The organism is Streptomyces sp. NPDC050564, assembly GCF_044457265.1.
Lineage (GTDB): Bacteria > Actinomycetota > Actinomycetes > Streptomycetales > Streptomycetaceae > Streptomyces.
This window is the reverse complement of the sequence record NZ_JBITGS010000019.1, coordinates 1-55540: the sequence shown is the minus strand read 5'-3', so window position 1 is coordinate 55540 and position 55540 is coordinate 1. Positions and strand designations below refer to the sequence as shown.

Genomic DNA, 55540 nt, shown 5'->3' with positions numbered 1-55540 from the left:
CGTCGACCCGGTGGTGCGTTTGGCGGCCATGAGTTGGTGGAGCGGGCGATCGGTCACGGACCAGGAGCGTGTGCTCAGCCAGCGCTCGACTTCCTTCAGCACAGTCTGCGGCTCCTCACTGTCTGATCACCCCGTCTCGCACGGTGTGATCCATCTCGCGGTTCGGACGACTATCTCAACTGTCCTGGCCTTCGGTTACAGTCTTGAACAACGCGGATGACCATCGCATTGCGTAGATCATCGGCGCGCATGGTGATCAATAGTTCAACAACCGAATACCGCTCATCCAGAGGGGCAGAGGGATACGGCCCGTTGAAGCCCCGGCAACCCTCCAGCCGGTCTTGTCACGTTGACGTGGCGAGGCTCCCGGCTAGGGAAGGTGCCAAATCCGTCTCACGGCGAAGTGCGTCGTGAGGAAGATGAGGAGAAAGGGCCTCGCCTCCATGGCTGCGCAGACTGTTGCAAGCACCACGAACACCGTAGACGCCGTTGATCTCGGCCCCGCCGCCGCGCTTTCCTGCCGCGAGTGCGGGCACCGGGTCCCGCTCGGCCCGGTCTTCGCCTGCGAGGAGTGTTTCGGCCCGCTGGAGATCGCGTACGACTTCTCGGCCTACGACACCGAGGAACTCCGCAAGCGCATCGAAGCGGGCCCCGCGAACATCTGGCGCTACGCGCCCCTGCTGCCCGTCCCCGCGGACGTCGCCGAGAAGCCGAACATCAACCCCGGCTGGACCAAGCTCGTCAAGGCCGACAACCTGGCGCGCGAGCTCGGTGTCGACGCCGGCAAGCTCTTCGTCAAGGACGACTCCGGCAACCCGACGCACTCCTTCAAGGACCGCGTCGTCGCCCAGGCCATCGAGGCCGCCCGCGCCTTCGACTTCACCACCCTCTCCTGCTCCTCCACCGGCAACCTCGCCGGCGCGGTGGGCGCCGCCGCCGCCCGCGCCGGCTTCCGCTCCTGCGTGTTCATCCCGCACGACCTGGAGCAGGGCAAGGTCGTCATGGCCGCGATCTACGGCGGCGAGCTCGTCGGCATCGAGGGCAACTACGACGACGTGAACCGCTTCTGCTCCGAGCTGATCGGCGACCCGGCCGGCGAGGGCTGGGGCTTCGTCAACGTCAACCTGCGGCCGTACTACGCGGAGGGCTCCAAGACCCTGGCGTACGAGATCTGCGAGCAGCTCGGCTGGCGTCTGCCCGACCAGCTGGTCGTCCCGATCGCCTCCGGCTCCCAGCTCACGAAGATCGACAAGGGTCTGCAGGAGCTGATCAAGCTCGGCCTCGTCGAGGACAAGCCGTACAAGATCTTCGGCGCCCAGGCCGAAGGCTGCTCGCCGGTGTCCGTCGCCTACAAGGCCGGGCACGACGTCGTACGGCCGCAGAAGCCGAACACCATCGCCAAGTCGCTCGCCATCGGCAACCCGGCCGACGGGCCGTACGTCCTCGACATCGCGCGCCGCACGGGCGGTGCGGTGGAGGATGTCAACGACGAGCAGGTCGTCGACGCGATCAAGCTCCTTGCGCGCACGGAGGGCATCTTCGCCGAGACGGCGGGCGGTGTGACCCTCGGCGTCGCCAAGAAGCTGATCGAGAACGGCCTCCTCGACCCGACCCTGACCACGGTCGTCCTCAACACCGGCGACGGCCTCAAGACCCTGGACGCGGTGGCCGGCACCGGCCTGACCGCGACCATCCGCCCGAACCTGGACTCCTTCCGAGAGGCTGGCCTCGCATCATGAGCGTCAACGTCCGCATCCCCACCATCCTGCGCACCTACACCGGCGGTCAGGCCGAGGTGACGGCCGAGGGCGGGACCCTCGCCGAGGTCCTTGCCGACCTGGAGAAGAACCACACGGGTATCGCCGCGCGCGTTCTGGACGACCAGGGCAAGCTGCGTCGGTTCGTCAACGTGTACGTCAACGACGACGACGTGCGGTTCGAGCAGGGTCTGGAGACGGCGACGCCCGACGGTGCGGGCGTGTCGATCATCCCGGCGGTCGCGGGCGGCTGAACCCGTCACCCAAGGTGAGATTGTTACCGTAGGTAACGCTCATCACTAAGAGTTCATCGAATTGCCCCCTCCGTGAGAGAAACGGAGGGGGCAATTCTGCATGGTTGAGCACGGTAGAGTTGGGGAAGCTGCTTCGCTTTTCATGCCGGACGCATATGAGCATCTGCGCGACAGCCGACAAGAAGTAGCCAAAGTGCCCCACCTTTTTGAGCCGATTATGGCATTTACGGGGCCCGACTTGCCCTGAATCTTCGCGAATTCTCCGCATTTTCCCGATCGACCGTGCCCAGAATTCTCGTCCGATTGACCTGTTGCAGACGGCAGTTGGACAGATACATTCAGCCGCGGTCGACGCGTTCCGGCGCACACCCCCAACCGTTGGGGGGTGAGGTCTGACCCGGATCCGCGAAGTGTGGATCTGTGCAAGGGCCAGTAATAGGGGAGTTAGGCATGGCTCAGGGCACCGTCAAGTGGTTCAACGCGGAGAAGGGGTACGGCTTCATCGCGGTCGACGGTGGTGCGGACGTCTTCGTGCACTACAGCGCGATTCAGATGGACGGCTACCGCACCCTTGAAGAGGGTCAGCGAGTGGAGTTCGAGATCTCGCAGGGCCAGAAGGGTCCGCAGGCGGACATGGTCAAGCTCGCCGTCTGATCCCGGCGCGAACGGCCACCGACGCACTCACGCCGAGGGGCCCGCATCCCATCAGGGACGCGGGCCCTTCGTGCGTTCCCGGATCCCTCCCGTTCGTGAGAGGCGCTTGCGCCCGCCCGTCGCTCGACCACCACCCCTCAATGGGCTCGTTGCGCGGGAGCATCTTGCACTCGAGGGGGCCGAGTGCTAATCATTGGCGTTAGCACTCTCCGAGTGAGAGTGACAGAACTTGGATCGGGTCAGCGAGGTCCGCAAGCCGGTGGGGCAAGGAACCACAAGGCTTGCAGGCCGTCCGTCGCGGGCGCGGGCACGGTCCGGAGCAATCCACCCCGTCCGGGAGGACCACTTCACATGGCCAAGATCATCGCGTTCGACGAGGAGGCACGGCGCGGTCTCGAGCGCGGGATGAACCAGCTCGCCGACGCCGTCAAGGTCACCCTTGGCCCCAAGGGCCGCAACGTCGTCCTCGAGAAGAAGTGGGGCGCCCCCACGATCACCAACGACGGTGTCTCCATCGCCAAGGAGATCGAGCTCGAGGACCCGTACGAGAAGATCGGTGCCGAGCTGGTCAAGGAGGTCGCGAAGAAGACGGACGACGTCGCCGGTGACGGCACGACGACCGCGACCGTCCTGGCCCAGGCGCTGGTCCGCGAGGGTCTGCGCAACGTAGCCGCCGGCGCCAACCCGATGGCCCTCAAGCGCGGTATCGAGAAGGCCGTCGAGGCCGTCTCCGGTGCCCTGCTCGAGCAGGCCAAGGATGTCGAGACCAAGGAGCAGATCGCTTCCACGGCCTCCATCTCCGCCGCCGACACCCAGATCGGCGAGCTCATCGCCGAGGCCATGGACAAGGTCGGCAAGGAAGGCGTCATCACCGTCGAGGAGTCCCAGACCTTCGGTCTGGAGCTGGAGCTCACCGAGGGTATGCGCTTCGACAAGGGCTACATCTCGGCGTACTTCGCCACCGACATGGAGCGTATGGAGGCCGTCCTCGACGACCCGTACATCCTGATCGCCAACTCGAAGATCGCCAACGTCAAGGACCTGCTCCCGCTCCTCGAGAAGGTCATGCAGGGCGGCAAGCCGCTGCTGATCATCGCCGAGGACGTCGAGGGCGAGGCCCTGTCGACCCTGGTCGTCAACAAGATCCGTGGCACCTTCAAGTCCGTCGCCGTCAAGGCCCCGGGCTTCGGTGACCGCCGCAAGGCCATGCTCGGCGACATCGCCATCCTCACGGGCGGCGAGGTCATCTCCGAGGAGGTCGGCCTCAAGCTGGAGAACGCGGGTCTGGACCTGCTGGGCCGCGCCCGCAAGGTCGTCATCACCAAGGACGAGACCACGATCGTCGACGGCGCCGGCTCCGCCGACCAGGTCGCCGGCCGGGTCAACCAGATCCGTGCCGAGATCGAGAACTCGGACTCGGACTACGACCGCGAGAAGCTCCAGGAGCGCCTGGCGAAGCTGGCCGGCGGCGTGGCCGTCATCAAGGCCGGTGCCGCCACCGAGGTCGAGCTCAAGGAGCGCAAGCACCGCATCGAGGACGCCGTTCGCAACGCGAAGGCGGCCGTCGAGGAGGGCATCGTCGCCGGTGGTGGCGTCGCTCTCATCCAGGCGTCCGCCGTGTTCGAGAAGCTGGAGCTCGAGGGTGACGAGGCGACCGGCGCCAACGCCGTGAAGCTCGCCCTGGAGGCCCCGCTCAAGCAGATCGCCGTCAACGGTGGTCTCGAGGGTGGCGTCGTCGTCGAGAAGGTGCGCAACCTGGCCGTGGGCCACGGTCTGAACGCCGCGACCGGCGAGTACGTCGACATGATCGCCGAGGGCATCATCGACCCGGCGAAGGTGACCCGCTCTGCCCTGCAGAACGCCGCCTCCATCGCCGCGCTGTTCCTCACCACCGAGGCCGTCATCGCCGACAAGCCGGAGAAGGCCGCCGCGGCCGCTCCGGGCGGCATGCCGGGCGGTGACATGGACTTCTGATCGACCTCCGGTTGATCACTGTCCTTACGTTTCGAGGGCGGTACCCCCACTCCCAGGGGGTGCCGCCCTCGGGCGTTTTTTGGGGGGGTGCTCTCGTCGAACCGTCCGGGGTGCTCTTGTCGGGTGGGTCCAGGGCGCTCGCGTCGCGCGTGTGCGGGATCACAGAAGCGGGCCGTGGGGCGGCGGAATGTCGTGGCGGGTGGGGCGGTTGACGTTCATGGGCGGTCGATGCACGTGCACATACCGCCCGGAATCCCCTAACTGCTCGATGTCCGACCGACCTCTCCGAGGAGCCCCCTTCGTGACTGCCACCGCCGCCTCACGCGCAGCCGAGATCCTGTCCCGTCCCGTCTCCCTGAACGGCCTGACCGTCCCGAACCGGATCGTGATGGCCCCGATGACCCGGATGTTCTCGCCGGGCGGCGTACCGGGGGAGGACGTCGTCGGGTACTACTCCCGCCGCGCCGCCGCGGGCGTCGGCCTGATCGTCACCGAGGGCACGTACGTGGGCCACGAGTCGGCCGGGCAGAGCGACCGGGTCCCGCGCTTCCACGGTGAGGAGCAGCTGGCGGGCTGGGCGAAGGTCGCGGACGCCGTGCACGCGGCGGGCGGCACGATCGTGCCGCAGCTGTGGCACATCGGCATGGTGCGCAACCAGGGCGAGCCGCCGTTCGCGGACGCCCCGGCGGTCGGCCCCTCCGGCATCGGCTCCGAGGGCGCCGACGTCACCGGCAAGGCCATGACGCAGACCGATCTGGACGACGTGGTCGGCGCCTTCGCCGCGGCCGCGGCCGACGCCGAGCGCATCGGCTTCGACGGAGTCGAGCTGCACGGCGCCCACGGCTACCTGATCGACCAGTTCCTGTGGGCGGGCACCAACCGCCGCACGGACGCGTACGGCGGCGACCCGGTGGCCCGTACGAAGTTCGCGGCGGAGATCGTGGCCGCGGTCCGCGCGGCGGTCTCCCCGTCCTTCCCGGTGCTCTTCCGCTACTCGCAGTGGAAGCAGCAGGCGTACGAGGCCCGGCTGGCCGAGACCCCGGAGGAGCTGGAGGCGATCCTGACGCCGCTCGCCGCCGCCGGAGTGGACGCCTTCCACGCCTCCACCCGCCGCTACTGGCTCCCGGAGTTCGACGACTCCGACCTGAACCTGGCCGGCTGGACGAAGAAGATCACCGGCAAGCCCGCCATCACCGTCGGCTCGGTCGGCCTGGACGGTGAGTTCCTCAAGGCCTTCCAGGGAGAGGGCTCCTCGGTCAGGGGCATCGACGACCTGCTGGACCGCCTGGAGCGCGACGAGTTCGACCTCGTCGCCGTGGGCCGCGCGCTCCTCCAGGACCCGGAGTGGGCGGCGAAGGTCCTCGACGGACGCTTCGCGGACCTGGCGGCATACGACGCGGCGGCCCTGAAGACCCTCAGCTGAGCTGAGCCTGCTCGCTGTACGCCCCGGGGGGCGGCTCTTCTGTAGCAGGGGAGCCGCCCCCCGGCGCATGGGGTCAACCGGCTGTGTCCTCGGGTGAGAAAGAGGGCTCGGAGCTCGGCGCCCGAGGCTCAAGTCCCCTGGCAGGAGCCGTCGGTGACGTCGACGGAGAGGGCCGCGTACGTCTCGTTCGTCGGCGTCGCGTGGATGTGCATGCAGAACGCGGCGTCCGTACCGGGGCCGGTGATGGTGTAGTCGTCGTCGGCGGGGACCTTTTCGAAGGAATGCGTGGCCTGGTCGATCACTGCGCCGGTCGACGGGCCTTCCCCGGTGCGGTCGATGGCCTCGTCGATGTAGCTCTGGAAGCCCAGGTACTCGTCGTAGACGACCGGCTTCTTCTCCAGGTCGTCTGCCGCTTGGTGCACCGCCGAACGGAGTTCGCCCTCACTCCAGTTCGAGCTCGCGTGCAGGTAGTACATGCCGCCTGCCGCGAAGAGCAGCGAGCCGAAGATGAGGGCGAGGCCGACGGGGTTGTTCGGGTTGTAGACGTACCGGTTCGTCCCCCACTTGCTTCTGACGAAGACCGGCTCGTGATCGCGCGGTTCGCTCAACGGGCGGCCCGGACCTCGCCCTTGACGCCCATGACGAACGCGGACCAGACCTCCGCCTGGAACACGAGCTTCGGGCCGTGGGGGTTCTTGGAGTCGCGGACGGGGACGACGGTGGGGTGACCGTCGGCGACTTCCAGGCAGTCGGCACCGTCGCCGCCGCTGTACGTCGACTTGCGCCAGCGGGCGACTTCCAGGCAGTCGCCGCCTTGGCCGCCGCTGTAGCTGGACTTGTACCAGGTGGCGGTGCTCAGGTCGTACTCACGGGTGCTGTTCTCCATGTTCGTAATCCTGCGCCACGGATTCGATCAGGGCCAGGGAGTCTTGAGGCGAAAGTGCCGCGGCCTGAAGGAGGTTGAATATCAGGATGTGCCGGGTGACCGTGGCCGGGTCGTCCAGCAGTTTTCCCATGTCCGGCGCCTCGACGAAGGAGAGCGGCGGCGCGTCCTCGAACTCCATTAGTTTCAGGGGCCCGTCCATCGCGGCGTGCGCCCCCGCGCCGAACGGCAGCACCTGCGCGATGATCCGTTGCTTGCGCGCGAGGCCAGCCACGTGACGCAGAGCCTCCGCCATCACGGCACTGCCGCCGACCTCCCGGCGGAGGGCGGCCTCATCGAGAATCGCCCACAACAACGGGGTTGTTGGATCGTCGAGAAGATGGGCGCGTTCGAGGCGGGCGGCCACACGAGCGTCGATTTCGGAGTCCGTGGCGGTCGGCTTGTAGGCGCGGAACACCGCCTCCGCGTACGTCTTCGTCTGTAACAGCCCCGGGATCAGGAGCTGCGCGTACTGCCTGATCGTCGTAGCGATCGCCTCCGCCTCCGCAGCCTCCGCGAAGTGATCGGGGTACTTCGACCTGGCCAGTGCCTTGCAGTTGCGCTCGAAGAAGCCGTTCGTGCCGAGGATCTCGTCTATCTGGACGGCGTATTCGAGGTGCAGGCGCCGCGTCCCGGCCTCCAACTGGCCGATGAACGAACCGCTGACGAACAGCGGCTCGCCGAGCTCGGCCTGGCTGAGGCCCGCGTGCTCGCGGGCGTGCCGCAGCTCCGCGCCGATCATGGCGCGCGGCGACGAGGACGGATCGAGGTCCTTCGGTCCGAGCATGGCAACTCCCTGTCACACAGGTGAGGTTGTTGGGACGCCGACTCCGGCCAGGTTAGAGAGCGGATCGCCACGCTGTGTGGAGAACGCAAACACTCAGCGTGGAGGGAACAAGGCGATGGAGATGACGTCGAGTAAGCGGGTGCGGCCCACCGAGGAGATCGTCGAGGAGCTGCGGGCCGCCCTGGTCGGGGTCGGTGTGGTCCTGCCGTCGCTGCGGGTCGACCCGGTGACGGGTGCGAGCGACGAGCCGTTCGCCCTGGTCGCGCTGGGGCGCTGCAACGTGGGTACGGCGCAGAAGCTGACCGCCGTGCTGCGCGGGCTCGGCGGGCCGGGCGGCGGCGCTGAGTCGTGACCGAGGAGTACGCGATCGACGTACGGGACGGGCGCCTCGGTCAGGTCATGGGGCGCGAGGGCGGCTACGTACAACTGCGGCCGCCCGGCGGCGGACGCGAGTGGGACTGTCCTCAGGAGGCGCTCGGACAGGCGCCGCCGGGGGAGGTGCTGCGGACCCACGGTGACTTTGTTCCCCGAGCCCGAGGGTGGTGCGTACAAGCACGAGGACCGAGTGCCGTTCGGCGAGACCATTCTCGTGCCCGACCCCTTCTTTTCGTCACTGCATACGCATGCGTTCCCTCGGTAGCGGCTAAAGGTTCCCCATCGGTTCGATGTCCACCCGTACCGGTGTGCCCCAGATCCTCAGCACCTCGTAGTCCGTGAACTCGTGGACCAGGCGGTAGGCGATGCCGGGGCGGGGGGTGCGGCGCTCGGCGGCGAGGTAGCGCTCGGCCTCGTGGCGGTCGCGGCGGGGGGTGCCGCAGAGCTGCCACGCCTGGCCGGTCCACACTTCCGGGAGCCAGCGCTGCTGGGGCTGGGGGCGGTCGCCGCGGATGCCGTAGCGGGACTTGGTGCGCTCGGGGGTCTCGTCAGGGCCGGTGGGGCGGCCGCCGTGCGAGTAGGCGTCGTTGACCTCGGAGCGGCGGGCGGCGCGGCGGCGGGTCTCGCAGAGCAGGCAGAGGTCGGCGGCGCCCTCGTCGACCGGCCCGGTCGGGTGCTCGGCGCAGCGGGTGGTGGGCGCCGCTGTCGTCACCGTCTCGTCGAGCAGGTCCAGGGCCCGCTTCAGGTCCGCCTTGACCTCGTGCAGCTTCGCGTCGGGGGTGTCGGCGGTCAGCGCGTCACCGTGCTCCCCGAGCAGGCGCAGGGCTCGCCCCAGGGCGGTCAGCTGTGCGTGGTTCATGGCTCCACCTTTGCACGCGCCACTGACAACCCGGCAGGGCCGGTAGGACCTGCGCGGTCGGTGAGGCCGGTGAGACCGAAGAAGTACGTCGCGGCGAAGCCGACCATGTATCCCGTGAACAGGCCGCCCGCGTAGACAGCGGCCGTCAGGGCCAGGCCCCGGTTGCCGGAGAGCAGGGGGAACAGGGCCCAGCCCGACGGGCCGATGGCTGTCGAGCCGACCTTGTCGCCGAGCATGGAGAAGAAGCCCACGAAGGCGCCGCCCGCCGCTCCGCCAGTGCAGGCCGTGATGAAGGGGCGGCCGAGGGGGAGCGAGACGCCGTAGATCAGCGGTTCGCCGACGCCGAGAAGGCCCGCGGGGAGCGCCGACCTGATCGTCGTGCGGATGGAGTGGTCGTGGCGGAGGCGGACGTACACCGCGGCGGCCGCGCCGACCTGGCCCGCGCCCGCCATCGCCAGGATGGGGAGGAGGACGGTGTAGCCCTGCTGCTCGATGAGAGTGGTGTGGATAGGGATCAGGGCCTGGTGCAGGCCGAGCATGACGAGGGGGAGGAACAGGCCGCCCAGGATCAGGCCCGCGAAGGCGCCGGTGTTCTCCAGGAGCCAGTTCGCGGCCGTGCCGATTGCTGTGGAGAGCTCGCCCGCCGTGTACATCAGGGCGTAGAGCGTCACCAGGCCGGTGAGGAGGACGGTGAGGGTGGGGGTGACCAGGACGTCCAGCGTCTCCGGGACCCAGCTGCGGCACCATTTCTCGACGTACGTCCCCAGGAGCGCGGCCGCCAGTGCGCCCAGGACGCCGCCCTGGCCGGGAGCGAGCGTCATGCCGAACACCGTCACCTTGGCGACGCCCGCGTACACGATCACCGCCGCCACGGCGCCGCCCAGGATCGGAGTGCCGCCGAACTCCTTCGCCGTGTTGTAGCCGACGAAGACGGCGATCAGGGCCATGAAGCCGGAGGCGATGGCGGCGAGGGCGGGGGTGATCGTCGCCAGCAGACCAAGATTGATCAGCAGGCCGTTCAGGCCCGCGATGACGCCGCAGCCGATCAGGGCGGGGATCAGGGGGACGAAGACGTTCGCGATGCGGCGCAGGAGGAGTTTGAGGGGGGTGGCGTTGCGTTGTCGTCCGGTTGCCTTCAGCTCGGCGCCCTTGGCCGCCAGTTGATCGGCGGTGGTCGCCAGCAATGCCTCGAATTCCGGGGTCACTCGGGCGACCGTGCCAGGGCCGAGGACGATCTGGTACGTCTCGTCGTCGGCGACGATGCCGAGTACGGCCGGGAGTGCTCTGAGGGCGTCCTCCTGGACCTCGGTCCGGTCCCGTAGGCCCAGGCGCAGGCGGGTCATGCAGTGGGCTACGGAGGTTACGTTCGCGGGGCCGCCGACCAAGGGGAGGATCGCGGCGGCGGTGGCGTGGGGGGAGGGGTTCACTGTGCGTTTGTCCTGGTTGCTCGGGGGTGGGTGCGTGACCAGCGCTTGCAGGGTGCCGCCGTGCCCACCCGTGCCGCCCTGGCGGCACGATGGCCCACGGCTATGACGGCGGGCGGGCTTCTGCTCCAGGGGCGCGCATTCGCTAGGACGCGAATCGGCTGCTGCCCCAGGGGCGTGCATGCTCACGGCTATGACGGCGGGTGGGCTTCTGCCCCAGGGCCCGCATGTCCGCGGCTGCGACGGCGGGCGGGCTGCCGCTGCAGTGGCACGCATGCAGACAGTTGTGACGGCTTGCTTTCAGTGGGGCGCTGCCGCCAGTGCCGCTCGCAGGTGGCCCTTGCTCTCGTCCAGGAGGTGGGCCGCCGTGGGACCGTCCACGCCCCCCAGGATGGTCAGGATCGCGTTCTTCACTTCGCCGTCGGTGGCGGTGAGGGCCTGTTCGATTTCTTCGTCCGAGGCGCCGGTGGCGAGGGCGACGATGCGGCGGGAGCGGGCCCGCAGCTTCTCGTTCGAGGCGCGCACGTCGACCATCAGGTTCCCGTAGGTCTTGCCGAGGCGGATCATGGTGATCGTCGAGAGCATGTTGAGGACGAGTTTCTGGGCCGTGCCCGCCTTCAGGCGTGTCGAGCCGGTCAGGAGCTCGGGGCCCACGACGACCTCGAGGCCGTGATCCGCGGCGGCGGCGAGCGGGCTGTCCGCGTTGCAGGACAGGCCGATCGTCAACGCGCCGCGCGCGCGGGCGTGTTCGACGGCGCCGACGGCGTACGGGGTGCGGCCGGAGGCGGAGATGCCGACGACCGTGTCGTCAGGGGTCAGCCCCAGTCCGGAGAGGTCCTGCGCGGCCAGCTCCTTGGAGTCCTCGGCGCCCTCGATCGAGGTGATCATGGCGGTCGGGCCGCCCGCGATCAGGCCCACGACCTCGGACGGGTCGGTGTTGAAGGTGGGCGGGCACTCGGAGGCGTCCAGGACGCCGAGGCGGCCCGCGGTGCCCGCGCCCGTGTAGATGAGGCGGCCGCCGCGGGACATGCGGTCCGCGATGTCGTCGATGGCGGTGGCGATGAGCGGGAGCTGCGCCGCGACGGCCGTCGGCACGGTCGCGTCCTCGCCGTTCATGATCTTCGCGATCTCCAGGGTGGCCAGCTGGTCGATCTCGGCGAGTTCGGGGCGGAACGCCTCGGTGGTGAGTGTCTCCAACTCGGCCCTCAGGCCGTGGTGGTTGGAGGAGGCGTCGGCGGTTGAAGTCATGGAGGACGGCTCTTTTCCGTGCGGTACGACGACTTTCCGGTGCTGCGAGAAGAAGGGCCCCGTTGGAGAAGAGAAGAAGAGATGGTCCGGTGGTGCGCGGTCTAGCGGCGTCCCCCGCCGCGCGGCGTGTGGCGGTGTGCCAGGGCCTCGTACGAGGCGGACAGCGCCGGCGCCGCCGTCTCGTACGTCCGCTGGGCCACCCCCACGAACAGACAGTCCACCACCAGCAGCTGGCTCGTGCGCGACGACATCGCCGCCGGGCGCAGCTCGCTCTCGCGGGCCGTCGACGTGGTGAGGATGTGGTCCGCGTACTGCGTGACGGGACCGCCGGGGCGGCCGGTGATCGCCACCGTCGTCGCCCCGTGCTCGAAGGCGACCCGGAGCGGTTCGATGACGTCGCCGGTCGAACCGGAGTGGGTGATGGCTATCGCCACGTCCTTGGCGCGCAGCTGCACCGCGTTGGTGACGGCCAGGTGCGGGTCGCTGTGCGCGTGGGCTATGAGCCCTATGCGCATGAGCTTCTGGAAGAGGTCCTGGGCGACCAGGCCGGACGCGCCGACGCCGTAGATGTCGATGCGGCGGGCCGCGGCGATCGCGGCGACCGCCGCGCCGAGCTGGACGGTGTCGAGGCCGGCGGCGGTGTCGGCGAGGGTCTGCTGCTCGTCGTACGCGAGTTTCGCGACGACGTCCGCGATGGGGTCGTCGACCGCGATGTCGGCGGTGACGGCGGGGGCGCGCCCCGACTGCTGCTGGGCCGCCAGTCCGGCGAGCGCCAGGCGCAGATCCCGGTAGCCGGGGTAGCCGAGCAGACGGGCGGTACGGACGACCGTCGCCTCGCTGGTGCCGGTGAGCTCGGCGAGGCCGGTGACCGTGAGGGCCGCGCAGCCGGCCGGGTCGCCGGCGACGGCCTCGGCGACCCGCTGCATGGAGCGGGTCATCGACGGGGCGAGCGTCCGCACCTTGGCCGCGAGGGCGGCGGGGGCGGGCGGCGCCTCTCCCGCGAAAATTTCCTTCACGTCATGGGTCACATCTGAAAGATATTTTCCATTGGGGCATACGGTCAAGGGTGCGCACAATGGGTGCATGGACCCCATCAGCCCCCTGGAGCAGGCCTTGCACGCCGCTCGTGCCCTTGTCCTCGCCGATCTCGTCGCGGGTGACGTGGCCGAGGCGGACGTCGTCTCCCTGGTGGAGGAGTCGGTCGTGCAGCGCCGCTGGTGGGTCGAGCAGTGGCCGGAGGGCACGGACTACGTCGCCGGGCTGGTCGCCCAGGACGTACAGGACGCGTTGCTGGAGCGGTACGGCCGGTGGCCGCTGTGCCCCGTCTGCGGCTCCGGCGATCCGCACGCCCTCGACGTGGAGCCCGAGTTGGGGCCCGATCCGCACTGGGTGTGCCACAAGGCGGGCGTGAAGGTCGCCTCGGTGGGTTCCCTCGGCTCGGCGACGGGTGGGGCCGCCTCCTCGTGACCGTCTACATCGATCCGCCCACCTGGCCGGGGCACGGTCGCATGTGGTCCCATCTGATCAGCGATGTCTCGTACGACGAACTGCACGCGTTCGCCGCGGAGTTGGGTGCGCCGCGACGTGCCTTCGAGCGGGACCACTACGACATTCCCGTACACCGGTACGAGGATGCCGTGCGGGCGGGTGCGGTGCAGGTGAGCAGCCGCGAGGTGGTGCGGCTGCTGTACGGGGCGGGGCTGCGCCGCCGCAAGCGGCCGGGAGACAGCCGCTGAGGCACGCGCGAACCCGGGCTGTCAGGTCGCCCGGGCGTACGGCTGGAGTGAGCGGTCCATGCCGTGGAGCTCGTACGCGTAACGTTCCACGTCCTCGCTCACCCGGGTGAAACCGGCGCGCGAAATGACGCGTTGGGAGGGCGTGTTGGTCCGGTCGATGGCGGCGAAGAGGAGCTGGACGTCGTCGCGAGCCAGGGCCCAGGCGGCGAGGGCGCGCAGGGCCTCGGTCGCGTAACCGTTGCCGCGGGCGCTCTCCGCGAGGTCGTAACCGACCTCGGCCCGGCCTTCCTCGTCGGGCACGCCGTGGAAGCCCATGCCACCGACCGCGCACCCGTCCTCCCGGCGGACGAGGACGAACATGCCCCACTCGGGCCGGTGCACCCCGCTTTCGTACGCCTTCACGACCATCCCGGCGGCGTCCCGAGTACCCTCGAACGGGCCGCCCTCGATCCACTCGAAGCCGCCCGTGCCCCCCGCGCGCAGTTCGGCGGCGGCCGCCGGAGTGACCCCCTGGAGCGTGAGCCGCTCGGACTCGATCACGACGTTGTTGCTCCAGCGCCACTCGGTGACCGGGGCACGGCCCGGCAGTTCGCCGCGGCCGGTGGCCCACAGGAGGGTGCGCCAGGGGGAGGGCCCTGGCCGGACCTGGGGAAAGATTCGAGTGAGGACGCCCTCGCAGAGTGCGGCCGGGGGTTCATAGGCAAGCCCCAGCCCCTCCGCGATGTCATGCGTGTGCAAGAGGACTTCGGCGATGCCCATCGCGGCGAAGCCCTCGCGGTTCGCGCTGCGGAAGGGGTACGGGTGGAAGGCGCGCACCTCGCGCGGCGTCGTGCGGACGGTGGCCGCGAACAGGGCGCCGGTCGTCTCGATCACGTCGACGACGCCCGCGTTGTCGGTGCCGTCCTCCATCACGATCTCGAAGGGCACGTACGCCTCGGTGGCCCGCCCGGCCAGCTGCCCCGCGTACGCGATGAGATCGCCGGCGATGTGTTCCGCCGTCCGCCGGCAACTCCACTCCAGCTGCCCCGCCTTGATGCCGTCCCAGTCCCGCCCGGCAGCCGTACGCAGCAGCGCGACGCTTCCCGCGACCGCTTCCGCCACCTGGTCCGCGGCCAGGTGCCCGCCCACTTCCGCCCCCATGGCCTCGCCCAGGTCCCGGCTCAAGTCCCCGCCCATGTCTCCCATGCGGGCGAGGATAGGTCGGATCACGCTTCCGTACGTACCGATTTGTTCGCGGCGCCCGCCTTGGGCACGACGGTCGTGCCGCGCGAGGACTGCGTACGACGGTGCAGCCGCAGTGAGACGACGGCAACACCGATCGCGGAGACCGTCATGGCCGCGCCCGCCCAGGCGGTGGAGGCGTACCCGAACCCCGCGTCGATGACCGCACCGCCGACCCAGGGCCCGCCGGCGTTGCCCAGGTTGAAGGCGGCCGTGGTCGTGGCGCCGGCCAGGGTGGGGGCGGCCGCGGCGATGTCGAACATCCGGGCGTTGAGCGCGGGGGCGGTGTAGAAGCAGGCGATTCCGAGGACGAAGGAGAGGGCGACGGCGGCGATCGCGTACTGCCCGAACAGCGCGAGCGCGATCAGGATGACGGTGTCGGCCGCGATGCCGCTGATCAGCACCCCGAAGAGGTGCGCGTCGGCGATCCGCCCGCCGATCGTCGTACCGATCAGCGCGCCGACCCCGAAGAGCGCGAGCACGGTCGGCACCCACCCGTCGTCGAGCCCCGCCACGTCCGTGAGCAGTGGCGCGAGATAGCTGAACGCGCAGAAGACGCCGCCCGCGGCGAGCGCGATGACGCCGATGGACAGCCCGACCTGAGGGTCGCGGAAGATGCGCAGTTCACTCTTGAGCTGCGGCTTCTTGTCGGGGAGAGGGATACGCGGGATGAGCGTGACGATCCCGACGAGGGCGATCGCGGAGGCAGCGGCCACGGCCCAGAAGGCCGATCGCCAGCCGAGCCCCTCCCCGAGGAAGGCACCGGCGGGCACTCCCAGGACGTTCGCGATCGACAAACCGCCGATCATCACGGCCAGCGCCCGGGCTCGCGCGTTCGCCGGCACCATCGCGATGGCCACCGCGGCGCCGACCGCCCAGAAGCCCGCGCAGGCGAGCGCGCTGACGACGCGGGACGCGAACAGCACGGCGTACGTCGGCGCGAGTGCCCCCGCGACCTGGCCCAGGCCGAACAGCGCGATCAGGGAGACGAGAGTGGTCCGTCGGGGGAGCCGCAGCGTCACCACCGCGAGGAGGGGCGCCCCCACGACCATGCCGATCGCGAACGCCGAGATCAGCAGGCCCGCCTGCGGGATCGTGACGTCCATGTCCTCGGCGATGGGCGGCAACAGCCCGGAGAGCATGAACTCACTGGTGCCGAGGGCGAAGACGGAGAGTCCGAGGATGTAGACGGACAAGGGCATACGGGGGCGGGGATGGTGAGCGGCGGGGGCGGGCGTGCCGGACATAGGTGATGCATGCGGCATATCAGACATGTCGCGCGTGTCCGCGGGCGGCGGTTCGAGACTTGAGGGCATGCTCCCTTCGTACGTGGTCCGGCGCCCGTCGTCGAACCGGTTTTTCGGCGTGAGTGCGCGCAGGCCCGAGCGGGTGAGTGCGTGACCGATGTCAGTCGGTGAGCAGCTCCAGCTCGGCGCCGATGTTGTACCGCGCGGTGGCCTCCCACTGCGCCGCACCGTGCGGTGTGTGGAACAGGCGGGGCAGGTCGAGGAGTTGGCGCAGGATCGCGGCGCGGCCCTCGTGGAACGCGTCGTTCGGGACGAAGGCGTACTCCTGGCGGACTGCGGCGGTGTACGCCGCGTACGCGTTCGGGGACGAGGCCAGGATCGCCAGGTCGGCGTCGCACAGGACCTGGCCGTTGCGGTCGTCGTCGGCGGGGTCGTGGGTGACCGTGAGGCGGACCAGACGGGCGACCTCCGCGGTCCTCTCCTCGGACACCCCGGCCTCGGGGAGCGCGCGTTCGGCGAGGCGGGCCGAGCGCTCCTCGTTCTCGGAGCGGTCGGGGAAGTACACGGCGTCGTGGAACCAGGCGGCCAGGCGTACGAGGTCCGGGTCGTCCGCGTGTTTCTCCAGTACGTCGATGTGGTCGAGGACCGCCTGGAGGTGCGTGACGGTGTGGTAGTGGCGCTGAGGCTCCTGCCAGCGGGCGAGGAGATGATCCGCGTACGGAACGGGATCCGGGCCGCCGCCGGGCGCCCGGGCTCCTTCCAGGGCACGGGTCCAGCGGGTGCGCAGGGCGTCGAGATCGGCCATGCGCCCATTCTCCCGTGCGGAGCCTTCGGCCCCCTAGCGTGGCACCCATGACTACTGCTGACATGCACGACGTACGGGACCCCGAGCTGCCCGGGCGGCTTCTGACGATCGAGCGTGACGCGCTGATACCGCTGCTGCGGGCCCGGCCGGAGGAGGACTTCGCGCTGGCGACCGGCGCGTGTCCGGGGTGGACCGTGCGCGACGTACTCGCGCACTGTTCGGCCGCGTTGATCCGGGTGGTGGAGGGGCGGTTCGAGAAGGGCGTGTTCTCGCCCGAGTCGAACGACCGGGACATCGCGGAGCGGGCCGCCTGGACGAACGCGTGGGTCGTGGACGAACTGGAGCGCGGGATGACCGAGGCCGGGCCGGTGATCGCCAAGGCGGGTGGTGTGCTCGACCCGATCGCGCTGGGGGAGTGGGTGCATGCCGGGGACGTGCGCGAGGTCTTCGGGGAGCCGGGGGCGTACGCGGGCGACGGGCTGCCGCACGCGCTCGCCCTTCTCGCGCGGGTCACCCGCCACAAGGGGCATCTGCCGCTGCATGCCGACCTCGACGACATGGACGAACCGCTGCGGTTGGGGAGTGTGCCGGGGGAGCGGCCGCCGGCACGGTACATCGGCAGTGCCGCGACGCTGGTACGGCTGTACGCGGGACGGCCGGTCGACGGCGAGGGGTATGAGCTGGTCGGGGCGGAGAAGAGGGAGCTGAACATCTTCGGCTGACGGGCGAATGAGGGCGGGTAGCGCAGTTCCCCGCGCCCCTTTCAGGGGCGCGGGGAACTGCGCAATCTCTTAGGGGTCTGGGGGCGCAGCCCCCAGGTACGGGACGGGTAGGGGCGGAGAGGGCGAAAACACCCCACCCGCGCACCGACTCGGCGTGATCTTCTCGCGGCGGCAGCCCCACCCGCGTACTCTGAGATTGGACTAGACCTGTAGCCGCCCAAGGGAAGAGGTCCGATGATCAAGCGCAAGCGCGCAGTCCTGGAGGTGATCGCCCTCGGCGTGGAGGACGCGGTGGCCGCCCAGGCCGGAGGTGCGGACCGGCTGGAGCTGGTCACCGACATGGCCGCCGAAGGGCTCACCCCACCGGTGGAGACCTTCGCCGGTATCCGCGCCGCCGTGGACATCTCGCTGCGCGTGATGCTCCGTCTCGCGGACGGATTCGCCGCGGGAGACGTCGACGCGCTCGTCCGCGTCGCCGGGGAGATGCGCGCCGCGGGGGCGGACGAGTTCGTGCTCGGCTTTCTCGACGAGCACGGCGGCGCGGACCTGGCCGCCGTGGAGCGGCTCGTCGCCGAACTGGACGGCTGCCGCTGGACCTTCCACCGCGCGATCGACCGCGCCGCCGACCGCGACGCCGTGCGCAAGCAGCTCGCGGACCTGCCGGGCCTCGACGCCTACCTGACCGCCGGTTCCGCGGCGGGCATCGACGACGGCCTCCCCACGCTGCTCGCCGAGGCCGCCCGCGGCGGTGAGCCGGGCTACGAACCGCGGATCATGGTCGGCGGCGGTCTGCGCCTCGACCATGTGCCACGCCTGCGCACGGCGGGCATCGACGCCTTCCACATCGGCGGCGCCGCCCGCCCGGGCGGATGGACCGCACCGGTGTCGCCGGAGGCCGTCCGGGAGTGGCGGGAGGCGCTGGACGCCTAGGGCCTGTCCGGCGGTTCCTGTCGGAGACGCGGGTCCTGGTGCGCCCATCTGCGGCGTTGTCGTCGGTTGCCGACTCCCCCACGCTCGGCTTCGCTCGCGCGGGCGGACCTCCATCGCGTCGTCGCTTTTTTACCTTGCAGCTGGACGCACCAGGATCAGCTCACCTGCGCTGATGAGGCGCCGCAGGTCCCCTCCGGCCTGATCCGCCGGACAGGCCCCAGGGGCGCGGCGCCACGCGACCTTCGGCCCAGAACCTGTTCACCACTGCGCCCCGCCCCCACCCGGTCTCGCCCATCCCTGACCCAAGGTCACGGATCGATATCCGAGCGGTAGTTGTTGTGTGCTGACCGCCCTCCCGCGATCACTCTCCGGCTTCGTGCGTGCATAGTAAAGACGCCCTGGATCGGCCAGGGCATGACAAGCCATGTCACGTCATGGCATGTCAAGCCACTACGCACGCGCGCCGTGGGAAGTGACACGCACGCGCGCGAAGCACGAAGCACGCAGCAACAGGGGGACAAGGCTCCATGCCATCCATACGCAGCCGCTCGCTCGCGGCCGCCGCAGCCGTGATCGCGGCCATCATGGTCACCACCACGGCCTGTGACAGCAAGAAGGACGACGGGGCCGCCGCGCAGCCCTCGTCGTCCACGCAGGCGGGCAAGAACGTCGACACCGGCCAGGACGACGACGGCTCCACCTCGCTCGGCGGCTACAAGCTGCCCGCCGGCATTCCCACCGACCTCAGCGGCGCCGCCCTGGAGAAGTGGAAGAACGGGGGGTGGAAGGACTACAGCAACTGGGCCTCCAAGGCCGAGGACTTCGCCAACCCGTACATCAAGGACTTCTGGACGCCGGAGAAGATGGCCGCGGCCAAGTCCAGCATTCCGGTCGCGCAGGCGGGCAGCACCAGCTCCGGTTCGGGCAACGGTGCCACCTCGTACCTGCCCGACGGGACGGTGAAGCGGAAGACGGCCACGAAGGTCAAGGCGACCTACCACCACTACGCGGCCCCGGTGGGCAAGCTGTTCTTCTCCTCGCCCGAGGGTGCCATGGTCTGCTCCGCCGCGGTCGTCACCGACCCGGCGCACCCGGGCAAGTCCAACATGGTGTGGACCGCGGGCCACTGCGTGCACGCGGGCAAGGGCGGCGGCTGGTACCGCAACATCGCCTTCGTTCCCTCGTACAACAACGGCGCGAGGCTGAGCAACCGGCAGATCACCGACCCGCGCGCCAAGTCCGTCTCCCCGTACGGCATTTGGTGGGCCAACTGGGCCACCACGTCGTCCCAGTGGATCAAGGGCGGCGGCCACCAGGGCAACGCGGCCTCGGCGTACGACTACGCCGTGCTGCATGTGAAGCCCGAGAGCGGCAAGAAGTCCCTTCAGGAGCGGCTCGGTTCGGCCCTGCCGGTGTGGTTCAACGCCCCGGCGGCCAACAAGGTCAAGAACATGAAGGTCCGCGGCTACCCCGCCGAGGCGCCGTACGACGGCTCGAAGATGTACGACTGCCGCGGCGCCACCAAGCGTTTCGTGCTGGCGAGCAACGCCCCCGCCCAGTTCATGATCGGGTGCACGATGAACGGGGGCGCCTCCGGCGGCCCCTGGTTCCTGACGCACAACGGCCGGACCTACCTGGTCTCGAACAACTCGCTGAGTGACCGCAAGACGTTCATCACCGGGCCGCGCCTCGGCAAGAACGCCAAGCAGGTCTATCTGGCGACCAGCCGCAAGTTCAAGTAACGGCATCTGCAGGATCGTTGGTGGCCTCCGGCGCTCGGTGCCGGGGGCCACTCGCGCGTGCCCGCGTGGTCACGGCGGCCACCCGCGGTACTAAGCCAGTTGTGCCGGCAGCGGCGCCGCGTGCGTGACGATCAGGCCGGAGACCGCTCGGGTCAGGGCCACGTACAGGCGGCGCAGGCCGGTCCGCTCGTCCGGCTCGCCGTCGACGACGCCCTGCGGCTCGTCCAGGACCACGTAGTCGTACTCCAGGCCCTTGGCGAGCGAGGCCGGCACCAGGGTCAGACGGGTCTCGGCCGTCGTCTCCTCGCCCGGGCCGAGGTACGTCAGCCCGGCCGCCGTCAGCACCTCGGCGAGAACCGGGACCCGGGCGTCGGCGGCGATGAGCCCGATCGACCCCTCGTTGCGCAGCAACTCCGCGCAGGCGCCGACCACTTCGGAGTCGGCCGTGCTCGGACGTACCTCGAAGAAGCCCGGGTTCTCCCGCACCGACGCCACCGGCGTCAGCCCGGGCGCGATGTGCGGCAGCAGCCGGGAGGCGTACGTGATGACATCCGTGGGCACGCGGAAACCCGCCGTCAGCTCCTCCACGACGGCCTCCGCCTTGCCGAGATGGCGCAGCGCCTCGTCCCAGCTCCGGGTGGCCCAAGGAGTGGTGCCCTGCGCGAGATCCCCGAGCACGGTCGCCGAACCGGTCGTGCAGCGCCGCCCCACCGCCCGGTACTGCATCGGCGACAGATCCTGCGCCTCGTCGAGCACCACATGCCCGAGCGAGTGCGTGCGCTGCACCAGATCGGTGGCCTCGTCGATCAACACGGTGTCGGCGGCCGACCACTTGGCGGACTTCACCGAGCGCACCGGCTTCTGCCAGAGGATCTGCTTCTGCTCGTCCTCGTCGAGGACCCCCTCCGCGTGGACGGCGAGGAAGTCCGCGTCGGAGAGCAGCCGCAGGACGAGCTTGGCCGGGTCGACGGGTGGCCAGATGGCCTTGACCGCGGCCTTCACGGCGGTGTTGCGGGCGACGGCGTCCTGCACCCGGTCGTCCGGCGCCTCTCCGGACCGCTCCATCTGGACCAGCACGGCGTGCGCGATGCGCTGCGGAAGGGCCTCGCGAGCGGCGCCGTAGCGGATCTCGCGGTCCAGCAACTCCCGCACGATCTCTTCGAGTTCGTACGCCGCCACGCGCCAGCGCCGCGAACCGCGGACGACGACGACGGGCTCGGTCGGCAGCGTCACATGGGAGCGCACCGCCCGCCGCAGCACCTCCGCCATCCGGGCGTCGCCCTTGATGACGGCGGCGGTCGCTTCGTCGCTCCCGCGCACCTCGACATGCGCGACGAGATCGTCGACCGTCGCCTGCTTGACCTCCAACTCGCCGAGGGCCGGAAGGACTTGCTCGATGTAGTGCAGGAAGGACTTGTTCGGCCCGATGACCAGGGTGCCGGTGCGGGCCAGCCGCTCCCGGTGGGCGTACAGCAGATACGCGACCCGGTGCAGGCCGACGGCGGTCTTCCCGGTGCCGGGACCACCCTGCACGCACACGGACCCGGCGAGCCCGCTGCGGACGATCTCGTCCTGCTCCGGCTGGATGGTCGCCACGATGTCGCGCATCGGACCGACTCGCGGCCGCTCGATCTCCTGCTGGAGCAGCTTGCTGGTGGTCGCCGCCTCGCCCGGGTCCGACAGATGCTCGTCCTCGTACGCCGTGAGGTCACCGCCGGTGTAACCGAAGCGGCGCCTGAGCCCGACGTCCAGCGGGTCCTTCTTCGAGGCCCGGTAGAAGGGCTGCGACACCGGTGCGCGCCAGTCGATGACCATCGGGTCGCCCTCGGCGTCGTGCACATGCCGCCGCCCGATGTAGAACCGCTCGCCCGCCGCGCCCTCCGCCTTCTCGGCGCCCGGCGCGTGCAGGTAGTCGAGCCGGCCGAAGAACAGCGGCGTGTGGCTGAGGTCGGCGAGGGCCTTGATGCGCTCGCTGATCTGCCGGTGCAGCACTTCGGCGTTCACCCAGTTCGCGGTGACGTCGCGGATGTCGAGGTTCTCCACGTCCTCGCGCATCGCGCGCAGGGCGGCGCGGGACGAGCTGAGGTGGGTCCGCTCACGGGAGAGGGGATCGTCGGACGGGTAGTCGGGCGGGGTGGACACGGGTGTTGCCTCCGGGGATCTGCTGCGGGCGTGATTCCGTCGAGGAGCTGCCGATGGATCTGCGAGGAATCGGTGACGGTGCGTGATTCCTGGATGCCGTCCGGTTTCCGGCCGGGCGGCGGCACTCCGTGAAGGGAGGCGGGCAAGAGCGGAGATTCTAGGTGACCGGAGGATGTGGGGGCCAACGGTTTTTCACCGCCTCGGGGACGTGCCCCCCAAGGCCCTAGGGGTCGGGGTCCGTCGTGAGGCGTACGGCGGGCGGCCCGCAGGTGTACGAGGGGTCCGCCGAGGTTCGGTCCGCAGGCCGACGCCATTCGGGGCAATGCGTTCCACCATGGATACATGAGCGCAGCCACTTTCACCCCAGGACCTGTCCACCCCAGCCCACCGACCGGCGCGACCGCCGCCACCTCCACCCACCACCGTCACCGCCTCGGCGACGCCCTGCGCGCCGTCAAGGTGTTCGCGGAGGCGGCCTTCGGAGTGGTGGTCCTCGGCGAGTACGGCGAGGAGGCGGGCGTACGACGCCGGTGATGCCCAAGTCAGTGAGCGGTACGCCTGGCTCACGCCGGTGAGCGGTACGCCTGGCTCACGCCGGTGAGCAGTACGCCCGGCTCGCGCCGGTGAGCGGTACGCCTGGCTCACGCCGGTGAGCGGTACGCCCGGCTCGCGCCGGTGAGCCGCACGTCGGGCCGAACGGCTCGGACACTAGGGTCACTCCGTGCCCCGACGGAACGTGATCGCCGCGTCACCCACCGAAGTCGCCCTGCTCGCCTTCTCCTTCGTCGCCTTCTGCGCGCTGTGCGTCGTCACGCACGCCCCCATGGCCGACGCGCTGGTCTACCGGGCCGAGGGCGCGGCCTTACTGAACGGCACGGATCTCTACGGATTCACCGTCACCGAGTGGCAGCTGCCCGCCACCTACCCGCCCTTCGCGGCGCTCCTCTTCGTGCCGACGGCCTGGCTCCCGCCGGACGTCCTCAAGGTCGCCTTCGTCGCCGGAAACGTGATCCTGCTGGCCGCGCTGGTCCGGCTCTCCTGCCGTCTCGCCGGACTCCCGGGGCGGCTCCCCGCCGTCTGCGCCGCCACCGCCCTGGCCCTCTGGCTGGAACCCGTCTTCCAGACCGTCATCTTCGGCCAGGTCAACCTTGCCGTCGCCTGCCTGATCCTCTGGGACCTGACCCGGCCGCCGGGCGCGCCCGGCAGGGGAGTCGCCCTCGGCGTCGCGACGGGCGTGAAGCTCACCCCGGCCGTCTTCATCGCCTACCTGCTGCTCACCGGGCGCGTTCGCGAGGGGGTGACCGCGCTGGCCGCGTGTGCCGGGACCGTACTGGTGGGAGCGCTCGTGCTGCCGTACGCGAGCGTGGATTTCTGGACCCGACGGCTGTACGAGACCCACCGCGTCGGCAAGGCGTGGATCGTGGACAACCAGTCGCTCCAGGGGCTGATCGCGCGTGCGCTCGGGGAGTCGTCGCCGGGCCCGGCGTGGGCGGTGCCGGCGGTGGCCGTCGCCTGCGCGGGCCTCTGGCTGGCCCGCCGCACGGCCACCGATGACGACCGTCGGGGCATCCTGATCACCGCCTTCACCGCCCTCCTCGTCTGCCCGATCAGCTGGTCGCACCACTGGGTGTGGTGCGTACCGCTGATCGCCGTGCTGGCGGCGGACGGCCGCAGGCGTACGGCGGCGCTGGTGGCGGCGGTCTTCACGGCCCGCACGCTGTGGCTGGTCCCGCACCAGGGCCCGCTGGACCTCCAACTCCCATGGTGGCAGCAGCCATTGGCGTCACCGTACGCGCTACTGACGCTGGTCCTGCTGCCTCAGCTGTCGACGTCGTCCACGTCGTCGGCGTTGCCGGCGCTGCCGGCGTTGCCGGCCAGCAACTCGTCCGCGTCGACGATCCGGTAGGCGTACCCCTGTTCCGCCAGGAACCGCTGCCGATGGGCGGCGAAGTCCTGGTCGATGGTGTCGCGGGCGACGACGGAGTAGAAGTGGGCCTGGTGGCCGTCGGCCTTGGGACGCAGTACCCGGCCCAGCCGCTGTGCCTCCTCCTGCCGCGACCCGAAGGTGCCCGAGACCTGGATGGCGACGGTCGCCTCCGGCAGGTCGATGGAGAAGTTCGCGACCTTGGACACGACCAGGACGCTGATCTCGCCCTCACGGAAGGCGTCGAAGAGCTTCTCGCGCTGCGCGTTGCTGGTCTCGCCCTTGATGACGGGCGCGTTCAAGTGCTCGCCCAGCTCGTCGAGTTGGTCGATGTACTGCCCGATGACGAGGATCTGCTGCCCCGCGAAGCGGCGGACGATCGCCTCGGTGACCTTCCGCTTGGTCTCCGTCGTCGCGCAGTAGCGGTACTTCTCCTCGGTCTCGGCGGTGGCGTACGCGAGCCGCTCGGAGTCGGTCAGATTGACCCGGACCTCGACACAGTCGGCGGGCGCGATGTACCCCTGCGCCTCGATCTCCTTCCAGGGCGCGTCGAACCGCTTGGGCCCGATCAGCGAGAAGACGTCCGACTCGCGCCCGTCCTCGCGCACGAGGGTCGCGGTGAGCCCCAGCCGCCTGCGCGCCTGCAGATCGGCGGTGAACTTGAACACCGGCGCGGGCAGCAGATGCACCTCGTCGTAGACGATGAGCCCCCAGTCGCGCGAGTCGAAGAGCTCCAGGTGCGGATAGACACCCTTCCGCTTGGTCGTCAGCACCTGGTACGTCGCGATGGTGACCGGCCGGATCTCCTTCCTCGTACCGCTGTACTCGCCGATCTCGTCCTCGGTCAGCGAGGTCCGCTTCACCAACTCGTGCTTCCACTGCCGGGCGGAGACGGTGTTGGTGACGAGGATCAGGGTGGTGGCCTTGGCCTGCGCCATCGAGCCGGCCCCCACGAGCGTCTTGCCGGCACCGCAGGGGAGGACGACGACCCCACTGCCGCCGTGCCAGAAGTTCTCCACGGCCTGCTTCTGATACGGCCGCAGCGCCCACCCGTCCTCCGCCAGCTCGATGGGGTGCGCCTCCCCGTCGACGTAGCCCGCGAGGTCCTCGGCCGGCCAGCCCAGCTTCAGCAGCGTCTGCTTGATCTGCCCGCGCTCGGAAGGGTGCACGGCGACGGAGTCGGGGTCGATCCGCGCCCCGACGAGCGGCGCGATCCGCTTGGATCGCAGGACCTCTTCGAGCACGGGCCGGTCGGTGGTGGTGAGCACCAGCCCATGGGCGGGGTGCTTGCTGAGGGTGAGCCGCCCGTAGCGGTCCATGGTCTCCGCGATGTCGACGAGCAGCGCGTGCGGAACCGGATAGCGGCTGAACTCCACGAGCGCGTCCACGACCTGCTCGGCGTCGTGCCCCGCGGCCCGCGCGTTCCACAGGCCCAGCGGCGTCACCCGGTAGGTGTGAATGTGCTCGGGCGCCCGCTCCAGCTCGGCGAACGGCGCGATGGCCCGACGGCAGGCGTCGGCGAGCTCGTGATCGACCTCGAGGAGCAGCGTCTTGTCGCTCTGGACGATGAGGGGTCCGTTCACACCCGTCCCTTTCTGCGTGCCGACACCCCTGCGCGGATGACCGGCCAAACGTCCAGTGTGCCTCAAAGGGCGATGATCACGGCTGGTCGTCCGCCAGCTCCGACACCCCCGTCACGCGGTGCAGTGGATACGTGCGGACTTCGTCAGCGGTGTGGTCGTACGCCGTCACGAAGCCGCCCTCGACGCGGATGGGGGCGATGACGCGCTGGCTGGCGGAGCCCTCGGCGTTGACGTAGCCGATCCAGAGGGACTCGCCGGTGAGGACGGCGGCCTGCATGGTGGCGAGGGTCTCGGCGGAGCTGGTGCGGGGGAGTTCGCCGTTGCCGGGGCGGTCGGTGGCCGGGGCCGGCTTGCGCGGGGTGGTGGAGGCCAGGTCGCCGGCCCGGATGGCGCGGATCGCGGCGCCGAGGAGGGTGGCGTCGGGGACCGGGGGGCCGTCGGGGACGGGCTCGGGGGCACTGCGCGGCGGGGTGCGGTGGGCGTGCGCGCGGGTGATCAGGACGTCGCCCTCGGCGGACTCGGCGGCGGGCGCGAACCCCATGGACCGGAGGCCTTCCAGGAGGGTGGCCGGGTCGGCCTGGGCGGCCAGTACCGTGGGCGCGAGGCGCCGCAGGCGCAGTCCGGCCGAGCGCTTGTCGGCGAGGATCTCGTTCAGCAGCGCGTCGTCGTCGCAGCGGACGTACGCCGACGCCGCGCCGATCCGGAGATGGCCGTGTCTGCGCGCCACGTCGTCGATCAGATACGCGAGCGGCTGCGGTACGGGGGTGCGGGAGTGCGCCGCGAGGAAGGCGTGCAGGTCCGACGCCGAGCGGCCCGCGTCCAGAGCGCGGCGTACCGAGCCCGGCGTGAAGCGGTAGACCGTCGCGCCGCCCTTCGACTCCACGTCCGCGAGGACGCCGAGCGTGTCGGCCAGCGGGCGCTCCAGGGGGCCCGGCGCGACCGCGGTGAGGTCCGCCTGAAGGAGGACGTGGTCCAGCGGCTCGGGGAGGAGCGGGGCGAGCAGCCGGGCTGCCCGGGCGGCGGCCGCGGCCCGCTCGGCGGGGGAGTGCGGAGCTTCGGGGAGCGGGTGGTGCCGCTTGTGGACGGGGAGCTTGTCGCCGGGGCCGACGGAATCGGTGTCCAGGGCGCTCGCCGGCGGGAACCCGAGCAGAGCCCGCCCCTGGGCGGACAGCGCCCCGCGGCCCGTGATCCCCAGCAGCTCCGCCTCGGACAGGGTCCAGCGGGCCAGCCGGGTGCGCAGGTCGTCCGTGGTGTCCTGAGGGCCCCGCAAGGGACGCTCCCAGTGGAGGCGGGCGAGAACGGAGTCCTCGGCGGGGGAGGCGCCCTCGGGGAGCGCGGCGAGGAAGGCGAGCACGCGGTGGCGGACCTCCGGCGCGGCGGAACGGTCGAGGCCGGGGCCCAGCGCCGACAGCGTACGGTCCTTCGCGTCCCGCCCCCCGACCAGGCCCGCCGTGCGGGTCGCGGCCAGCCACGCCGAGGCGAGCCGCGCCCAGCGCTCGGCGGCGGGCAGCTCCAGCCACTCGTCGTACGCGGGCGTCGCCGCGTATCGCTCGTCGGCCTCACCGTCCGACGCCAACAGGCCCGCCGCGTAGGCGAGTTCCACCCAGAACGCGGCCACCGGCTCCACCGCGTCGAGCGCCACCGCCGTCCGCTTCAGATCCCGCACGCTCAGCCCGCCCGCGCGCAGCACGGCCGGACCGCCCTCGTGCCAGTCCTTGAGCAGCTCCTCGATCGTCGCCAGCGCCGTGTACGCCTGGCCCGCGGCCGCGGCGTCCACAACCTGTGGACGGTGCGTCCGCGCGGGCTCGACGGCCGGAGGCGCCGGCTCCGTCACCCGGTGCGCGCGGCCCGCCCGCAGGTGCAGGGCGACCTCCCGGGGCAGTACCACCGTGCCGGGCGCCGTCGGCAGCAGCAGCCCGCGGTCGATCAGCCAGCGCAGATGGCGCGCCGGGGCCGCCGTCACCTGGCCGTACGGCGGTCCCCACACCAGCCGGGACAGCACATCCACCGAGTCGGCGGGGGCGTCGTCGAGGAGCGCCGCCATGCGGGCGCGGTCCGTGAAGAGGGTGGCCAGCGCCGCCACGGCGGACACCGAGTCGTGGGTGGTCGCCAGCCCCGCCGCCGCCACGATCTCCTGGATGCGCCCCGGGGACAGGCCCGCCGTCGCCTCCGCGACGGTCGGTCCGAGCCCCGTCGGGGACGGGTGCTGCGGGGACGGGGCGAGCAGCTCCCGGGCCGTCCGCAGCAGCCGGAGGCGGCCGTCGGGGCCCCACACCAGGGCCTGCTCGCGGAGCGTGCCGAGCGCGCGCGGGAACGCCGCCGTGACCGCCGGGTCGGCGTCGTCGCCCGCCACCAGCCCGAGCAGCTCGTCGTACGTCGCCGGGTCCGACGCCACGGCCAGCGCCTCCGCCGTCTGCAGGGCGAAACGGTCCAGGCGCTCCAGGGCGCGGACGACCGAGGCGCGGGTGCCTGCGCGGGTGGCGAGCTGGGTGAGGTCCGTGGGGACGGGGGTGATCAGGTCCGGGCGGGACCTGAGGAGCGCGGACAGTGAGGCGTCGTCCCGCGCGCGGAGGGCTTCCGCCAGGGAACGCGGAGCGGTCTCGGTGCTCATCCTGTCAACGGTAGCGGGTGGGGTGCGGCTGGGGTGTTGTTCGCCCCCTCCGCCCCCGCCCGTCCCGGACCAGCCCTTCGGCTGCGGGTGGGCGGGGGCCGGTCGCGCGGTTCCCCGCGCCCCTTCAGGGCGCAGCCCCCGGGTACGGAACGGGTGGGGACGGAAGGGGCGGAAAACCCGGTACCTTCGTCAGCGCGGGGTATTCAACGCGTGCACCCCGGAGGGGACTTCGTGGGGATCGAGAGCGACCAGCTGGTCTTCGACTACCTGAGCCGGGTCGGCGACCTGGCCCAGCAGCGCCAGCTGCCGTCCGCGACCCGCATGAGGCTGGTGTCGGAGCTGCGCAACGAGATCGACCGCCGCAGGGCGAAGACGACCGTCGACAGTCCGGCCGCCGTCCGCCGCATCCTCGCCCGCCTCGGCACCCCCGACGAGATCGTCACGGCGGCCGGCCGGGGCGGCGACGACGCGGCGCCCGGGACGCAGACGTGGGCCGCCGTTCCCGCCCAGCGCGCCACCGAGCCGGAGCCCCGCCCCAAGGGCCTGCGCCGCGTTGTGCCGAGGCCGCGCCCCGCGGAGCCGGAACCCGCCGAGAACCTCGACGCCCCCTCCCCGCCGCACCTCGCGAGCGCGCAGGAACTCGGCGACAGCGCCACGCAGCCGGACTGGTGGCGCGTGGACAGCAGCCCGTTCGGGCTCGACGACAGCGTGCCGGGATTCGTCGGAGGCGTGGAGATCCCCGAACTCCTCAAGCGGCCGACCGAGCGCAAGCCGGACGAGGAGGCGCAGCCACCGAAGGACACGGTTCCGGAGAAGGAGCCGGAGGCCGAGGAGGAGACGGGCCGGGCCCCGCGCCGCCTCCTGCCCCGCCTCAGCGGCTGGAGCAACCCCCTCCTCCTGCTCGCCGCCGCACTCCTGGTCGCCGGCGCCGTCCTCGGCAACTGGTTCGCCCTGGGCCTCGGCTGGCTGATCGCCTACGGCTCGCGCCGGCTGACCCCCGCCGAGTCGAAGTGGGCGGTCCTCGTACTGCCCGGCCTGGCCGCCACGGCCGGCCTCGTCTGGCTCTGGGGCCGCACGAACGGCCGCTGGGGCGCCCCCATCGCCGAGGGCCACATGAACGACGCCCTCACCGAGACCTGGCCCTGGGTCGTCCGCGGCGCAGCCGTGACCTCCGCCCTCTACCTGGTCTGGCGCTCCCAGCGCCAACGCTGACCGGCGGACCGCCCCCGCCTCGCGGACGCTGGGCACAATGGCCCATATGACTTCCCCCGCGCTGACCGTCGGCTTCGACCTCGACATGACCCTGATCGACTCCCGCCCCGGTATTCAGGCCTGCTACCAGGCGCTTTCCGCGCGGACCGGGACGTACATCGACTGCGATCTGGTGGTCGCGCGGCTCGGGCCGCCGCTGGAGGACGAGCTCGTCAACTGGTTCCCGGCGGAGGACGTCGCCGCCGTCGCGGATGTCTACCGTGAGATGTACCCCACATACGCCATCACCGGCACGCTCGCGATGCCCGGCGCCCGGGAGGCGGTCGCGGCCGTGCGGGCGGCGGGCGGGAGCGCCGTCGTCGTCACGGCGAAGTGGGAGCCCAACGCCAAGCTGCATCTGGTGCATCTGCGCATCGACGCGGACGCGGTCATCGGCAACCTGTGGGCCGAGCAGAAGGCGGAGGCGCTGCGCGAGCACGGCGCGAGCGTGTACGTCGGCGACCACACCGGAGACGTACGCGGCGCCCACACGGCGGGCGCGTATTCCGTCGCCGTGGCCACCGGACCGTGCGACGCCGCGGAGCTCCGCGCGGCGGGCGCGGACGTCGTCCTCGCCGATCTCACGGAATTTCCGGCGTGGCTGGAGGAGTACCGGCGTTAGTCCGCGCCGGGGCGACCGCCCCGGCGCGCGCGAGGACCTGCCGTTCTAGCCCCGCGCCGCGCGCGCCCGGCGGCGGCCCTCCGCGATGGACTGGAGCACCCCGGCGCCGGCCATCAGGAATCCGACACCCATGAGCATGCTCAAGCCGAACATGTATGTCGGAAAAGGAGTCGTACCGAGCAGCAGTGGTGCCACGGTGACCAGAGTGGCCACGGCTCCGATGAAGAACACGATGGCACCGGCACGGATCAGCCGGTCACCGGCTTCGGCGGAATTCGCTTGGGTTTTGTCACGCACCGGACCAGGGTAGTTCCCTGCGCGAAGGAACAATCCAGCGACGTCTTGTCACCAGCCGCCGGACCATTAGCCTTGGTACCGGCGGGTCAGACGACCCGCTGTAGTGCTATCCAGAGCCGTTTCCGGGCCAGTTGCCCGCGCAGTTTTCAGAGCAGTTTCCGACGAGTACGAGGACGAGGACAGACGTGCCTACCGGCAAGGTCAAGTGGTTCAACAGCGAGAAGGGCTTCGGCTTTCTCTCCCGCGACGACGGCGGCGACGTCTTCGTTCATTCCTCGGTCCTGCCCGCCGGAGTCGAAGCTCTCAAGCCCGGCCAGCGCGTGGAGTTCGGCGTCGTCGCCGGTCAGCGTGGTGACCAGGCGCTTTCGGTGACCATCCTGGACCCGACCCCGTCTGTCGCGGCCGCGCAGCGCCGCAAGCCGGACGAACTGGCCTCCATCGTCCAGGACCTGACGACCCTCCTCGAAAACATCACGCCGATGCTGGAGAAAGGCCGTTACCCCGACAAGGCCTCCGGCAAGAAGATCGCGGGCCTGCTGCGAGCCGTCGCCGACCAGTTGGACGTCTAGTCGCGTCCGGGACCCCTCCAGGGCCCTGTCGTCAAACTCCCACCTGTCCCGCGGGCGGACGACAGGAGTTCGACGGGACCTGGTGCCGGGGGGGGGGGGGGGGGGGGGGCGGCGGGGGGGGGCGGAGGGGGGGGGGGGGGGGGGGGGCCGGCCCCCCCCGGGCGGGGGGGGGGGGGGCGGCCCGCGCCGCCCCCCCCCCCCCCCCCCCCCCCCCCCCCCCCCCCCCCCCCCCCCCCCCCGGCACTAGGGGAACGCGAGCGCATCCGGGCCGAGGGGCGGCACCAGCCCCTCGGCCGCCGCACGTGTGAGCAGTCCGCGGATGGCGGCGTACCCGTCGTCGCCGAGCTCGGCGGTGAACTCGTTGACGTACAGGCCGATGTGCTGGTCCGCGACCTTCGGATCCATCTCCTGGGCGTGTTCCAGGACGTAGGGGCGGGAGGCCTCGGGGTCGTCCCAGGCGGCGTGCACCGAGGCGCGGGTCGCCTCGGCGAGGGCCCGCAGCCGCTCCTCGCCCAGTGAGCGCTTGGCGATGATCGCGCCGAGCGGGATGGGCAGCCCGGTCGTCCGCTCCCAGTGCTCACCCATGTCGGCGAGCTTGTGCAGTCCGTAGTTCTGGTACGTGAAGCGCGCCTCGTGGATGACGAGCCCGGCGTCCACCTTCCCGTCCCGCACGGCCGGCATGATCTCGTGGAACGGCATGACCACGATCTCGCCGACCCCGCCGGCCACGACGTCCGCGGCCCACAGCCGGAAGAGAAGGTAAGCGGTCGACTTCTCGCTGGGCACGGCGACCGTACGCCCCGTGAGGTCCGCGTCGGCGTCGCGGGTGAGCACCAGGGGCCCGCAGCCCCGCCCCAGCGCGCCGCCGCACGGCAGCAGCGTGTAGGCGTCGAGGATGTACGGCAGGACGGCGTACGACACCTTCAGCACATCGAACTCGCCGCGCTCGGCCATGCCGTTGGTGATGTCGATGTCCGCGAAGGTGACGTCGAGCGCGGGCGCGCCCGGCACTCGGCCGTGGGCCCAGGCGTCGAAGACGAAGGTGTCGTTCGGGCAGGGCGAGTACGCGATCTGCAGGGGCTCGGGCAGCTTCTCAGGGCTCATGTGGGTTCCAACTCTCCAGTACGGGTGCGAGCTTCCCGAAACCCTCGGTGAGAGCGGCGAGAGCGTCGCCGATGCGCCAGGCGGCGCGGTCGCGCGGGCCGACGGGGTTGGAGACCGCGCGGAGCTCGAGGACGGGCACACCATGAGCCGCGGCCGCCTCGGCGACCCCGAACCCCTCCATCGCCTCGGCGAGGGCACGAGGGTGCCGGGCGCGCAGCTCGGCGGCGCGGGCGGCGGTGCCGGTCACGGTGGAGACGGTGAGCACCGTCCCGGCGCGTCCACCCGTGGCCGCGGCGATCGCTCGTACGAGTGAATCCGGTGGACGGTGGCTGACGGTTCCGAAGCCGAGTCCGGTGACGGGGACGAAGCCGTCCGCGGTGTCCGCGCCCAGATCGGCCACGGTGATGTCGTCGGCGACGACGAGCGAACCGACAGGGGCGTGGGGCTGGAAGCCGCCGGCGATGCCGGCCGAGACGACCAGGTCGTACGGTTCACCGCCGATCTCGGCCGCCGTGAGCGCCGAGGCGGTGGAGGCGGCAGCGAGAGCGGGGCCGACGCCGGCGGCGAGCAGATCGAACCGGGGTGCCCTGCCCGCTCGGTGGAGCGTCACGCCGGGGAGCGGGACCTCACGGGGCGGGCCCGCGAACGCCCCGGCCACCGCGTCCCGTTCGACCGGGACAGCGGTGGCCACGAGGACACGTACTGCGGAAGACGTGGTCAGGAGTCCTTCTTGAGCTTGAAGGACCACAGACCGGTGACCGTCTTCTCGCCCTCCTTGATGGAGACGAGCGTGGAGTTGCCGCTGGCGCCGTACTGCGCGTTGAAGAACACGCTGCCCGGGATCGTGCGGTACGTCTTGTTGCTTGAGTCGGTCAGCGGCTGACCGTTCATCAGGATCGTCCAGCCGTTGTCCGCGATCTTCGGGTCCACGCCGAACCGCACGGTCTCGTCGGGGTCGACCTTGATGGACTTGATGTCCTTGGACTTCAGGCAGCTCGCCAGCTCCGCGGTCGACACCGCCTTGCCGTCGTTGTAGCAGTCGGTCTCGGAGCTCACCGAGTTCTTGCCGACCGTGATGGTGGCCAGCGGCGTCGGCTTTTCACAGGCGGACAGGACGAGAAGTCCGGCGGATACCGTGCCGACGACGGCAACGGCGCGACGGCGGCGCGCAGCGCTGAGTCCATTAGCGGCTCTGCCGCGGGGCAGGGATGTCATGGCGGAAGGCTATCGGGCAGGCCCAGCGCTCTCCCCACGTGGGGTACGGCGTGCCGTGCCGTGCCCCCGCCTGGCCGCCCGGCTCAGGCCACCCGGGGCCGCGCGGCTCCCCCGTGCCGCGCCGAGCTCAGCAGCCCCCGTACGGTCGTCAGCCACCCAGCGGCGACGATCGCGGCGGCCACGGACAGCCCGAGCGTGCCGTTGAGCGGCAGCACGATGCCGATGCCGCCGCCGATGACCCAGGCCATCTGCAGCAACGTCTCGGAGCGGGCGAAGGCGGACGTGCGGACGAGCTCCGGGACGTCCCGCTGGATCAGCGCGTCCAGGGACAGCTTGGCGAGGGCCTGGGCGAACCCGGCGACCGCGGTGAGACACGCCACGAGGGCCGCCCCGAAGAACAGGGCGGCGATGATCGCGGTCCCCAGCACGAACGCCACGACCGTCACGATGATGATCTCGGGAGCGCGCTGTTTCAGCCAGGCTCCGACCGCGGTGCCGAGCGCGTTGCCCGCGCCCGCCGAGACGCCCACTATCCCCAGCGAGACCGCCGCGCTCTCGCCGGTGAGCGGGTGCTCGCGCAGCAGGAAGGCGAGGAAGAAGATCAGGAAGCCGGACAGACAGCGCAGGGACGCGTTGGCGCCGAGCGCGTGCGTGACGGCCGTGCCGACGGTCCGCAGCCCGGGCCGGCGCACCTTCTTCTTGATCAGCTGCGGCCCGTGCAGATGCTCCTCGTCCGCGGCGAGCAGCGCCCTGTCCTCGCCCTTGGCCGAGTCGACCTTGTGCGGCAGCGTGAACGACAGGAACGTACCCGCGATGAAGATCGCGAAGGCGCCGTAGAGCGGATAGCGCGGGCCGAGCACCTGCAGCCCCGCCCCGATCGGCGCGGCGACGCCGGTGGCGAGGAGCCCGCCGAGGGTGACCCGGGAGTTCGCCTTCACCAGGGAGAACCCGGGCGGCAGCAGTCGCGGCACGACAGCACTGCGTACCACCCCGTACGCCCTGGACGCGACCAGCACCCCTAGCGCCGCCGGATACAGCTCGATGCCGCCGGTGACGACCGCGCTGGAGAGCAGCAGCGCGAGGAAGGCCCGGGCGAGCATCGCGCTCGCCATGGCGGCGCGGCGGCCATGCGGGAGGCGGTCGAGGAGGGGGCCGATCACGGGGGCGAGGAGGGCGAAGGGCGCCATGGTGATCGCGAGGTACAGGGCGACGCGGCCGCGGGCCTCGTCGGTCGGGACGGAGAAGAAGACGGTGGAGGCGAGGGCGACGGTGATCATGACGTCTCCGGCGCCGTTCACCGCGTGCAGCTCGATCAGCTTGCCGAGCCCCGACTCACCGGCCCCGTGCGCGTGCGTCGCCTTGCGGATCCCGCGCGCCGTCCCCGTCACCGGGAGGTGCAGGGCGCGCCCGACCGCACGGACGGACCCGCTCACCCGGCCCGATCCGCCACTCCGACTGCTCCCCTTGGCACCGCCACCGACTCTGGTGGCTCCCTGGGGCGCCCTTGCGGCTGCCACTCCGTCATAGTGCCCCGAGATGGGGGTGCGTAGTGCGGTTACCGCGCGTATGGGGGCCGAGTCGGGCGGGGCGGGATGCCGGGGTGTACTCCGGCGATGCCCTTGCTGGAAGCCTTGCGGGGTGCACGACGGGGGCGCACTTTGGGGGGCGCACGTCGTGGGCGCGCGTTGGCGCGTCGGGGGCGCATGTTGGGACGAGGGTCGTGGGTGTACGTCGGGGACGAATGTCGTGGGTGACGTCGGGGACGAGTGTCGGGGGTGTACGTCGTGAGCGCACGTCGGCGGCGAGCGCCGTGGGCGTATGCCGGGGACGAGCGTCCGGGCGGAGCTCGGGGGACGGACCGAGTCGGGTGGCCGGGCGGGAAAAACGGCGCGGAGCGCCGAAAAAAATCGCCGCGGAGGGGCGAAGAGCGTGCGCGGAGCGGCGAAGACCCGGCCGCGGAGCGGCGGAAAGCCCGGCGCGGAGCGCAGAAGAGCCCCGCCGGTGTGGGCCCAGGGGCCAGGAGAAGGTAGCGTGCGTAACGCGCCTGCGGCGATTGTTCTCGGCCGCGCGCCTCTCGGCCATCCCGCAGAATGGATGACGTAGGTGCGCCCGAGTGCGATCGGGCGCGGACGTCGACGCGGTCCCCTGGTCCGCTCCGTCCGCACCCCCGCCGAGAAACGGCGCACCCGTGAGACGGCGTAGGAGAGAAGCGATACCTGTGAGCGCAGCGACAACGCGAAGCCGCACCCCCGACCGCCTGTGCGCCGAGGCCGTCGACCTCGCCCGCGCCGCCGCCGAGGAGGCCGCCGCACCCGGCATCGTCGGCGAGCACGTAGGGCTGGTCTCCGAGGGGGACCGTGTTGTCACGCACTTCTTCGAGTGCAAGGAGCTGGGCTACCGCGGCTGGCGCTGGGCGGTGACCGTGGCCCGTGCCTCCCGCGCGAAGTTCGTGACGCTCGACGAGACGGTCCTGCTGCCCGGCCCCGACGCCCTCCTGGCCCCCGAGTGGGTGCCGTGGAGCGAGCGGCTGCGGCCCGGTGACATGGGGCCGGGGGACCTGCTGCCCACGGACGCCGAGGATCTTCGCCTCGAGCCCGGTTTCACCGGCGAGGACGAGCCGCCGCCGAACTCGCCCGTCTCCCGGGAGATGGCCGAGCTGGTGGAGGCGGAGGACGCGGAGGTCGCGGGCGGGAGGCCGGCGACGCTGCCGGTTGCGCCTCGACGTGGCTCGATCGCCGCCGTGGCGGAGGAGCTGGGGTTGCGCCGTGCGCGCGTCCTGTCCCGGTACGGGCTGCATGTCGCGGCCGATCGGTGGGAGGAGGGGTACGGCCCGAAGACCGCGATGGCGCAGGCCGCGCCCGCGTCGTGCGTCAGCTGTGGCTTCCTCAACCCCATCGGGGGCTCGCTCGGACAGGCGTTCGGTGTCTGTGCCAATGAGTTCTCGCCCGCGGACGGGCACGTGGTCTCCCTTTCGTACGGCTGCGGTGGTCACTCCGAGGCCGCGGTCATGCCGAAGCCTCCGCGTCCGGCCGCGCCGGTGATCGACGAAACCCGGGTGGACCCCTTCCCCCTGCGCCCCTCCCCGGATTCCGGTTCGGTCTCGATCACGACGGACGAGTCCTCAGCGGAACTGGGCCACTCGTAGCCCGGCGTTTTCTCGCCCCCTCCGCCCCTGTCCGGGGGCGCCGGGAACTGCGCGATCTTTTTTGAGCGGGGGTCTGGGGGCGGCAGCCCCCAGGGACGGGCAGGGGCGGAGGGGGCGAAAGACCCTGGCGCCCGCACCGGCGCAGGGTGCCCTGCGAGGGAGAGCCCCGGCCGGAGGCCGGTCCGGCGCGCGGTACCTTCATGCCGCGGCCGAGCGCAGCACTCGCGGTCGCGCCAGGCGAGAGGGAGAGTGAACCGTGAGCAAGTTCGTGCGGCCGGCAGCCGAGGGCGCGGACCCGTTCGGGACGGCGCGCCTGCGACGCGGCGTGCTGGACGCCTGGGCGACCAGCCCGGCGCGGTTCCGCGAGGACGCCAACGCCGAGGAGGACCTCGTCCTCGGCGGCTACCGGGACCGACTCGTCGTCGAGCTGGCCCAGAACGCGGCCGACGCGGCGGCAAGGGCCGGCGTCCCCGGCCGCCTCCACCTCACCCTCCGCGACGACGTACTCGTCGCGGCGAACACCGGCGCCCCGCTCGACGCGACCGGCGTCGAATCGCTCTCCACGCTCCGCGCCTCCGCCAAACGCGACGCGCACGACACGGCGATCGGCGCCGTCGGCCGTTTCGGCGTCGGTTTCGCCGCCGTGCTGGCCGTCACCGACGAGCCTGCCGTCGTCGGGCGGCACGGCGGCGTCCGCTGGTCCCTCGCCGAGGCTCGCGAGCTGGCGGGGGACACCGCCCGCCACAGCCCGGGACTCGGGGACGAGATCCGCCGGCGGGACGGTCATGTGCCCCTGCTCCGGCTGCCGTTCGCGGCCGAGGGCACCGCCCCGGACCCGTACGACACCGTCGTGATCATGCCCCTGCGGGACCTCGCCGCCCAGGATCTCGCCGAGCGCCTCCTGCAGAACATCGACGACGCCCTGCTGCTCGCCCTGCCGGGCCTTGAGGAAGTGGTCATCGAGATCGGGAACGCGGAGGTACGCACTCTCCGGCGCCGTACCGAGGAGCACGGCGTCACCCTCGAGGACTCCCGCGAGGGCACCACCCGCTATCGCACCATCTCCCGCCACGGCCCCCTCGAGCCCGCCCTCCTTGCCGACCGTCCGGTCGAGGAGCGGCTGCGCCCGCACTGGTCCGTGACCTGGGCCGTGCCCGTGGACAGCGGCGACGGCACCCCGGGCCGCCCCCGCACCAGCCCCGTCGTGCACGCACCCACGCCCAGCGACGAGCCGCTCGGCGTGCCCGCCCTGCTCATCGCCTCCTTCCCGCTCGACACCACCCGCCGCCACGCCGCCCCCGGCCCGCTCACCGACTTCCTGGTGGAGCGCGCGGCGGACGCGTACGCCGAACTGCTGGCCGCCTGGCGTCCGGTGGACGCCGCGATCATCGACCTCGTGCCGGGCCCGCTCGGCAAGGGCGAGCTGGACGGCGGCCTGCGCCAGGCGATCCTGGACCGGCTGCCGCGCACCGCCTTCCTGCCGCCCGCCATCGAGCCGGACCACGCCCCGGACACCCCCACCGAATGGCTCGAGACCAGCGCCGCGGAGAACCCGGCCGCCCTGCGCCCCCGTGACGCCGAGGTCGTCGAGGGCGCCGGAGCCGAGACCGTCCGCGTCCTCGCCGAGGTGCTGCCCAGCCTGCTGCCCGCCGGGCTCGAACGCCGGGTGGAGCTCCGGACGTTGGGGGTCGCGCGGGTGCCCCTCACGGAGGCCGTGGACCGCCTCGCCGGTCTCGAGAAGGACCCGACCTGGTGGCGGAGTCTCTACGACAGCCTCGCCGGGGTCGACCCCGACCGGCTCTCCGGCCTGCCCGTGCCGCTCGCCGACGGGCGTACGACCATCGGCCCCCGGCAGGTTCTGCTGCCGGTTCCCGACGGGCCCACCCCCGACGACACCTGGGCCGCCACCTCCGACTCCCTCGCCCGCCTCGGCCTCAAGGTCGCCCACCCGGACGCCGCTCACCCGCTCCTGGAGAAGCTGGGCGCCCTCCCGGCCACGCCCCGCGCCGTGCTCACCACCCCGCAGGTGCGCGCCGCCGTCGCCGCCTCGCTCGACGACGACGGCGGGGCGTGGGACGAGGACGCGCCGGACGCCGAGGAGCTGGCCGACACCGTGCTCGCGCTGGTCCGCGACGCCGGCCTGGAACCCGGCGACGAGCCCTGGCTCGGCGCCCTCGCCCTCCCGGACGACGAGGGCGAACTCGCGCCCGCGGGTGAACTGGTACTGCCCGGCAGCCCGTTCGCGCAGGTCATGCGTGAGGGTGAACTCGCCTTCATCGACGCCGAGTTGGCCGACCGCTGGGGCGAACAGCCGCTCGCGGCCTGTGGCATCCTCGCCAACTTCGCCCTCGTACGCTCCACCGATCTCGTCCTCGACCCGGACGAACTGGAGCCCCGGGACTCCGACTTCGCCGAACCCGACGACGCGGGCCTGCTGGACGCCGTCGACGTGTGGTGCGAGGACGTCCTCGACCGGCTGCCGGACACGCCGGTGCCGCCGGTCGCCACCGAGATCGTCGCCGTACGGGACCTGGACCTGGTGGACGACGAGCGGTGGCCGCAGGCCCTCGCGCTGCTCTCGCAGCCGCCGCTGCGGGACGCGCTGACCCAGCCGGTGCGGATCCTGCTGCCCGACGGCACGCACGAGATCGTCCGGCCGTACACCGCCTGGTGGCTGCGCGGCCATCCCGTCCTCGACGGCCGCCGGCCCGCCGGACTGCGCGCCGAGGGCGGCGACCCGCTCCTGCACGGCCTGTACGACGCCGCCGACGCCACCGGCTTCGACGACGAGCAGGTGCTGCGGGCGCTCGGCGTCCGCACCTCGGTGGCCGCCCTCCTCGCCGAACCCGGCGGCGCCGCCGAGCTCCTCGACCGGCTCGCCGACCCCGACCGGAAGGTCTCGGGCGCCCAACTGCACGCCCTCTACGGCGCGTTGGCCGACCTCGACCCCGAGCAGGTGACCCTGCCGGACGAGGTGCGGGCCGTCGTCGACGGTGAGGTGCGCGTGGTGGACGCGATCGACGCCGTGGTCGTCGACTCGCCCGACCTGCTGCCCTTCACCGGCGGGGTGCCGCTGCTCCCCGTACGGCCGTCGCGTGCTGCCGAGCTCGCCGAGCTGTTCCAGGTGCGGCGGCTGAGTGACTCCGTCACCGGGGACGTGGACTCCGAGGGCACCGAACACGACGTACCGGACTCCGTGCGGGTCCTGCTGGGGCCGTCCACCCCGAGCTCGTACGTCGAACACGAGGAGCTCATCGTCGAGGGCACCGAACTCGACTGGCGGCGCACCCGGGACGGCGTGCTGCACGCCGCCACCCTGGAGGGCGTCGCGGCCGGACTCGCCTGGGCGGCGGGACAGTGGCCGCGCCGCTTCGAGGTCGCGGCCCTCCTGGAGGACCCGTCCCGCACGGAGGAACTGGCACGGGACCGCTGGTTCGACTGACCCGGCCGCCGGGGAGGTGGGAGGGGCTCCCTCTCACCTTCCTGTGATCTTGTTAATCCGCGCACAAAATCTTCATCTCCCGTACAACCATCCGTATTCGTGGCGGATCTGATCTCCCGAGTCAACAGACTCCACGATCATTTGGGCCCCGTGCGACGACGAGCCGTGAGGTACGACCAGCACCGGGGCCCCTTTCTCCACTTGGGGATCGCATGCGCATACGTGCCACCGTGGCCGCCGTCTCCGGCGCCCTGGCCCTCTCCGCCCTCGCCGTGCCGGGCGCCCACGCCGCCGACTCCGCCTCCTCCGACCGCGCCGCGGTCACCAAGGCGCAGGAAGTCGCCCACGCCGCCGTCGGCAAGACCGCGTTCAGCACCTCCACCGCCGCCGACACCGGCACGCCGTACGCCCTCGACGCCACCTTCTCCAACGTCAAGGTGAACGGTGGCGCGGCGATCAAGGTCGGCATCAGCAACCACGTCGCCGTCCCGGTCACCTACACGATGACCCACGGCGCCGACGTCGACATCACCGCCGACGACTTCTACACCGCCCCCTACCTCTACAAGGGCTCGTTCGACGCGCCGGACAACATGCTGTTCGGTGACTACGACGCGACCTGCACGGCCACCTCGTCGACCGTCGCCACCTGCAAGGGCAACGTCGACATCTACCCGGCCGACGGCGAGCTGATCAACTCGGACGCCGGCACCTGGCACGCCGCGGCCCTGGCCGTCGCCTACAACGGCGAGGACTGGACCAGCGACGACATCAACTGGGACAACGTCGGCATCGCCGACCAGGGCGGCTTCACCTCCCCGAACGTGCAGCGCTACTCCAAGCTGACGGTCAACGCCTCGCCGGAGCCGGTGAAGAAGGGCAGCACCATCACGGTCACGGGCAAGCTGTCCCGCGCCAACTGGGAAGACAACCTGTACCACGGCTACACCAACCAGTCGGTGAAGCTGCAGTTCCGCAAGAAGGGCAGCACCACCTACACGACGCTGAAGACGATCACGTCGGACTCGACCGGCAACCTGAAGACGACCACGACGGCCACCGTCGACGGTTACTTCCGCTACAGCTTCGCGGGCACCTCGACCACCCCGGCGGTCAACGCCACGGGTGACTACGTCGACGTGCAGTAACCCGTGCGGTAACCCCTACGCGGGAAAGCGGCGGTCGACCCACTTCCACAGGAACTCCAGGGTGGCCGCCGCCACCGCCGAGACGCCCACCGCGATCCACGGCATCGTCGTGCCGACCAGCTTGAGCGCGAAGAAGTGCTGCAGGCCCGGCACCATGAGCACCAGCAGGAACGCCCCGCCCATCGCGGCGACGAGGCAGATCCGCCACCAGGTGTAGGGCCGGGCGATGATCGCGAGCACCCACATCGAGATCAGGAAGAGCGTCAGTGTCGCGGCGCTGGTCTCCGCGTCCAGCGCGCCCTCGCCCGTGTAGTAGTGACGGGCGAGCAGATACGTCACGAAGGTGGCCAGCCCGGCGATGACCCCGCCCGGGATCGAGTACCGCATCACGCGTCGTACGAAGTGGGGTTTCGCGCGCTCCTTGTTGGGGGCGAGCGCCAGGAAGAACGCCGGGACACCGATCGTGAGCGTCGACAGCAGCGTCAAGTGCCGTGGCAGGAACGGGTATTCGACCTGCCAGCACACCACCAGGATGGCCAGCAGCACCGAGTAGACCGTCTTCACCAGGAAGAGGGTCGCGACCCGGGTGATGTTCCCGATGACCCTGCGGCCCTCCGCGACCACCGAGGGCAGCGTCGAGAAACTGTTGTTGAGAAGGACGATCTGGGCCACCGCCCGGGTGGCCTCCGAGCCCGAGCCCATCGAGACACCGATGTCGGCGTCCTTCAGGGCGAGCACGTCGTTCACGCCGTCGCCCGTCATCGCCACCGTGTGTCCGCGCGACTGCAGCGCGCCCACCATGTCCCGCTTCTGCTGCGGGGTGACCCGCCCGAACACCGTGCCCTTGTCCAGCGACTTCGCCATCTCCTCCCGCTCGTCGGGGAGGTGGCGCGCGTCCACGACGGAGCCGGTGAGCCCGAGCTTCCCGGCCACCGCGCCCACCGACACCGCGTTGTCGCCGGAGATGACCTTCGCCTTGACCTCCTGCTCGGCGAAGTAGTTCAAGGTGTCCGCCGCGTCCGGGCGCAGCCGCTGCTCGAGGACGACGAGGGCGGTGGGCCGGGCGCCCTTCTTGACCTCCGGGGCGTCGAGGTCCTTGGTGGCCCGGGCGAGCAGCAGCACCCGCAGCCCGGCCTCGTTCAGCCGCTCGGTCTCGGCGAGCGCGGAATCTCCGGCGGGCAGCAGCACGTCGGGGGCGCCGAGGAGCCACGTACTGGATTCCCCGTTCCCCTCGCTGAAGGACGCCCCGCTGTACTTGCGGGCCGAGGAGAAGGGCAGCGACTCGGTGCAGCGCCACTCCTCGCTGTCCGGGTAGGCGGCGATGATCGCCTGGAGCGAGGCGTTCGGCCGCGGGTCCGACTCGCCGAGCGCGCCGAGGACTCTGCGTATGTACGACTCGTCGGTGCCCTGAAGCGGCCGCAGCTCGGTGACGTCCATGCCGCCCTCGGTGAGGGTGCCGGTCTTGTCGAGACACACGGTGTCGACGCGGGCGAGCCCCTCGATGGCGGGAAGTTCCTGCACGAGGCACTGTTTCCGGCCAAGCCGGATGACGCCTATCGCGAAGGCGACGGAGGTGAGCAGGACCAGCCCCTCCGGAACCATCGGCACGATCCCGCCGACCGTCCGCGCGATGGAGTCCTTGAGGCCGTGCTGCTTGACCACGAGCTGGCTGATGATCAGACCGATCGCGGTCGGGATCATCATCCACGTCACGTATTTGAGGATCGTGGAGATACCGGTCCGCAGCTCGGAGTGGACCAGCGTGAAGCGTGAGGCCTCCTCGGCGAGCTGCGCCGCGTACGCCTCCCGCCCCACCTTCGCCGCGGTGAACGCGCCTCCGCCCGCGACCACGAAGCTGCCCGACATCACCTGGTCACCGGGGTGCTTGACCACCGGATCGGCCTCACCGGTGAGCAGCGACTCGTCGATCTCCAAGCCGTCGGCCTCGGCGCAGGTGCCGTCCACGACGATCTTGTCACCGGGGCCGATCTCGATCAGGTCCCCGAGCACGATCTCCGACGTACTGACCTCGGCGGCGACCCCGTCCCTGCGCACGGTCGGTTTCGCCTCGCCGATCACCGCGAGCGAGTCCAGGGTCTTCTTGGCCCGCCACTCCTGGATGATGCCGATCCCGGTGTTGGCGATGATCACGTACCCGAACAGGCTGTCCTGGAACGGCGCCACGAACAGCATGACCAGCCAGAGCACACCGATGATCGCGTTGAACCGGGTGAAGACGTTGGCGCGGACGATCTCGCCCATCGAGCGGCTGCTGCGCACGGGGACGTCGTTCACCTCGCCACGCGCGACCCGTTCGGCCACCTCGGCGGCGGACAACCCCTCCGACCGCCGGGAGGCGGGAAGGGGCACGGGGTGAACGGGATCGAGTTCGGCGCCCGCGTCGATGTGCGTCATGCATTCGACGGTACGTGCGGATATACGGCTTCACCTGCCGAGTGCCCCAAAGATCCGACCTGGGGAGGACTCGGGCGCGGGGGAGTGATGCCCTGGTTGTAGGGGGAGCTTGTTACTCCGCAGCAGTGGCGGCCGGATCGGTGCCGGCGGCCGCGGCGCGCTTGATGGCGGCGTCGCGCTTGCGGACGTACCAGATGCCGATCAGTCCGAGACCCGCGCCGGCCAGGCACGTCCACACCCACCAGGTGTGCCCGTGGTCGTCGAACCAGCCGTAGAACGGCAGCTGCACCAGGAAGAGGACGAACCAGAGGATCGTGCCGCCGGTGATGGTGGCGACGACGGGGCCCTCCAGGGGCTCCGGCGCCTCGTGCTTGGGGGTCCACTTCGCCATGTGCACAGCTTACGAGGCCGCGGATCGGGCGGGAGCCGGGCCTGTGCGCGCCCTTGTATACCAAGGGTCTACGCGCGGAGATAGCGATTTCCGACTCATATGTTCATACTGAAACGGTCTGAGTCTGGCTCTTTCTCTTCGTACGAAACGCCAACAGAAACATCGAAGAAACCTGCTGGTGATCGCGTAACGGCCAGACTCGATCAAGTTCCCAGCCCGGCGCCCTGCCCCACTCTCGACTCCGTTCGAGCGGGGGACCCCCATCGTCAGGGCGCTCGTACTGGCCCCGTAAGGCCCCCGCACGATGAGGTCACGCATGTCCACCTCGGCCGTCACCAAGGCCCCCACCCCGGAGCAGCCGGAGCCCCGCCCCGCGCAGGGCGCCCTGGACCGCTACTTCAAGATCTCCGAGCGGGGCTCCAGCATCCCGCGCGAGATCCGCGGCGGTTTCGCCACCTTCTTCGCGATGGCCTACATCATCGTGCTGAACCCGATCATCCTGGGCAGCGCGAAGGACATGTACGGGCACCACCTGGACAACGGCCAGCTGGTCACCGCGACCGCTCTGACCGCGGCGTTCACCACCCTCCTCATGGGTGTCATCGGCAATGTGCCGATCGCGCTGGCGGCGGGTCTGGGTGTGAACACGGTTGTCGCACTCCAGCTCGCCCCGCGGATGTCGTGGCCGGACGCGATGGGCATGGTCGTCCTCGCCGGCTTCATCGTGATGCTGCTGGTCGCCACCGGTCTGCGCGAGCGCGTCATGAGCGCGGTGCCGCTGGGCCTGCGCAAGGGCATCTCGATCGGTATCGGCCTGTTCATCATGCTGATCGGTCTGGTCGACTCGGGCTTCGTCTCGCGCATTCCGGACGTCGCGCAGACCACGGTCCCGCTCCAGCTCGGCTCGGACGGTCACCTCAACGGCTGGCCCGTTCTGATCTTCGTCCTCGGCACGCTGCTCACCCTCGCGCTGATCGTCCGCAAGGTGCCCGGCGCGATCCTGATCTCGATCGTCACGATGACGGTCCTCGCGTTGATCATCAACGCCGTCGCCACGATCCCGTCCTGGGGTCTGACCACCCCGAAGTGGCCCGGCAACCCGGTCGCCCCGCCCGACTTCGGACTCGTCGGCAAGGTCAGCCTCTTCGGCGGCTTCGGCAAGGTCGGCGTGCTGACCGGCATCCTCTTCGTCTTCACCGTGCTGCTGTCGTGCTTCTTCGACGCGATGGGCACGATCATGGGCGTCAGTGACGAGGCCAAACTGACCGATGCACAGGGCAACATGCCCGGCATCAACAAGGTCCTGTTCGTCGACGGCATCGCGGTCGCCGCGGGCGGCGCCACCTCCTCCTCGGCCACCACCTGCTTCGTGGAGTCCACGGCGGGTGTCGGCGAAGGGGCTCGCACCGGCTTCGCGAACGTCATCACCGGCGCGCTCTTCGCCGCGGCGCTGTTCCTCACCCCGGTCGCCACGATGGTCCCGTCGCAGGCCGCCACGCCCGCCCTGATCGCGGTCGGCTTCCTGATCATGTCCCACTCGATCAAGGAGATCGACTGGGCGGACTACACGATCGCCATCCCGGCCTTCGTGACGATGATGATGATGCCGTTCACCTACTCGATCACGAACGGCATCGGCATGGGCTTCATCACCTTCGTGGTGCTGCGCCTGGCCGCCGGGCGCGGCCGTGAGATCCCGATCGCGATGTACGTGGTGTCTGCGGTGTTCGCCTTCTACTACCTGATGCCGGCGCTGGGGCTGACGTAAGCGGCCGTACGGGGTCTCAGGTGACCCCGTAGAACTTCTCCGTCTCCTCGACCGCGGTCTGGAACCGCTCGTCGAAGTCATCGCGAATGAGCGTCTGGACGACATAGTCCTGGACGCTCATTCCGCGTTTGGCGGCGTGGTGTCGGAGCCGGTTGAGCAGCTCCCCGTCTATCCGCAGGCTGAGCACTGTGGTCCCCATGGACTCGAGGGTCGCCGGACCTCGACGGAGGAGGGGTCACTTTCCGGAGCGGGCTCACTCATATGAGTGATGTCGGGACCCAGTGGTGCGGTTCACGGGCATCCCGGTGGTCTTTAGGGAGAGTAATGAGTTACGCTAAAGACATGCCTGACCTCACCCATGGCGACGACGAGGCCGCCGTGAACGCCTTGCGCTCCGCAGTGATGCGGTTGTCGCGTCGACTCAAGCACCAAAGGGTCGACGAGTCGCTGAGCCCCACCGAGATGTCGGTGCTCGGCACCCTGGCCCGCTGCGGCACCGCCACGCCGGGCGAGCTCGCCCGCAAGGAGCATGTGCAGCCGCCCTCGATGACGCGCATCGTCGCGCTGCTCGAAGCCAAGGGTCTTGTCAGGCTGGAGCCGCACCCCGAGGACCGGCGCCAGAAGGTCGTCACACAGACCGACAAGGCCGAGGCGATGCTCGAAGAGAGCCGACGCAAGCGGAACGCGTTCCTGGCCGGACTCGTCGAGGCCCTCGACGAGGACGAATGGGCGAAGCTCCGCGAAGCCGCACCCGTCCTGGAAAAGCTCGCGCATCTGTGACCACCTGCGGCCCTCCCCCGGGAGGGCCGCTCCCCTGTTTCGACCATCGCCGACGCCCTCCCATGACGCCGACGTCAACGACCGCCAAGGAGGCGAGCCCTTTTGAGTACGGGACCCGGAGCAGACTCCGCCCCCGCACCAGCCACCCACGACTCCCCGTCCGCTTTCGACCGTTCGCCCCGCGCGACGCGTTCCTCCTCGATGTTCAGCTCGCTGAAGATCCGGAACTATCGCCTGTTCTTCCTCGGCCAGGTCGTCTCCAACACCGGCACCTGGATGCAGCGCATCGCCCAGGACTGGCTGGTACTGAGCCTGACCGGTTCGTCCGCCGCGGTCGGTATCACCACCGCGCTGCAGTTCCTGCCGATGCTCCTCTTCGGGCTGTACGGCGGTGTCCTCGTCGACCGCCTCCCCAAGCGGCCCACGCTGCTCGTGACGCAGACGGCGATGGCCGTCACCGGCCTGGCGCTCGCCTTCCTCACCCTCTCCGGCCATGTCCAGGTCTGGCACGTCTACCTGGCCGCCTTCGCCGTGGGCCTCGCCACCGTCCTCGACAACCCGGCCCGCCAGTCCTTCGTCTCCGAGATGGTCGGCCCGGGCCAGCTGCAGAACGCGGTCAGCCTGAACTCGGCGAACTTCCAGTCGGCCCGCCTGGTCGGCCCCGCGGTGGCGGGCCTGCTGATCACGGGCGTCGGCACCGGCTGGGCCTTCCTCTTCAACGGCCTCTCCTTCGTGGCCCCCATCGCGGGCCTGCTGCTGATGCGCGCCCGCGAACTCCACGTGGTCGAGCGGACGCCCCGCGGCAAGGGCCAGTTGCGCGAAGGCCTTCAGTACGTGGCGCGCCGCCCGGAGCTGATCTGGCCGATCGTCCTCGTCGGCTTCATCGGCACCTTCGGCTTCAACTTCCCGGTCTGGCTGTCGGCGTACGCGGACGACATCTTCCACGCGGGGGCCGGCGCATACAGCCTCTTCAACACGCTGATGGCGCTCGGCTCGCTGGCCGGCGCGCTGCTCGCGGCCCGCCGCGGTACAGCCCGGCTGCGCATCCTGATCGCGGCGGCGGTGGCCTTCGGCGCGCTGGAAGTGGTGGCGGCAGCAGCCCCCTCCCTCTGGCTCTTCGCTCTCCTGATGGTCCCGATCGGCATCTTCGGCCTGACGGTCAACGTCACCGCGAACACCTCGGTCCAGATGGCCACCGACCCCGCGATGCGCGGTCGCGTCATGGCGCTGTTCATGATGGTCTTCATGGGCGGTACACCACTGGGGGCACCACTCGTCGGCTGGGCCACGGACGCCTACGGCGCCCGCGTCGGCTTCGCCCTCGGCGGCCTGATCTCCTTGGCGGCCGCGACCACGATCGGCCTGATCCTGGCCCGCATCGGCGGCTTCCGCCTCTCCCTCGGCTGGCACCACGGCCACCCGCACGTCCGCTTCGTACCGAAGGAGCAGCGGGAGGAGCAGCTGGCCCCGGCGGCGTGACGACAGACGGCTGCACGCGCCGGGCCGGCACCTGGCCCGGCCGGTCCCCGACGGTGAGGACGCCGTCGGCGTGAAGCCGTTGCCCTCGTGATACGCGACGAGCTTGCCGTCGTCGCCCGCGCGGCGGTCGCCCGCAGCGGGCGTCCCGCACCCCCGGGCACGGGCATCCGGCGTCCCCCCGTGGACGTGCGGATCCCCATGCCGGGCGGGGGTCGCCGGATGATCCGTTCCCTGGAAGGGTGACGGCATGAGACTTTTTGCGGCGGTGCTGCCTCCGGAGGGTGTGGTCCGTGAACTCGCCTCGGAGGTCGATGAGTTGGAGCGGCTGCCGGGGGCCGAGGCATTGCGGTGGACGGGCCGCCCCGGCTGGCACTTCACGCTCGCGTTCTACGGCGAGGTGGACGAGGAGAACGTCCCGGACCTCTCGGAACGGCTGGCCCGCGCGGCCCACCGCACGGATCCCTTCCCCGTGTCGCTGCGTGGCGGCGGCCACTTCGGCGGGCGTGCCCTGTGGGTGGGTGTGGCGGGCGACCTGGGGACCATGCGGCTGCTGGCCGACCGGGCGGACGCGGCCGCGCGCAAGGCGGGCATCCCGATGGGGCACCACCGCCCCTACCATCCCCATCTGACCGTGGCCCGCAGCCGCGCTTCCGCGCGCTTCGAGGCGTACGTCACCGCCCTGGGCGCCTTCGAAGGGCAGGAGTGGACGGTGGGGGAGCTGTGCCTCGTCCGCAGCCGGCTGCCGAAGTCGGGCGTGCCCGGGGAGCAGCCCCGTTATGAGACGGTCGCCCGCTGGCCGCTCGGGGCGGCCGGTTAGGCTCGATGTGTGGACCCGAAGACCCGTAACCGGATCATGGCCGGTGTGCTCGTGCTGATGTTCGTCGTGGTGGCGCTGGCGGCGGCGGTCAGGTAACCGACCGCCACCGCCGCGCTCCGTCGGAGAGCCGGGATGCCGCAGGTGGTTCGCCGGCTGCGGGCCGGCCGTGGCCGGTCGCGCCGCTCCCAGCGCCCCTTACGGAGTGCTACCAGGCGAAAGCCTCCGGCGACGGCCCAGGCCCCGGGAAGATCTCGTCGAGACCTTCCAGTACCTCCTCCGACAGCTCCAGCTCGACGGCGCGCAGCGCGAACTCCAGCTGCTGCGCGGTGCGCGGGCCGACGATGGGGCCGGTGACGCCGGGCCGGGTCAGCAGCCAGGCCAGCGCGGCCTCGCCGGGCTCCAGGCCGTGCTTGTCGAGCAGATCCTCGTACGCCTGGATCTGCGCGCGTACGGAGGTGTTGGCGAGGGCGTCGGCGGACCGGCCGCTCGCCCGGCGCCCGCCCTCGACCTCCTTCTTGATCACGCCGCCGAGCAGACCGCCGTGCAGCGGCGACCAGGGGATGACCCCGAGCCCGTACTCCTGCGCGGCCGGGATGACCTCCATCTCGGCGCGCCGCTCGGCGAGGTTGTAGAGGCACTGCTCGCTGACGAGGCCGATCGTGCCGTGGCGCCGCGCGGCGATCTCGTTGGCCTGGGCGATCTTGTACCCGGGGAAGTTGCTGGACCCCACGTAGAGGATCTTCCCCTGCTGGACCAGCACGTCGATCGCCTGCCAGATCTCCTCGAAGGGAGTCGCGCGGTCGATGTGGTGGAACTGGTAGATGTCGATGTAGTCCGTCTGCAGCCGCTTGAGGCTGGCGTCGACGGCCCGCCGGATGTTGAGCGCGGAGAGCTTGTCGTGGTTGGGCCACGGCTCGCCGTCGGCCGCCATGTTCCCGTACACCTTGGTGGCGAGGACGACCTTGTCGCGCCGCTCGCCGCCCTTGGCGAACCAGTTGCCGATGATCTCTTCCGTACGGCCCTTGTTCTCGCCCCAGCCGTACACGTTCGCGGTATCGAAGTAGTTGATCCCCGAGTCCAGCGCCGCGTCCATGATGGCGTGGCTGTCGGCCTCATCGGTCTGCGGACCGAAGTTCATGGTGCCGAGGACGAGCCGGCTGACCTTGAGTCCCGTGCGTCCGAGCTGCGTGTACTTCATGACTCCTTAGCCAACGGGGTGGAGTGCGCTCTAGGCAAGGGCGTTCGCCCTCACGGCGGCGGCGCTCCACCCGTCGGGCAGGCACGGCAACGCCTTCCGGGAAGAACCCGAGGGCCTTCCTCATCCGGCTCGCCGTCCTGGCGTCGCGTACTGGCGTACTGGCGTACTGGGAGGAGGATCACCGGCCACCGCACCCCGAAACCCAGTTGTCCCGCGCCCCGTGAGCCGGTTGGCTCGTACGTCGTGACCGCACTCGATGCACTCGTCCGGCCCGACCGCTACCCCCGCTCCTCCGCCTACGACCCGGGCTGGCTCCTCGGCCTCGACATGGGCCCTCACCCCCTGTGGCTCCTGGAGGACCTCGCACGGGACCTGGACCTGCGGCCGGGCATGCGGGTCCTCGACCTGGGGTCCGGGAAGGGGGCGACCTCCGTCTTCCTCGCCCGTGAGTACGGCGTACGGGTCGTCGCGGCCGACTGGTGGGTCGGGGCGGACGAGGCGGCGGCCGTCTTCGCGCATACGGGTGTCGACGGGCAGGTGGAGGCGGTGCGTGCCGAGGCGCATCAACTGCCCTTCGAGGAGGGCAGCTTCGACGCGATCGTGAGCATTGACGCGTTCGAGTACTTCGGCACGGCGGACAGCTATCTGCCGTACCTGGTGAGGTTCCTCCGCCCCGGGGGCCAACTCGGCATCGCCACGCCCGCGTTGACCCGCGAGGTCCGTGAGTTGGGGGCGATCCCCGCGCACATCAAGGCCCTCGTCGGCTGGGAGGCGATCGCCTGGCACACACCCGAGTGGTGGCGGTTCCAGTGGGAGATCACCGAGCTGGTCGCGGTGACGTCCGCGCGCCTGCAGGAGGACGCCTGGCGGGACTGGCTGCTGTGGAGCCGGGCGTGCGCCGAACACCTGCCGGAGGGGCGGGCCGCGCACCAGCCGGTCATCGACATGCTGACCGCCGACGCCGGCGAGTTCCTGTCCTTCGCGCTGGTGACAGCCCGTAAGCAGGACCGTGGTCCGGCCGCCGCTTGACCTCGACCAAGCTTTAGGTCCGAGGCTTGCGGCATGACCACGCACACGGATCACGACGCCATCAGCCTGTTCGTCAGCCGGTTCTTCCGGTCGCTCGACGAGCGGAAGTTCGACGACGACTGGGCGCGCGCCTACTTCACGGACGACGTACGAGGCGTGAGCCCTCTAGGGGTGACCGAAGGCAGGAAGGCCCTGGCGGAGGGCACCGCCGAGGCGCTCGGCCGGTACGCACGCACGCAGCACATCGCCACGGACATCGTCACTGACGTCGTCACGGCGCCGGAAGGCCTGACGGCCGACGGGGCGACAGTCACCGTCTCCTGGAATGCCCTGACGACCCATGTCCACCTCGACACCACACTCAAGGACCGGGGGCCGGACGCCAACCCCCTTTTCACGGTGGGGGGTTACTACCGGGCCGAACTCCGCCGCACCCCACTCGGCCGGCGCTTCAGCCGCATGGCCATCGAGGCGATCTGGACCCGGGGCGAGCCGCCGGTCATCGCCCGCAGGGCGGGTTAGTCGCGGGGGAACTCGTCGGTCTTGAGGGTGAGGCCGAGGGGGGTGGTGGTCATGTCGACGTCTCCACCGAAGGTGACGGTCATCTCGACGAAGTAGTCGCCGTCCTTGGGCTGCGTGCCACGTGCGGCCCGCCCAGGTGCCACGTCACCCTGCGCCCAAGGTGTCCCCCTGGACGAGGGCGTGCAGGTGTTGGTCGTGCCAGCCGTCCGCGTGGAGCAGGGCGCCGCGCATGGTGCCTTCGAGGGAGTAGCCGGCCTTGGCCGCCACTCGGCAGGAGGCCGGGTTGGCCACCGAGTGGCACAGCCGCAGGCGGTGCAGTCCGAGATCCTCAAGGGCCCACCGGCTGAGGCGCTTCACGGCCTCGACCACGACACCGCCGCCGCGGGCCGCGGGCAGAATCCAGTAGACGATCTCGGCGCTGCCGCCGGTGAGATCGATGTCGTTCCATCCGATGAGCCCCATGGCTTCGGCGCCGCCGCTATCGTCGCCCGACCGCGCGATCGCCCAGATCGCGCCCTGTTCGGCCTGCCAGCGCTCGTGCATGCGCGCGATCCTCTTGCGGGCGTCTTCCGGCGACTCCACATACAGGAGGTTCCATCGGCGAATCGCGGGATCCTGGCCCGCGGCCACCAGCGCGTCGGCATCGCCCGGGCGCCAGGGGCGCAGCTCCAGTCCTTGGGGCAGGTCTAATGCCGGTTGCGGGGCCCGGGCCATCCGACCTGCGGGGACGGCGGGAGATATGGGGGTGTTGGCGATCACCGCGGCATCGTGCCACATGCCTTTTGGCGCGCGATATCCCTAGTCCCGGGGGAACTTACCGGTCTTGAGCGTGAGGTCGAGGGAAGTGGCGGTCATGTCCACGTCTGCGCCGAAGGCGACGGAGAGCTCGCTGACGTATTCGCCGTCCTTGGGCTGGGTGTCCTCGACGGATGATCTCCCAGTGGGCATCGCGCTGCGGCGTCATGTGAACGTTGCCCCCGACGATCTCGACCCTGAATCCTTCGGGGACGGGCATGCGCTCAAGACGCTCGAACCACTCGTCCAAGCGCTTGCTGTTGGCGTCGGCCATGACGATCCTGTCGTCTACGGCGGTCATCGTGGCGCTCCTCCCCGGCCGCAACCCGGTCGAGTGCAGCCGCGCGGTACAACGATTGCACGGTGACCGGACAACGCCGGGAATCGGTCAGGCGGTTTCGGCCGCGTAGGGCTCGCCCAGGTCCCACGCCTGGTACATCGCCTCTGCGAACCCCTCCGCGATCTTGTGCTCGCCGCTCGCGTTCGGATGCGTGCCGTCGTACGTGTCGAAGTTGATGTCGTACGACGGGGGCGGGGAGGCCAGGAGAAGCGGGGAGCGGGGTTCGTCGAGGTCGGCCACGGTCTTGGCGAGGAGTTCGTTGAAGGCGGATACCTCGGCGGCGAAGGGGGTGTCGGACTCGGCGCGGACGTTCGGGATCACCGGGAGCAGGACCATGCGGATCCGCGGGTTCGCGGCGCGGGCCTGCTCGATGAAGGCGCGGGCATTGTCCGCCGTCTGGGTCGCGTTCGTGTAGAAGCCGAGGTCGATCAGGCCGAGGGAGACGAGCAGGACGTCGGCGCGCTGCGCGCGGACCGCGTCGTGTATCAGTGGGGCCATGTGCAGCCAGCCCTCGCCCCAGCCGGCCAGGTGGGCGCGGGGGAAGTCCGGGTCCGCGTACTCGTACGAGTCGGGGGAGTCCGTCGCCTTGTCGTAGAGCGTCTCGCGCGGACCGACGATCTTGAACGGGCCCCCGTACGTCGCGCGCAGGTGCTGCCACATTCGGTAACGCCATGTGTGTTCGCCCGCGCTACCGATCGTCATGGAGTCGCCGACGGGCATGAACCTGAGCATCCGCTCATCATGGACGATCAACGGGAGTGTCTTGGGCCGTGGGGGTGTGAGGCTGGACACGCCTTCGTGCGGGACGCGTCTCCGTGCTGGCCGCGCCTCTGTGCGGGACGCGCCTCCACGCGGGACGCGTCTGCGTGCGAGACCCGCCTCCGTGCGAGTTCGGCCGGCGGCCACCGCGTGAACCGTCCGCCGGGATGGCAGGCTTGGGCTCATGCGCCGATCGCCTTCGCTTCTCGCCGGAGCCGTCCTCGTCGTCGCCCTGGCGGCGCCGGCCGTCGCCGACAGCGCGGACAACGGGTTCACGATCAAGGACCCCAGGATCACCGAGTCCAGCGGACTCGCCGCCTCGCACGCCCACCCGGGCATCTACTGGACCCACAACGACAGCGACGACGGAGCGTACTTGTACGCCGTCGACAGCAGGACGGGCAGGACCGTCGCCACCGTCACCATGAGCGGGGTCGGCGCCCCCCGGGATGTCGAGGCCATCTCCATCGGCCCGGACGACAACCTCTACGTCGGCGACATCGGCGACAACCTCGGCGGCACATGGGATCACGTATGGATCTACAAGCTGCCCGAGCCGAAGGTGCTCAAGGACCAGACGATCCGCGCCACGCAGTACGTCGTGAAGTACTCGGACGGGCCGCGCAATGCGGAGTCGCTGATGGTCCATCCCAAGACCGGGCGCGTCTACATCGTCGACAAGAACGAGGACGGCGGCCACCTCTACGAGGGCCCCGCCCAGCTCTCCGCCTCCGGCACCAACATCTTCAAGCCCGTCGCCACGATCGACCTCTGGGCAACCGACAGCGCCTTCTCGCCCGACGGCAAGCAGCTCGCCGTACGCGGGTACTTCGGCGGGATCGCGTACGACTGGAACGGCGGGAAGATCAAACGTCAGGGGCGGCTGAACGTCCCCCTGCAGGGGCAGGGCGAGTCCGTCACCTACACCCCCGACGGGTCCGAGCTCATGTACGGGAGCGAGGGCGCGGACAGCAGCGTGCAGCCGGAGAGCGTGCCCGGGCACCACGGGTCCGGTTCCACATCGCCTTCGAAGGACGGAAGTTCGGCTTCCGGCAGTGACGGCGACCGGCTGAGCGGCGGGTTCAAGGTCGGCGCCATCGCGGTCGCAGCCGCCTTCGCCGTCATCATCGGCTTCAGGCGGCTGCTGCGCCGGAACTGACCCGCATCACTTCACGTACTACTCCTCCAACGGCCGCACTTCGTAGTGCAGCGTCGGCGTCCGCATCACCTTGTGGGCGAGCGGCACGAAGACGCCCTGCATGAACGGGTACTTGTGCCGCAGCAGCTTCGCCGCGTGCTTGTCCTCCTCGCTGCCGTGGTCGAGCAGCCGCGTCCGCGCGTGGATCTCGGGCCCGGTGGGCGCGCCACGGAAGGTGGAGGGAGCGATCTCCACCTCCGGGTTGTTGCGCAGGCGTTTGACCTTCCAGGTGCTGCCCGGGGTGCGGAAGTACGCGTGGTCACCCTCGACGGCGATGTTCACCGGGGTGCCTACGCCCGTGCCGTCCTTCTTGTGGCTCGTCAGCAGGACGGCGTACTGCTTGGCGAGCGGGGCGAGCTCGGGGCTCGGAGTCGGGGTACTGCTCATGCCCTCCATAGAGGCACTGATTGCCGCCCTTGTCACCCTCTCGGCGAGAACCCCCCGTTCTGCTCGCCCAGCCTCCCGTCCGCTTGCCGAGCGCCTCGTCCTCTCCGCGAGCGACTTCCGTCCGAATGCTTGACGTGTCCATGATCAATCCCTTCCATGGAGAGTGCGCGGTGCACGGGAGCGCTCCCATCCGTTCCGGGGCCGCGCCTCCCGAGAGGAACCCGCACGTACACGCAGAGCGGGACGACCGTCACCGCCGTCAACGCCGATCACAACGGGGCGATCGCGGTGGGCGGTTCGGCGAGCTTCGGGTTCGGGGGAGCGCCGGGGGGTGGCGCGGTGCCGGCGGTTTCCTGCTCGGCGACATGAGAGAGGGGGGGGGGGGGGGGGGGGGGGGGCGCCCGGCCGGGGGCGCGGGGGGGCGGGGGGGGGGGGGGGCGGGGGGGGGGGGGGCGGGGGGGGGGGGGGTGGGGGGGGGGGGGGGGGGGGGGGCGCACCCGCGGGGGGGGGGGGGGGGGGGCGCCGCGAG

General features: G+C 70.8%; 54 protein-coding genes, 2 pseudogenes and 1 riboswitch (1 of these 57 cut by a window edge). Of the genes and pseudogenes, 27 read left to right on the top strand and 29 right to left on the bottom strand.

Going from position 1 to position 55540, the window contains the following annotated elements:
- Positions 1 to 102, bottom strand: the beginning of a protein-coding gene (locus ACIBK0_RS28405; protein WP_399085905.1) for a glucosyl-3-phosphoglycerate synthase. The gene continues 843 nt to the left of window position 1, outside the view; the window shows 102 of its 945 coding nt (coding positions 1-102); it begins with the start codon at positions 100 to 102; the stop codon falls past the left edge of the window.
- Positions 103 to 279: 177 nt separating this feature from the next.
- A riboswitch (SAM riboswitch) is annotated at positions 280 to 426 on the top strand.
- A 17-nt stretch (positions 427 to 443) separates the two neighbouring features.
- Between ACIBK0_RS28405 and thrC the strand changes: the two genes are divergently transcribed.
- The 5 genes from thrC (at position 444) to ACIBK0_RS28380 (ending at position 6062) form a co-directional block, all read left to right on the top strand.
- On the top strand, positions 444 to 1739 hold the full coding sequence (gene thrC, locus ACIBK0_RS28400) for a threonine synthase (protein WP_399085902.1): 1296 nt from the start codon (positions 444 to 446) through the stop codon (positions 1737 to 1739).
- The gene (locus ACIBK0_RS28395) at positions 1736 to 2011 is read left to right on the top strand and encodes a MoaD/ThiS family protein (protein ID WP_399085899.1); all 276 of its coding nucleotides are present in this window, start codon (positions 1736 to 1738) and stop codon (positions 2009 to 2011) included. Before thrC ends, ACIBK0_RS28395 begins: the two co-directional genes overlap by 4 nt.
- Positions 2012 to 2461: 450 nt before the next feature.
- Positions 2462 to 2665 (top strand): cold-shock protein, encoded by a 204-nt coding sequence (locus ACIBK0_RS28390; protein WP_005315736.1) that lies wholly within the window; start codon positions 2462 to 2464, stop codon positions 2663 to 2665.
- Between the two features lie 351 nt (positions 2666 to 3016).
- Complete coding sequence (gene groL, locus ACIBK0_RS28385) at positions 3017 to 4639, top strand: chaperonin GroEL (RefSeq protein ID WP_399085896.1); 1623 nt, start codon at positions 3017 to 3019, stop codon at positions 4637 to 4639.
- Between the two features lie 268 nt (positions 4640 to 4907).
- Positions 4908 to 6062 (top strand): NADH:flavin oxidoreductase, encoded by a 1155-nt coding sequence (locus ACIBK0_RS28380; RefSeq protein ID WP_399085893.1) that lies wholly within the window; start codon positions 4908 to 4910, stop codon positions 6060 to 6062.
- Positions 6063 to 6190: 128 nt separating this feature from the next.
- On the opposite strand, the gene ACIBK0_RS28375 is transcribed toward ACIBK0_RS28380, so the two are convergent.
- The 3 genes from ACIBK0_RS28375 to ACIBK0_RS28365 are packed head-to-tail and all read right to left on the bottom strand — an operon-like array spanning position 6191 to position 7771.
- A complete protein-coding gene (locus ACIBK0_RS28375) occupies positions 6191 to 6670 on the bottom strand; it encodes a hypothetical protein (RefSeq protein ID WP_399085890.1) in 480 nt (159 codons plus the stop codon).
- Positions 6667 to 6948, bottom strand: coding sequence for a DUF397 domain-containing protein (locus ACIBK0_RS28370; protein WP_399085887.1), 282 nt, complete (start codon positions 6946 to 6948; stop codon positions 6667 to 6669). Before ACIBK0_RS28370 ends, ACIBK0_RS28375 begins: the two co-directional genes overlap by 4 nt.
- The gene (locus ACIBK0_RS28365) at positions 6929 to 7771 is read right to left on the bottom strand and encodes a helix-turn-helix domain-containing protein (protein ID WP_399085884.1); all 843 of its coding nucleotides are present in this window, start codon (positions 7769 to 7771) and stop codon (positions 6929 to 6931) included. The genes ACIBK0_RS28370 and ACIBK0_RS28365 overlap by 20 nt, the downstream gene beginning before the upstream one ends.
- 139 nt (positions 7772 to 7910) lie before the next feature.
- Between ACIBK0_RS28365 and ACIBK0_RS28360 the strand changes: the two are divergent.
- A pseudogene (locus ACIBK0_RS28360) lies at positions 7911 to 8278 on the top strand (hypothetical protein); the annotation flags it as partial.
- 136 nt (positions 8279 to 8414) lie between these two features.
- Here the strand turns inward: ACIBK0_RS28360 and ACIBK0_RS28355 are convergent.
- The 4 genes from ACIBK0_RS28355 to ACIBK0_RS28340 all read right to left on the bottom strand — a co-directional run bounded on the left by ACIBK0_RS28355 (position 8415) and on the right by ACIBK0_RS28340 (position 12705).
- Entirely contained in the window at positions 8415 to 9005 is a 591-nt protein-coding gene (locus ACIBK0_RS28355) for a hypothetical protein (RefSeq protein ID WP_399085881.1), read from the bottom strand.
- Positions 9002 to 10432 carry a PTS transporter subunit EIIC gene (locus ACIBK0_RS28350; RefSeq protein ID WP_399085878.1) on the bottom strand — a complete coding sequence of 477 codons (1431 nt, stop codon included), beginning with the start codon at positions 10430 to 10432 and terminating at the stop codon, positions 9002 to 9004. The genes ACIBK0_RS28355 and ACIBK0_RS28350 overlap by 4 nt, the downstream gene beginning before the upstream one ends.
- Positions 10433 to 10729: 297 nt before the next feature.
- Positions 10730 to 11677: an N-acetylmuramic acid 6-phosphate etherase gene (murQ, locus tag ACIBK0_RS28345; protein ID WP_399085875.1), complete on the bottom strand. Its 948-nt coding sequence runs from the start codon at positions 11675 to 11677 to the stop codon at positions 10730 to 10732.
- A 101-nt stretch (positions 11678 to 11778) separates the two neighbouring features.
- A complete protein-coding gene (locus ACIBK0_RS28340; protein WP_399085872.1) occupies positions 11779 to 12705 on the bottom strand; it encodes a MurR/RpiR family transcriptional regulator in 927 nt (308 codons plus the stop codon).
- Positions 12706 to 12760: 55 nt separating this feature from the next.
- Between ACIBK0_RS28340 and ACIBK0_RS28335 the strand changes: the two genes are divergently transcribed.
- Both ACIBK0_RS28335 and ACIBK0_RS28330 read left to right on the top strand, forming a co-directional pair.
- On the top strand, positions 12761 to 13144 hold the full coding sequence (locus ACIBK0_RS28335) for a hypothetical protein (RefSeq protein ID WP_399085869.1): 384 nt from the start codon (positions 12761 to 12763) through the stop codon (positions 13142 to 13144).
- Positions 13141 to 13413 (top strand): DUF4031 domain-containing protein, encoded by a 273-nt coding sequence (locus tag ACIBK0_RS28330; RefSeq protein ID WP_399085866.1) that lies wholly within the window; start codon positions 13141 to 13143, stop codon positions 13411 to 13413. Before ACIBK0_RS28335 ends, ACIBK0_RS28330 begins: the two co-directional genes overlap by 4 nt.
- A gap of 21 nt (positions 13414 to 13434) precedes the next feature.
- Here the strand turns inward: ACIBK0_RS28330 and ACIBK0_RS28325 are convergent, their stop codons facing one another.
- The 3 genes from ACIBK0_RS28325 to ACIBK0_RS28315 all read right to left on the bottom strand — a co-directional run bounded on the left by ACIBK0_RS28325 (position 13435) and on the right by ACIBK0_RS28315 (position 16686).
- Entirely contained in the window at positions 13435 to 14514 is a 1080-nt protein-coding gene (locus tag ACIBK0_RS28325) for a GNAT family N-acetyltransferase (RefSeq protein WP_399086332.1), read from the bottom strand.
- A 104-nt stretch (positions 14515 to 14618) separates the two neighbouring features.
- The gene (locus ACIBK0_RS28320) at positions 14619 to 15836 is read right to left on the bottom strand and encodes a Cmx/CmrA family chloramphenicol efflux MFS transporter (RefSeq protein ID WP_399086329.1); all 1218 of its coding nucleotides are present in this window, start codon (positions 15834 to 15836) and stop codon (positions 14619 to 14621) included.
- Between the two features lie 205 nt (positions 15837 to 16041).
- Positions 16042 to 16686 (bottom strand): hypothetical protein, encoded by a 645-nt coding sequence (locus ACIBK0_RS28315; RefSeq protein WP_399085863.1) that lies wholly within the window; start codon positions 16684 to 16686, stop codon positions 16042 to 16044.
- 47 nt (positions 16687 to 16733) lie between these two features.
- Between ACIBK0_RS28315 and ACIBK0_RS28310 the strand changes: the two genes are divergently transcribed.
- From ACIBK0_RS28310 to ACIBK0_RS28300, 3 genes are all read left to right on the top strand, one after another.
- Positions 16734 to 17408, top strand: a complete 675-nt coding sequence (locus ACIBK0_RS28310) for a maleylpyruvate isomerase family mycothiol-dependent enzyme (protein WP_399085861.1) — start codon at positions 16734 to 16736, stop codon at positions 17406 to 17408.
- Positions 17409 to 17642: 234 nt separating this feature from the next.
- Complete coding sequence (locus ACIBK0_RS28305; RefSeq protein ID WP_399085858.1) at positions 17643 to 18338, top strand: copper homeostasis protein CutC; 696 nt, start codon at positions 17643 to 17645, stop codon at positions 18336 to 18338.
- A 527-nt stretch (positions 18339 to 18865) separates the two neighbouring features.
- A complete protein-coding gene (locus tag ACIBK0_RS28300; RefSeq protein ID WP_399085855.1) occupies positions 18866 to 20080 on the top strand; it encodes a trypsin-like serine peptidase in 1215 nt (404 codons plus the stop codon).
- Between the two features lie 90 nt (positions 20081 to 20170).
- On the opposite strand, the gene ACIBK0_RS28295 is transcribed toward ACIBK0_RS28300, so the two are convergent.
- Positions 20171 to 22222 (bottom strand): HelD family protein, encoded by a 2052-nt coding sequence (locus tag ACIBK0_RS28295; protein ID WP_399085851.1) that lies wholly within the window; start codon positions 22220 to 22222, stop codon positions 20171 to 20173.
- Positions 22223 to 22564: 342 nt separating this feature from the next.
- Here ACIBK0_RS28295 and ACIBK0_RS28290 point away from each other — a divergent pair, with 342 nt between their 5' ends.
- Together ACIBK0_RS28290 and ACIBK0_RS28285 are read left to right on the top strand one after the other, a co-directional pair.
- The gene (locus tag ACIBK0_RS28290) at positions 22565 to 22756 is read left to right on the top strand and encodes a hypothetical protein (protein WP_399085848.1); all 192 of its coding nucleotides are present in this window, start codon (positions 22565 to 22567) and stop codon (positions 22754 to 22756) included.
- Between the two features lie 232 nt (positions 22757 to 22988).
- Positions 22989 to 24128, top strand: coding sequence for a glycosyltransferase 87 family protein (locus ACIBK0_RS28285; protein ID WP_399086326.1), 1140 nt, complete (start codon positions 22989 to 22991; stop codon positions 24126 to 24128).
- Here the strand turns inward: ACIBK0_RS28285 and ACIBK0_RS28280 are convergent.
- Both ACIBK0_RS28280 and ACIBK0_RS28275 read right to left on the bottom strand, forming a co-directional pair.
- Complete coding sequence (locus ACIBK0_RS28280) at positions 24041 to 25729, bottom strand: DNA repair helicase XPB (RefSeq protein ID WP_399085845.1); 1689 nt, start codon at positions 25727 to 25729, stop codon at positions 24041 to 24043. The two genes, ACIBK0_RS28285 and ACIBK0_RS28280, sit on opposite strands and share 88 nt — an antisense overlap.
- A gap of 76 nt (positions 25730 to 25805) precedes the next feature.
- The gene (locus ACIBK0_RS28275) at positions 25806 to 28340 is read right to left on the bottom strand and encodes a helicase-associated domain-containing protein (RefSeq protein WP_399085842.1); all 2535 of its coding nucleotides are present in this window, start codon (positions 28338 to 28340) and stop codon (positions 25806 to 25808) included.
- 231 nt (positions 28341 to 28571) lie between these two features.
- Between ACIBK0_RS28275 and ACIBK0_RS28270 the strand changes: the two genes are divergently transcribed.
- A complete protein-coding gene (locus ACIBK0_RS28270; RefSeq protein ID WP_399085839.1) occupies positions 28572 to 29552 on the top strand; it encodes a hypothetical protein in 981 nt (326 codons plus the stop codon).
- Positions 29553 to 29589: 37 nt separating this feature from the next.
- Entirely contained in the window at positions 29590 to 30213 is a 624-nt protein-coding gene (locus ACIBK0_RS28265) for an HAD family hydrolase (protein WP_399085836.1), read from the top strand.
- A gap of 45 nt (positions 30214 to 30258) precedes the next feature.
- On the opposite strand, the gene ACIBK0_RS28260 is transcribed toward ACIBK0_RS28265, so the two are convergent.
- Positions 30259 to 30510, bottom strand: coding sequence for a hypothetical protein (locus ACIBK0_RS28260; protein WP_189186196.1), 252 nt, complete (start codon positions 30508 to 30510; stop codon positions 30259 to 30261).
- A gap of 185 nt (positions 30511 to 30695) precedes the next feature.
- Here ACIBK0_RS28260 and ACIBK0_RS28255 point away from each other — a divergent pair, with 185 nt between their 5' ends.
- Positions 30696 to 31079: a cold-shock protein gene (locus ACIBK0_RS28255; protein WP_399085832.1), complete on the top strand. Its 384-nt coding sequence runs from the start codon at positions 30696 to 30698 to the stop codon at positions 31077 to 31079.
- A 243-nt stretch (positions 31080 to 31322) separates the two neighbouring features.
- Here the strand turns inward: ACIBK0_RS28255 and ACIBK0_RS28250 are convergent, their stop codons facing one another.
- From ACIBK0_RS28250 to ACIBK0_RS28235, 4 genes are all read right to left on the bottom strand, one after another.
- Positions 31323 to 32183, bottom strand: coding sequence for a 1,4-dihydroxy-6-naphthoate synthase (locus tag ACIBK0_RS28250; protein WP_399085829.1), 861 nt, complete (start codon positions 32181 to 32183; stop codon positions 31323 to 31325).
- On the bottom strand, positions 32173 to 32931 hold the full coding sequence (locus ACIBK0_RS28245) for a futalosine hydrolase (RefSeq protein WP_399085826.1): 759 nt from the start codon (positions 32929 to 32931) through the stop codon (positions 32173 to 32175). Before ACIBK0_RS28245 ends, ACIBK0_RS28250 begins: the two co-directional genes overlap by 11 nt.
- Complete coding sequence (locus ACIBK0_RS28240; protein ID WP_399085823.1) at positions 32901 to 33398, bottom strand: DUF2771 domain-containing protein; 498 nt, start codon at positions 33396 to 33398, stop codon at positions 32901 to 32903. The genes ACIBK0_RS28245 and ACIBK0_RS28240 overlap by 31 nt, the downstream gene beginning before the upstream one ends.
- 83 nt (positions 33399 to 33481) lie before the next feature.
- Positions 33482 to 34915: an MFS transporter gene (locus ACIBK0_RS28235; RefSeq protein ID WP_399085820.1), complete on the bottom strand. Its 1434-nt coding sequence runs from the start codon at positions 34913 to 34915 to the stop codon at positions 33482 to 33484.
- Between the two features lie 701 nt (positions 34916 to 35616).
- On the opposite strand from ACIBK0_RS28235, the gene ACIBK0_RS28230 reads away from it, so the two are divergent.
- The 3 genes from ACIBK0_RS28230 to ACIBK0_RS28220 all read left to right on the top strand — a co-directional run bounded on the left by ACIBK0_RS28230 (position 35617) and on the right by ACIBK0_RS28220 (position 41133).
- Complete coding sequence (locus tag ACIBK0_RS28230) at positions 35617 to 36543, top strand: DUF3027 domain-containing protein (protein ID WP_399085818.1); 927 nt, start codon at positions 35617 to 35619, stop codon at positions 36541 to 36543.
- 256 nt (positions 36544 to 36799) lie between these two features.
- Positions 36800 to 39985, top strand: coding sequence for a sacsin N-terminal ATP-binding-like domain-containing protein (locus ACIBK0_RS28225; protein ID WP_399085815.1), 3186 nt, complete (start codon positions 36800 to 36802; stop codon positions 39983 to 39985).
- Between the two features lie 212 nt (positions 39986 to 40197).
- Complete coding sequence (locus ACIBK0_RS28220; RefSeq protein WP_399085812.1) at positions 40198 to 41133, top strand: hypothetical protein; 936 nt, start codon at positions 40198 to 40200, stop codon at positions 41131 to 41133.
- Between the two features lie 15 nt (positions 41134 to 41148).
- On the opposite strand, the gene ACIBK0_RS28215 is transcribed toward ACIBK0_RS28220, so the two are convergent.
- Both ACIBK0_RS28215 and ACIBK0_RS28210 read right to left on the bottom strand, forming a co-directional pair.
- Positions 41149 to 43548: an HAD-IC family P-type ATPase gene (locus ACIBK0_RS28215; RefSeq protein WP_399085809.1), complete on the bottom strand. Its 2400-nt coding sequence runs from the start codon at positions 43546 to 43548 to the stop codon at positions 41149 to 41151.
- A gap of 112 nt (positions 43549 to 43660) precedes the next feature.
- Positions 43661 to 43939 (bottom strand): DUF2530 domain-containing protein, encoded by a 279-nt coding sequence (locus ACIBK0_RS28210; RefSeq protein ID WP_399085806.1) that lies wholly within the window; start codon positions 43937 to 43939, stop codon positions 43661 to 43663.
- A 316-nt stretch (positions 43940 to 44255) separates the two neighbouring features.
- Here ACIBK0_RS28210 and ACIBK0_RS28205 point away from each other — a divergent pair, with 316 nt between their 5' ends.
- Positions 44256 to 45707, top strand: coding sequence for an NCS2 family permease (locus tag ACIBK0_RS28205; RefSeq protein ID WP_399085803.1), 1452 nt, complete (start codon positions 44256 to 44258; stop codon positions 45705 to 45707).
- Between the two features lie 16 nt (positions 45708 to 45723).
- Here the strand turns inward: ACIBK0_RS28205 and ACIBK0_RS28200 are convergent, their stop codons facing one another.
- The gene (locus tag ACIBK0_RS28200; protein ID WP_399085800.1) at positions 45724 to 45906 is read right to left on the bottom strand and encodes a ribbon-helix-helix protein, CopG family; all 183 of its coding nucleotides are present in this window, start codon (positions 45904 to 45906) and stop codon (positions 45724 to 45726) included.
- Positions 45907 to 46049: 143 nt separating this feature from the next.
- Here ACIBK0_RS28200 and ACIBK0_RS28195 point away from each other — a divergent pair, with 143 nt between their 5' ends.
- The 3 genes from ACIBK0_RS28195 to thpR all read left to right on the top strand — a co-directional run bounded on the left by ACIBK0_RS28195 (position 46050) and on the right by thpR (position 48783).
- Positions 46050 to 46487, top strand: a complete 438-nt coding sequence (locus ACIBK0_RS28195; protein WP_362519914.1) for a MarR family transcriptional regulator — start codon at positions 46050 to 46052, stop codon at positions 46485 to 46487.
- Between the two features lie 102 nt (positions 46488 to 46589).
- Complete coding sequence (locus ACIBK0_RS28190; protein WP_399085796.1) at positions 46590 to 47966, top strand: MFS transporter; 1377 nt, start codon at positions 46590 to 46592, stop codon at positions 47964 to 47966.
- A gap of 247 nt (positions 47967 to 48213) precedes the next feature.
- The gene (gene thpR, locus ACIBK0_RS28185) at positions 48214 to 48783 is read left to right on the top strand and encodes an RNA 2',3'-cyclic phosphodiesterase (RefSeq protein WP_399085793.1); all 570 of its coding nucleotides are present in this window, start codon (positions 48214 to 48216) and stop codon (positions 48781 to 48783) included.
- Between the two features lie 205 nt (positions 48784 to 48988).
- Here thpR and ACIBK0_RS28180 read toward each other — a convergent pair whose 3' ends face one another.
- Positions 48989 to 49981 (bottom strand): aldo/keto reductase, encoded by a 993-nt coding sequence (locus ACIBK0_RS28180; RefSeq protein ID WP_399085790.1) that lies wholly within the window; start codon positions 49979 to 49981, stop codon positions 48989 to 48991.
- A gap of 243 nt (positions 49982 to 50224) precedes the next feature.
- Between ACIBK0_RS28180 and ACIBK0_RS28175 the strand changes: the two genes are divergently transcribed.
- A complete protein-coding gene (locus ACIBK0_RS28175) occupies positions 50225 to 51010 on the top strand; it encodes an SAM-dependent methyltransferase (RefSeq protein ID WP_399085787.1) in 786 nt (261 codons plus the stop codon).
- Positions 51011 to 51043: 33 nt separating this feature from the next.
- Positions 51044 to 51532 (top strand): nuclear transport factor 2 family protein, encoded by a 489-nt coding sequence (locus tag ACIBK0_RS28170; RefSeq protein WP_399085784.1) that lies wholly within the window; start codon positions 51044 to 51046, stop codon positions 51530 to 51532.
- On the opposite strand, the gene ACIBK0_RS28165 is transcribed toward ACIBK0_RS28170, so the two are convergent.
- The 5 genes and pseudogenes from ACIBK0_RS28165 to ACIBK0_RS28145 all read right to left on the bottom strand — a co-directional run bounded on the left by ACIBK0_RS28165 (position 51529) and on the right by ACIBK0_RS28145 (position 53399).
- A complete protein-coding gene (locus ACIBK0_RS28165; protein WP_399085781.1) occupies positions 51529 to 51675 on the bottom strand; it encodes a hypothetical protein in 147 nt (48 codons plus the stop codon). The two genes, ACIBK0_RS28170 and ACIBK0_RS28165, sit on opposite strands and share 4 nt — an antisense overlap.
- Before the next feature lies 1 nt (position 51676).
- On the bottom strand, positions 51677 to 52246 hold the full coding sequence (locus tag ACIBK0_RS28160; RefSeq protein WP_399086323.1) for a GNAT family N-acetyltransferase: 570 nt from the start codon (positions 52244 to 52246) through the stop codon (positions 51677 to 51679).
- An 84-nt stretch (positions 52247 to 52330) separates the two neighbouring features.
- Positions 52331 to 52480 carry a hypothetical protein gene (locus ACIBK0_RS28155; protein WP_399086352.1) on the bottom strand — a complete coding sequence of 50 codons (150 nt, stop codon included), beginning with the start codon at positions 52478 to 52480 and terminating at the stop codon, positions 52331 to 52333.
- Positions 52455 to 52628 (bottom strand): annotated as a pseudogene (locus ACIBK0_RS28150) (Uma2 family endonuclease); the annotation flags it as partial. The pseudogene ACIBK0_RS28150 and the gene ACIBK0_RS28155, both read right to left, overlap by 26 nt.
- An 87-nt stretch (positions 52629 to 52715) precedes the next feature.
- Complete coding sequence (locus ACIBK0_RS28145) at positions 52716 to 53399, bottom strand: SGNH/GDSL hydrolase family protein (RefSeq protein ID WP_399085778.1); 684 nt, start codon at positions 53397 to 53399, stop codon at positions 52716 to 52718.
- A gap of 211 nt (positions 53400 to 53610) precedes the next feature.
- Between ACIBK0_RS28145 and ACIBK0_RS28140 the strand changes: the two genes are divergently transcribed.
- On the top strand, positions 53611 to 54585 hold the full coding sequence (locus ACIBK0_RS28140; protein WP_399085775.1) for a WD40 repeat domain-containing protein: 975 nt from the start codon (positions 53611 to 53613) through the stop codon (positions 54583 to 54585).
- Positions 54586 to 54603: 18 nt separating this feature from the next.
- Here the strand turns inward: ACIBK0_RS28140 and ACIBK0_RS28135 are convergent, their stop codons facing one another.
- Positions 54604 to 55011 (bottom strand): PPOX class F420-dependent oxidoreductase, encoded by a 408-nt coding sequence (locus ACIBK0_RS28135; RefSeq protein WP_399085772.1) that lies wholly within the window; start codon positions 55009 to 55011, stop codon positions 54604 to 54606.
- 156 nt (positions 55012 to 55167) lie between these two features.
- Between ACIBK0_RS28135 and ACIBK0_RS28130 the strand changes: the two genes are divergently transcribed.
- Positions 55168 to 55380, top strand: coding sequence for a cellulose binding domain-containing protein (locus tag ACIBK0_RS28130; protein WP_399085769.1), 213 nt, complete (start codon positions 55168 to 55170; stop codon positions 55378 to 55380).
- Positions 55381 to 55540 lie beyond the last annotated feature (160 nt).

Coding starts and splice junctions, on each gene's coding strand:
- thrC (WP_399085902.1), top strand. CDS start 444: ATGGCTGCGCAGACTGTTGCAAGCACCACGAACACCGTAGACGCCGTT.
- ACIBK0_RS28395 (WP_399085899.1), top strand. CDS start 1,736: ATGAGCGTCAACGTCCGCATCCCCACCATCCTGCGCACCTACACCGGC.
- ACIBK0_RS28390 (WP_005315736.1), top strand. CDS start 2,462: ATGGCTCAGGGCACCGTCAAGTGGTTCAACGCGGAGAAGGGGTACGGC.
- groL (WP_399085896.1), top strand. CDS start 3,017: ATGGCCAAGATCATCGCGTTCGACGAGGAGGCACGGCGCGGTCTCGAG.
- ACIBK0_RS28380 (WP_399085893.1), top strand. CDS start 4,908: ATGTCCGACCGACCTCTCCGAGGAGCCCCCTTCGTGACTGCCACCGCC.
- ACIBK0_RS28370 (WP_399085887.1), bottom strand. CDS start 6,948: ATGGAGAACAGCACCCGTGAGTACGACCTGAGCACCGCCACCTGGTAC.
- ACIBK0_RS28365 (WP_399085884.1), bottom strand. CDS start 7,771: ATGCTCGGACCGAAGGACCTCGATCCGTCCTCGTCGCCGCGCGCCATG.
- ACIBK0_RS28355 (WP_399085881.1), bottom strand. CDS start 9,005: ATGAACCACGCACAGCTGACCGCCCTGGGGCGAGCCCTGCGCCTGCTC.
- murQ (WP_399085875.1), bottom strand. CDS start 11,677: ATGACTTCAACCGCCGACGCCTCCTCCAACCACCACGGCCTGAGGGCC.
- ACIBK0_RS28335 (WP_399085869.1), top strand. CDS start 12,761: ATGGACCCCATCAGCCCCCTGGAGCAGGCCTTGCACGCCGCTCGTGCC.
- ACIBK0_RS28320 (WP_399086329.1), bottom strand. CDS start 15,836: ATGCCCTTGTCCGTCTACATCCTCGGACTCTCCGTCTTCGCCCTCGGC.
- ACIBK0_RS28315 (WP_399085863.1), bottom strand. CDS start 16,686: ATGGCCGATCTCGACGCCCTGCGCACCCGCTGGACCCGTGCCCTGGAA.
- ACIBK0_RS28310 (WP_399085861.1), top strand. CDS start 16,734: ATGACTACTGCTGACATGCACGACGTACGGGACCCCGAGCTGCCCGGG.
- ACIBK0_RS28305 (WP_399085858.1), top strand. CDS start 17,643: ATGATCAAGCGCAAGCGCGCAGTCCTGGAGGTGATCGCCCTCGGCGTG.
- ACIBK0_RS28300 (WP_399085855.1), top strand. CDS start 18,866: ATGCCATCCATACGCAGCCGCTCGCTCGCGGCCGCCGCAGCCGTGATC.
- ACIBK0_RS28290 (WP_399085848.1), top strand. CDS start 22,565: ATGAGCGCAGCCACTTTCACCCCAGGACCTGTCCACCCCAGCCCACCG.
- ACIBK0_RS28275 (WP_399085842.1), bottom strand. CDS start 28,340: ATGAGCACCGAGACCGCTCCGCGTTCCCTGGCGGAAGCCCTCCGCGCG.
- ACIBK0_RS28265 (WP_399085836.1), top strand. CDS start 29,590: ATGGCCCATATGACTTCCCCCGCGCTGACCGTCGGCTTCGACCTCGAC.
- ACIBK0_RS28250 (WP_399085829.1), bottom strand. CDS start 32,183: ATGAGCCCTGAGAAGCTGCCCGAGCCCCTGCAGATCGCGTACTCGCCC.
- ACIBK0_RS28240 (WP_399085823.1), bottom strand. CDS start 33,398: ATGACATCCCTGCCCCGCGGCAGAGCCGCTAATGGACTCAGCGCTGCG.
- ACIBK0_RS28220 (WP_399085812.1), top strand. CDS start 40,198: ATGCGCATACGTGCCACCGTGGCCGCCGTCTCCGGCGCCCTGGCCCTC.
- ACIBK0_RS28215 (WP_399085809.1), bottom strand. CDS start 43,548: ATGACGCACATCGACGCGGGCGCCGAACTCGATCCCGTTCACCCCGTG.
- ACIBK0_RS28210 (WP_399085806.1), bottom strand. CDS start 43,939: ATGGCGAAGTGGACCCCCAAGCACGAGGCGCCGGAGCCCCTGGAGGGC.
- ACIBK0_RS28205 (WP_399085803.1), top strand. CDS start 44,256: ATGTCCACCTCGGCCGTCACCAAGGCCCCCACCCCGGAGCAGCCGGAG.
- ACIBK0_RS28200 (WP_399085800.1), bottom strand. CDS start 45,906: ATGGGGACCACAGTGCTCAGCCTGCGGATAGACGGGGAGCTGCTCAAC.
- ACIBK0_RS28195 (WP_362519914.1), top strand. CDS start 46,050: ATGCCTGACCTCACCCATGGCGACGACGAGGCCGCCGTGAACGCCTTG.
- thpR (WP_399085793.1), top strand. CDS start 48,214: ATGAGACTTTTTGCGGCGGTGCTGCCTCCGGAGGGTGTGGTCCGTGAA.
- ACIBK0_RS28180 (WP_399085790.1), bottom strand. CDS start 49,981: ATGAAGTACACGCAGCTCGGACGCACGGGACTCAAGGTCAGCCGGCTC.
- ACIBK0_RS28170 (WP_399085784.1), top strand. CDS start 51,044: ATGACCACGCACACGGATCACGACGCCATCAGCCTGTTCGTCAGCCGG.
- ACIBK0_RS28160 (WP_399086323.1), bottom strand. CDS start 52,246: ATGGCCCGGGCCCCGCAACCGGCATTAGACCTGCCCCAAGGACTGGAG.
- ACIBK0_RS28155 (WP_399086352.1), bottom strand. CDS start 52,480: ATGCCCACTGGGAGATCATCCGTCGAGGACACCCAGCCCAAGGACGGC.
- ACIBK0_RS28145 (WP_399085778.1), bottom strand. CDS start 53,399: ATGCTCAGGTTCATGCCCGTCGGCGACTCCATGACGATCGGTAGCGCG.
- ACIBK0_RS28140 (WP_399085775.1), top strand. CDS start 53,611: ATGCGCCGATCGCCTTCGCTTCTCGCCGGAGCCGTCCTCGTCGTCGCC.
- ACIBK0_RS28135 (WP_399085772.1), bottom strand. CDS start 55,011: ATGAGCAGTACCCCGACTCCGAGCCCCGAGCTCGCCCCGCTCGCCAAG.
- ACIBK0_RS28130 (WP_399085769.1), top strand. CDS start 55,168: ATGGAGAGTGCGCGGTGCACGGGAGCGCTCCCATCCGTTCCGGGGCCG.